This is a genomic window from Nocardioides luteus, assembly GCF_000960475.2.
Classification (GTDB): Bacteria; Actinomycetota; Actinomycetes; order Propionibacteriales; family Nocardioidaceae; genus Nocardioides; species Nocardioides luteus_A.
On the sequence record NZ_JZDQ02000025.1, the window covers coordinates 1 to 54707 of the forward strand.

Here is a 54707-nt window from a genome sequence, read left to right on the forward strand (position 1 = left end):
TCAGAGCGGACGCCGACGGCGGCGAACGCGACCGGTGTCGGGAAGGGCTGAGATGCTTGAGTCGATGTCCACCACAACACAGGCCCGGCGCGGCCGCCGGCCCGTCTTCTGGGCCGGGATCACCCTGGTCCTCGCCGGGCTGGCGGTCCTCGGCTACGTCGCCTGGGAGTTCTACGGGACGACCTACGTCAGCAAGCGGCACCAGCACGACGCGACCTCGAAGATCGAGAGGGCGTGGGGCTCGGGACGGACCGAGGTCAGGACCGAGTTCGGGTCGGCGAAGGCGCTGATCGAGATCCCCCGGTTCGGGAAAGACTACCGGATCCCGGTCCTCGAGGGCACCTCCGATCGTGCTTTGGGCGCCGGTTTCGGCCACTTCGACGGCACCGCCGGGCCGGGTGAGGTGGGCAACTTCGCGCTCGCCGGCCACCGGATCACCCACGGCGAACCGCTCCGCAACCTCCCCGAGCTCCGCGAAGGCGACAAGATCCGGGTGCTGACCAGGGAGATGACGTACGTCTATGCCCTCACCAGCGACGGCGACGACCTGGTCGTGCCGTTCGCCTCGGTGTGGGTCACCGACCCACTTCCCGACAACCCCGAGCCGGGCGGGGTCGAGCCGGCCCAGAAGAAGGGACAGCGCCTGATCACCCTGACCACCTGCTCGGAGCTCTTCCACACCGACAACCGGATGATCGCCTTCGGCAGGCTCGTCGCCGAGAAACCGACGCCGTAGGACGGTCGGCAGGTCCGGCCCTGAATGAAAGTGGTCCGGATGGGGTACCTCTCGGCATGACCGAATGCACCCCACAGCAGACGGGCGAGACGCCGTTGTCAGTCGTGGGCCCGCATCGCGTCGGCGCCGAGCTGCGCGATCGGATCGAGCCTGGTGACCTCCCGGGTGGCCAGGTCGACCATCACCGCGGTGTCCGCGGGCACCGGCGTCCAGCCGGGCTGGTCGAGACCGCTCGAGACGATCTCGAGGCCCTGGTCGGTCCGGCGGTAGTCCATCGCGAAGTACTCCGTGGTGTGCCGCGGCGGGATGTCGCCCTCGTCGTCGAAGAGCTCGCGCAGGGCCCGCAGCGGCGAGTCGGCTCGCGAGTTGATGTGGATCGCGAACATGTGGGTCGGGGTCAGCATGAGCGCGTTCAGGCTGCAGCGCGGGAACTTCCGGACCAGCGTGGCCAGCGCCCGGCTGACCCCCTCGGCCTCGTCGCCGTACTTCTCGACGGTCTGGTGGACGAAGTGGAAGTAGCGCTCGCTGTCGGTGTCGCCGCGCAGCCGCTGACGCGACTCCGGGGTCAGCAGCGCCTCGAGCTCCGCGATCGGCGAGATGTGGCCGTTGTGCGCGAAGGCGGCGCCGTCGGTCAGGAACGGGTGGGTGTTCTCCGGACGTACGTCGAGGCCGCCCGTCGCCCAGCGCAGATGCACGAACCCGGCATCCGAGAGCGGGGTGTCGACGAGTCTGCGGTAGGTCTCGTCGACCTGCGCCGAATGCGGCGAGCTCGTCGTCCGGGTGCCCTCGGGCGTGTGCCACGCCATCCCCCAGCCGTCGGCGTGCACGGAGGTGAGCGAGGTGAACGCCCTCAGGCCCTCCTCCCCCAGCAGATCGGCTACGGCGCAGGGCGAATCCGTCACATATCCGAACAGACGACACATCGTCGAGCGGCTCCTTTCAGAGGCAGGTGCGAGCGTTGACCAGAGACTCCTCGAGCAGTACCCACGACCAGGTCAGGACAGTCGGCGTCGAGGAGGAGCTCCTCCTCGTCGACGCCGAGACCGGCGTCCCGCGGTCGGTGGCCAGCGAGGTGCTCCGGGTGGCACGTCGGCGCGGCGACACCGACGGCCGGGCCGGCGAGCCCGGCGGCTCGGTGGGACCGGAGATGCAGGAACAACAGGTCGAGACCGACACCCCTCCGGAGGAGTACCTCGGGCTCCTCGAGCAGGACCTGCGGCGGTGGCGCGACAAGGCTCGTGCGGCCGCCACCGAGGCGGGCGCACTGATCCTGGCCAGCGGTACGACCCCGTTGCCGGTGCGTCCCCGGACCTTCGACGACGAGCGCTATGCGGCGATCACCGAGCAGTTCGGGCTGACCGCCAGCGAGCAGCTCACCTGCGGCTGCCATGTGCACGTCTCGGTCGCCTCCGACGACGAGGCCGTGGGGGCGCTCGACCGGATCCGGGTCTGGCTGCCCGTGCTGCTCGCGGTGAGTGCCAACTCGCCGTTCTGGCAGGGCGCCGACTCGGGCTACGCGAGCTACCGGTCCCAGGCGATGACGCGGTGGCCCACCAACGGGCCGACGGAGATCTTCGGCACCGGCCAGGCGTACGCCGACCACCTGCGCCTCCTCGTCGAGACGGGGGTGCCGCTGGACGAGGGCATGGCCTACTTCGACGCCCGCCCCTCCCGCAACTACCCGACCCTCGAGATCCGGGTCGCCGACGTCTGTCTCGACACCCGCGACGCCGTGCTCGTCGCCGCCCTCGCGCGGGCGCTGGTCGAGACGGGGGCCTGGGAGTGGGAGCAGGGCCGGCCGGCCGATCCCGCCTCGGTCGCCGTGCTCCGGCTCGCCATGTGGCAGGCGGGCCGGCACGGGCTCGCCGGCGAGCTGCTCGACCCGAAGACCCATCGGCCCAGACCGGCCCGCGAGGTGGTGGACCACCTGATCGAGCACGTCGCGCCGGCGCTGCGTCACACCGGCGACCTGGTCCGGGTCGAGCAGGGCATCAGCCGCGTCTTCACCGCCGGCACCGGCTCCCAGACCCAGCGCAGGATCCACGCCGAGGAGGGCCGGCTCGACCGGGCCGTGGTCCGGCTGGCCGAGCTCACCTGAGCATCCAACCCCCAAACAGGAGGCATCTGCTGTCATGATCCGATTCGGGCAACTCGACATCGACTTCGACGATCGCGTGCTGACCCCGCGTACCTGGACCGTCCGTCAGTCCGAGTGGGCGGCCGAGCTGTCCGCGGAGCTGCCGGACGGGCCGATGCTCGAGCTGTGCTCGGGCGCCGGCCAGATCGGGCTGCTCGCGGCCGCGCTCACCGGCCGCCGCCTGGTGTGCGTCGATGCCGACCCGGTCGCGTGCGCGTTCACCCGCGCCAACGCCGAGCGCGCCGGGGTGTCCCACCTGGTCGAGGTACGCCACGGCAGCATGGAGCACGCGCTCGACCCCGACGAGCGCTTCGTCCTGGTGATCGCCGATCCGCCGTGGGTGCCGTCCGCCGAGGTCGGCCGCTACCCCGAGGACCCGCTCCTGGCCATCGACGGCGGCGCCGACGGGATGCGGGTCGCCGAGATGTGCGTGACGACGACCGCCCGGCACCTCTCCCCCGGCGGCTCGGCCGTTCTCCAGCTCGGTACGCCCGCGCAGGCCGATCGCGTGCTGGAGCTGGTCGAGGGCGGCGACCTGAGCGTCGAGGAGGTCCGCGACTCACCGGGCGAAGGCGTACTCGTGCACCTCGCCCGGGCAGCGGTGCCGAGCATGACGCGCCCGGCCGCGGGGTACCGAGAGCTCGAGGGAAAGGTGGGCTGAGATGCTGCCGAAGTCGCGTGGCACCCTGAGTGCCGCTGTGTTCAACGCGCTCCAGAGTGGCGCGACCGCAGGCCTGGAGCCCGCTCCGGAGTCCGACGAGGACGCGCAGATCGCGTTGTGGGCGCTCTACGAGCTCCACTACCGCGGCTTCGAGGAGGTCGATCCCGACCTGGAGTGGGACGCGGACCTGCTGCGTCTGCGCCGCGGCCTGGAGAGGCCGTTCGAGGCGGAGCTCCAGCGACGCTGGGCGCAGAGCGACCTCCACGCGGATCCCGAGCTGGACCTGGCCCGCCTGATCGACGGGCACGACGGCCCGTCGCTGGCACGGTTCGTGCAGCGCAAGGCGGATCGCGAGCAGGTGCTCGAGATCCTGCAGCACCGCTCTCTCTACCATCTCAAGGAGGCCGATCCGACCAGCTGGGTCGTGCCCCGCCTCGACACCCGGCCCAAGGCCGCGATGATGGAGATCCTCTTCGACGAGTACGGCGACGGTGACCCGAACCGCCTGCACCACCATCTGTTCCGACGCGGCATGGAAGCGGCCGGCCTGCGCACCGACCACGCCTGCTACGTCGACGAGGCACCGGTCGAGATCCTCGCGATGAACAACGCACTGTCGCTGTTCGGGCTCCACCGCCGGCTCCGCGGAGCGGCGCTCGGCCACTTCGCCGCGTTCGAGTCGACGAGCTCGGTGCCGTCGCGACAGCTCGCCCAGGGCCTACGCCGCCTGGACTTCCCCGAGGAGATGGCCGCCTACTACGACGAGCACGTCGAGGCCGACTCCGTCCACGAGCAGGTCGCCCGGCGCGACGTGTGCGGCGCGTACCTCGAGGAGAACCCGAGCGATCGCGACCTGCTGTTCCTCGGCGCCTTCACCTGCCTCGACCTGGAGGCTCGGTACGCCCGAGCCATGCTCGCCCGGTGGGATGCCGCATGAGCGACTTCGAGCACGCCTCGATCGTGCTGTGCCCGGCCGGACCGATGCTCCTGCGTGGGGAGCACGAGATCCAGGACGCCGACGGCAAGACCCATCGCACGGTGCGCCCGGTCAGTGCGGTCTGCATGTGCGGCGGGTCGGCGATCAAACCGTGGTGCGACGGTACGCACCGGCTGATCGCCGCGAAGGCGCGCGGCGACGACGAGACCGATGGGTGAGAGGAGCCCGCGGTGGTTCGACTTCGTCGGGTCTCGGCGGAGGAGCCGGGGTGGACCCGCCGGCGCGCGGGTCGGGGCTTCGTCTACCTCGACGAGTCCGGGAACCGGCTGCCGGAGGATGCGGCGGCGCGGATCCGCGCCCTGGCCATCCCGCCCGCCTGGGAGAACGTCTGGATCTGTCCCCGTGACAACGGGCACCTCCAGGCCGTCGGGACCGACGCCGCCGGCCGCCGCCAGTACCTCTACCACCCCGACTGGCGGGCCAAGCGCGACCAGGAGAAGTTCGACCGGGTGCTGGAGCTCGGGGCCGTCCTCCCCCGCGTACGCGAACGGGCGGAGCGGGATCTGGCCACCACCGGGATGAGCGATGCCCGAGCGGCCGCGCTCGCGCTGCGGCTGCTGGACCTGGGGTGCTTCCGGATCGGCAGCGACGCCTACGCCGACGACAACGGCGGCTTCGGCCTGACGACGCTGGAGCGTCGCCACGTGCGCAGACGGGGCGACGCCTACGTCTTCGACTTCACCGGGAAGTCGGGCGTCCACCACACCATCAGCATCGACGACCCGCTCTCGGTGGAGGCGATCGCGCAGCTGCGTCGCCGGCGTGCCGGGTTCGAGGAGCTCCTCGCCTACAAGCAGGGCCGGCGGTGGCAACGGCTCACGCCGGCCATGGTCAACGACTACATGCGTGAGCTGAGCGGCCTGGAGGTGTCGGCGAAGGACTTCCGGACCTGGCACGCCACCGTGCTCGCTGCCCTCGCCCTGGCCGAGGACCCGCACGCCTCCGGGCGGGCGACCCCGACCGCGAGGTCGCGTCGCAAGCAGCAGGTCGCCGCGATCAAGGAGGTCGCGGAGTACCTCGGGAACACGCCGGCGGTCGCACGGAGCTCCTACATCGATCCGCGGGTGCTCGAGCTGCACGAGCAGGGGCGCACGATCCGCGTACGCGGCGGCCTGGGCAAGGACCCGCGGGCACGTCAGGCCGCGGCAGAGCGCGCCGTCCTGCGCCTGCTGGCGCAGGACGACGCCTGACCGCTCCTCAGCCTTCGACGCCGGTGGCCTCGTGGGAGGAGCCGACCGGCTTGCTCTCCGGTGATCCGCGCTGCCTGAGGTAGATCGCCAGGACGGCCATGGAGCCGACCGCCAGGAACTCCGACTGCCAGTTCTGCAGGGTGCGCGCCCAGAAGTCGGAGTGCAGCAGATAGGAGCCCCAGGTGATCGGGTCACGCAGCTGCTGCAGCCTGACCTCGTTGTACGAGGCCCACCCGGCCACCGACTGGACCATCCAGGAGAGCAGGAAGATGACGCCCATGGTGATACCGAGCGACCGGGAGTAGAGCGCGGTCCGCAGACCGCCGACCCGGGCGAGCTTGGGCGAGTCGTCACGGGCGTACGCACCGACCCGCTGCTTCTCGTCGGACTCCTGGCCCGCGTCCCCGAGCGGCTTGGACTCCGGGGAACCTCGTTGCACCAGCCAGACGGTCAGCATGACGTAGAGGAGGAACTGGAGATACTCGCTCTGCCAGTTCTCCGTGACATCCACGGCGAAGCTGGCCGAGGTGAGGTAGCCACCCAGCGTGATCCGGTCGAGGCCGTCGGCGAACAGCTCATCGTTCAGCTGGTGCCACCCGGCGATGGCCTGGCCGGCGAGGCTGCCCAGGAAGAGCACCCCGAAGGCGAGGCTGAGCGAGTTCTCCTTGAGGAACCGGCGCATCGCTCCCCCTCACCCGTGCCTCAGCGCGAGCACGAACGTGTAGAGCAGTCCGATGCCGATGACCGCCAGGTAGGCGGCGTACATGATTCGCATCTCAACCTCCGTGCAGCGCGCAGTCGTAGGGCTTCGGCGGCTGCGGGGTGCAGCCGGCCGCGTGCAGCAGCCAGTCGTCGGCGAACCGGGTCAGGAAGAGCGTCTCGCCCTGGAAGCGGACCTCGGCCATCGTCCCGAAGACGTCCACGCGATCGAGAGCACCCGGCTCGGGCAGCTGCTCCTCGGGCAGCGCCTCGGAGCAGGGCTTCTTGGCGGCTGCCTCCAGCTCGGTCCGCGTCTCCGGGGCGAGCAGCGCGCACGCGCCTGCCCAGTCCTGCCCCTTGATCGCGTCATGGAAGGAGGCGACGCGGTCACGTACGGCGTCCTCCTGCCCGGAGGCACACCCGGTGAGGATCATCGGGAGAAGCAGTGCCAGCGTCGTGAACCACCACCGCATCGGATCTCCTCAGTCGCGGGCGGCCCGTGCCGCACCGGCCTCCGTGGCTTCGCCGCTGGTCTGCAGCTGGCCGCCCTGGTCCTCCAGGTGGGCACGGACGAACCAGTGGAAGAGCTCGAGCTGCTCGGTCTGGCCGATCAGGATGTCCTGGGTCACCAGGTCGAGGTCCTCGAGGGCCTTGATCGCCTTGCGGTAGGACTCGATGACGCCGCGGTAGGTGACGTCGAGCGCGGCGAGGTGCTCCTGGGTGGTGGCGCGGCCGATGCTGTAGTCGTTCCACTCACGCTCCTCGACCAGCGCGCCCGGGGTGCCTCGCGGGGCACCACCCAGGGTCGCGATGCGCTCGGCGAGCGCATCGGCCATCGCGCGTACTGCGTCGACCTGGGGGTCGATCATCTCGTGGACCGCGATGAAGTGCGGGCCCACGACGTTCCAGTGCACGTGCTTGAGGGTGAGCTGGAGATCGTTCGCGGCATGCAGGCGCGACTGGAGCAGGTCGATGGTCGTCCGAGCAGCGCTCTCGTCCATGCCCGGGATCGTGTAGTGCAGCGTGTCGGTCGTCATGGCCAGATCGGTACCCGCACCCGCTCGATTCATACCAGCACAGGGGTGCGAATAAACTTTGCGCGTGCCCGCCCTTCTCAGCTCGCCGTCCCGTGTGTTCCGGATCGTCGCCACCGCCGAGGCGGTGACCTGGACGGGCCTGCTCGGCGGCATGTTCCTGAAGTACGTCACCGAGACGACCGAGCTCGGCGTCAGCATCTTCGGGATGCTGCACGGGATCGTCTTCATCACCTACTGCGTGACGACGGTCGCGATCGCGGTCGACCAGCGGTGGTCCTTCGGACGGCTGGTCGCCGGGCTCGCCTCGTCGATCCCGCCGCTGCTGACCCTCTGGTTCGAGCGCTACGCCGAGCGCCGCGGCCTCCTGGCGCCGTCGTGGCGGCTCATCGAAGAGTCTCCGGCCCGCGCCCTCGAGCGCCCGCTCGCCTGGCTCCTCCGCAATCCGGTACGCGGCCTGGCCACCGGTCTCGCGAGTGTCGCCGCGCTGACCGTGGTCGCGCTCGTCGCCGGGCCGCCGGTCGGCTGACCTCCGCCGCCGTTCTGCGCGGTCGGATCAGCTCACGGCGGCGGCGATCTCGACCTCGCCGCTGCGTACGACCTCCCCGCAGGCCTTGCAGGCCAGCACGGGGTGGAACTCCGCGCCGCAGGAGTGCTCGAACCTGAGCGGCGGGCCGTCCTCGCCGGCCAGGTGACGGTCCCCGAACTCGCGCATCGCGGCGATGATCGGCCCGAGCGAGCGCCCGAGCTCGGTCAGGTGGTACTCGAACCTCGGGGGACGTTGCTCATACTGGACCCGGGTCACCAGTCCGTGCGCCTCGAGGCTGCGCAGGCGATCGGTGAGGATGTCGCGCGGCCCGCCCGTGAACCGGACGATCTCCTCGAACCGGCGACTTCCCAGGAACAGCTCGCGGACGACGAGCAGGGTCCACTTGGAGCCGACGAGCTCGAGCGTCCGCGCCACCGAGCACTCACGTACGTCCGTCTTCATGGTTCGATCCTAAACGAGTTGGAAAATCAAACCAACCCGAGTACGTTGGAAAAACCAACCCACAGGCAACGGCGCCCGCGCCGTCGAACAGGAGAACCACATGCCCACTCTCGCGAACGCGGTCGTCCTGGTGACCGGGGCGAACGGCGGCCTCGGCACCCACTTCGTCAACCAGGCCCTGGAGCGCGGAGCCGCCAAGGTGTACGCCGCCGCCCGCACTCGCCGCGAGTGGGGCGACCCCCGCATCGTGCCGCTGAAGCTGGACGTGACCGACCACGACTCGGTCGCAGAGGCGGCGGCTCTCGCGGGGGACGTCACGGTCCTCATCAACAACGCGGGCAGCTCGAACGGCGCCCGCGTGACCGGTGACCTGGGCGCCGTGCGCGACCTCTTCGAGACCAACTTCTGGGGAGCCCTCGACGTCACCAACACCTTCCTGCCGTCGCTGCGCGCCAGCAAGGGTGTCGTGCTCAACGTGCTCTCGGTCCTGAGCTGGTACGGCATCGGCGACGCCTACAGCGCCACCAAGGCCGCGCTCTGGTCGGCGACCAACACCCAGCGCCTCGCGCTGGCCGGCGACGGCATCCACGTCGCCTCCCTGCACCTGGGCTACACCGACACCCCGATGACGGCCCGCATCACCGAGCCGAAGAACGACCCGGCCGACGTGATCCGCAGCGCATACGACGGACTCGAGGGCGACGCGTACGAGATCCTCGCCGACCAGGTGAGCGCCGACGTCAAGGCCGGTCTCGCTCAGCCGATCGAGGCGCTCTACCCGCAGCTGAGCCGCTGATGACCGGCGATCTCGAGGCCTTCTACCTGCCGACCGACGACGGCAACGTCTTCGAGTCGACCCCGGCGACGGCCAGCCCCTGGGACCACTCGCTGCAGCATGGTGGCCCTCCCGCCGCGCTGCTGGCCCGGGCGGTCGAGTCGGTGCGTACGGACCCAGGGCTGTCGATCGCACGGTTCACGGCCGACATGCTGGGCGGCATCCCGCAGGGCACCATGCGCGTGGAGGCACACGTGGTCCGGCCGGGCCGCCGCGTCGAGCTCGTCGAGGCCTCGCTCTGGGCCGGTGACCAGCTCTCCGTCAAGGCGAGCGCCTGGCTGATCCGGGCCACGCCGGGCTCGACCCGCGAGCACTGGGATCCGGCGAAGAAGGTCCCCGACATCCCGCCGGCCTCCGCCGAGCGGTTCTTCGAGGGGGTCAGCCCCGACTGGGGCTACGGCCGCGCCCTCGACTGGCGCTTCGTCAGCGGAGGCTACGAGCCCGGCCCCGCGACGGTGTGGGCGCGCCTGCGGATCCCGCTGGTCGCCGGCGAGGAGACCTCCCCGGTGCAACGGCTCCTCACGCTGGCCGACTCCACCAACGGACTGTCCGGCTCGCTGCCGATGAGCTCGTGGTACTTCATCCCGCCGACCGTGACCGTCACCGTCGAGCGGCCGCCGACGAGCGAGTGGATGCTGCTCGACGCCCGCAGCACCATCGGCCCGGACGGTATCGGGCTGGCCCAGGGCGACATGTCCGACGAGCACGGCAGGTTCGCCGTGGTCACCCAACCGCTGATGGTCGCGCCCCGCTGATCATCGGCCCACCTCTCGCACACGAAGGAGAACCACCATGCCGAACGCCGTGATCGTCGACGCCGTCCGTACGCCCGTAGCCAAGGGCAAGCCCGGCGGCGCCTACTCCGAGATCCATCCCGTCGACCTCCATGCCCACACCCTCGCGGCGCTGGTCGACCGCACCGGCATCGACCCGGCCGTCATCGACGACGTGATCAGCGGCGCCGTCGGGCAGGTCGGCGAGCAGTCCGGCAACACCGCCCGCTGGGCGCTGCTCGCCGCCGGGTTCCCGGAGTCGGTGCCCGGCGTGACCGTCGACCGGCAGTGCGGCAGCTCGCAGCAGGCGCTCCACTTCGCCGCGCAGGGAGTGATCGCCGGCGCCTACGACGTGGCCATCGCGTCCGGCGTGGAGTCGATGAGCCGCATCCCGATCGGGTCGCAGTTCCTGGGCAAGGACTTCGCCGGCCCCCAGGTGAACGCTCGCTACGACGGTGGTCTGGTCCCGCAGGGCATCTCGGCGGAGCTGATCGCCGACAAGTGGGACCTGTCCCGCACCGAGCTGGACGAGTTCGCGGCCGAGTCGCACCAGCGGGCCGCGACGGCGTGGAAGAACGGGCACTTCGACTCCCAGGTCACCTACGTCAACGACCTCCGCATCGACGAGTCGATCCGCCCGGAGTCCACGACGGAGTCGCTCTCGGGTCTGCGACTGGCCTTCAAGGACGAGGGCTCCGTGGCCCGGTTCCCCGACCTCGACTGGCGGGTCACGGCTGGCAACAGCTCGCCCGTCAACGACGGTTCCGCCGCGATCCTGGTCGCCTCCGAGGAGGCCGCGGCGCGACTCGGCCTGACCCCGAGGGCGCGGGTCCACTCGTTCGCGGTCGCCGGCGACGACCCGATCTTCATGCTCACCGGCATCATCCCGGCGACCCGGAAGGTGCTGGCCCGCGCCGGCCTCTCCATCGACGACATCGACGCCTTCGAGGTCAACGAGGCGTTCGCCTCCGTCGTCCTCGCCTGGCAGAGGGAGACCGGCGCGGACCTCGCCAAGGTCAACATCAACGGCGGTGCCATCGCCATCGGGCACCCGCTGGGCGGCTCCGGCGCCCGCCTGATGACCACGTTGCTGAACAACCTGGAGCAGACCGGCGGCCGCTACGGCCTGCAGGTGATGTGCGAGGCCGGCGGTCTGGCGAACGCCACGATCATCGAGCGGATCTGAGGTCCTGGTGCCGGGGCCTTGGGCGGGGCCCCGGCACCAGGATGCCGGTCGCGGTCAGCTGTCGGCGTGCTGGTCGAGCTCGCGGCGTAGGGCTTCCTTGTCCTTGTCGCCCGCGGGGATGTCCGCGTTGGCGGCCTGGCGGCGCATCTCGTCGCGCGTGATGTCCTGGGGCATCTCGCCGAGGTGCTCCTGCCGGCTCTTCAGGAAGGCCTGACCAAGCTCGGCACGGCGCGCGTCGTCGAGGCGGTCACGCATGCCGGGCAGCACGGTCTTCTCCTCCTCCTCGACATGGTGGCTGACCGCATCGACCACCTCGGCGAGCTTGTTCTCGTACGCCGTCGAGTAGGGGTCGCACTCGCTGAGCTCGGCGAGGAGACGGTCTGCCAACAGGTGCTCCTCCTGACTGTGCGCGACATCCTCGGCCTCACCCGCCTCGTCGCGGGCGACCGGGTAGACCTCGGCCTCCTCGGCACGGCTGTGCGCGGACAGGAGCGTCACCAGGACCGGGGTCAGCCCGGCACGTACCTCTGGTTCTAGCTCCAGCTTCTCGAACAGGGTCTCCACCTCGCGGTGGTCCTGCATGATCAGGTCGGTCACATCCTCGGACATGGCAGCTCTCCTCTGCACTGATAGGGATCCGGCGCCTCGCCGGTACCCCCGAAGGCGCGGGATCAGCCTCAGTCAGGCGGCTCGTCGACGATGTGCACGGCCGCTTCCTCGGCCGAGGCGCCGGCGCCGTCGATGCCTTCGTCGTGTCCGATGAGCGTGCCCTCGTCGTCCTCGCGTACGCCCTGATCGGGGCTGGTGAGGCGGCCGGATCGGGCCTCGCCCACCTCACCGGTCACCGGCCCGTCCAGGATGTCGGCGTCGGCCTCGGCCTCGGCTTCCTCCCAGACCTCCGGCTCCTCCTGGGCGCGGCGTTCGTCGATGGTCTCGCCCTCGATCTCCTCCCGAGGCGTGACCCCCTTGGCGTTGACACCCCGCGGGCGCTCGGGCGGGGAGTAGCCCTCGTCCAGGACGTCGTCCACGCCGCGGTCGTCGAGGGTGTCCTCTGGCTGCAGCTGCTCTTCACTCATGACTCGACCGGTGCCCGCCGACCGGGCCGGCATGCACCGAAACCGTTCCCACTTCGGCGTCAGGCGGGACCGCCCTCGCCGCTGTGGTCGGCGAGCAGGTCGACGTCGACCTCCTCCTGGTGCGAGATCTTCTCCGTCACGAGCGCCGTCTGCTCCTCGGTGAGGGTCACCCCAGCCTCGCGCAGCGCCTTGTCCAGCTCGTCACGGATGGTGCCCTCGGGCGCGGTCTCCTGCCATGCGGTGACCCGCTCGACCACGCCTCGAAGTGCCTGTACGCGGGCAGAGTCCTGGTTCATCTCAGTCATCCGCACGCGGTACCCGGCCTCGTCGACGACATGCAGTGCCCGATCGCTCCCTTCTGCCTACGATGAAGCTCGAGCTGCCACCCGCCAGTCAGCCAGCGAAGGGAGCATGATGTCTGCCACCCACGTGCCCGCCGGTTCCTCCGACGACGACTTCATCCGTACGCCCAGCGGCGTGCTCGTCCCTGCCGAGATCGACCAGTTCCACCGGCATCTGCACCACATCGCCCCCAGTTCGCTGATCGAGGAGACGACGCAGACCGCCGGGATGCGCCGCGCCGAGGCGATCAGCGGCAAGACCGTCGGCGCCCGCAACCTGTGGATGGGCGAGGCCCACGTGCCCGCCTCCACCGCCTCGGCCAACCACCACCACGGCGACTCCGAGACCGCGATCTACATCGTCTCCGGCCACCCGGTCTTCGTCTTCCTCGACACCGAGGGCGACGAGCCCGTCGAGACCCGCATCGAGACCTCCCCCGGCGACTACGTCTTCGTCCCCCCGTGGGTGCCCCACCGCGAGGAGAACCCCGACCCGGACTCCGAGGCCGTCGTCGTCCTGGCCCGCACCACCCAGGAGGCCATCGTGGTCAATCTCGAGGGCCTGGACTGGTCCGAGGTGCGCCTGAAGCGCTGACGTCGGCCTGGGCGGGTGAGCCCGCGGGGCCGACGTAGCCGAGCGTCCCGATGGCCTTTTTTGGGCATTGGCGAGGATGTGCGTCCGTCTTAGCCTTGATTTGTCACCCCTGTCGACCGCCACGTTCACGCGGGGCGCCTGCGCGGATTCGACGTACTCGGAGGGTCTCAACACCAACGCCGAAGTCGGGGGAAGCGCATGATCATCCACCGTGCTGTGGGTCGGTCGATGACCCGTCGCACCTTCATCAAGGCGGCGGGTGCGGCCGGCACCGGCTTCGTCATGTACTCCTACCTGCCGGGCGGCACGCTCCGGGCGCTCGCCGACATCCCGGGTGGGACGCTCGCGCCTGTCTCGGTGCCGAAGTACCGGACTCCGCTGCTCATCCCGCCGGTCATGCCACGGGCCGGTGTCCTCACCAGTCCGGGCGGCAAGCCCGTGGACTACTACGAGATCTCGATGCGGCAGCTCTCGCAGCAGATCCTGCCGGAGGGAATGCCGGCCACGACGGTCTGGGGATACGGCGCCGTGAAGTCGGAGAGCAGACGGGGCCTGCTGATCCACCACGCGCCGTCGCTGACGATCGAGGCGAAGTGGGGTCGCCCGGTCCGGGTCAAGTGGATCAACGACCTGCTGGACGAGCAGGGTAGGTATCTGCCGCACCTGCTGCCGGTCGACCCGACGCTGCACTGGGCGAACCCACCGGGAGGGACAGCGGGTCGCGACGAGCGGCCACCGTTCACCGAGACACCCGGTCGCTATACCGGTCCGGTGCCGATGGTGACACATGTCCACGGTTCTGTCGGGGTGGGCGACGAGAGCGACGGCTACCCCGAGGCGTGGTACCTCCCGGCGGCGACCGACATCCCGGACGACTATGCAACCAAAGGAACCTGGTACGACTTCTTCGCCGGCAAGGCGTCGGCATCGTTCGGGGCCACATGGGGTCCGGGCTATGCGACGTTCCAGTACCCGAACACGCAGCGCGAGTCGACGATCTGGTACCACGACCACACCCTCGGCATGACCCGACTCAACGTATACGCCGGGCCCGCCGGCTTCTTCCTCATCCGCGGCGGGCCCGCCGGCGACCGGGCTGTGCTCGACGTCCGCACCGGCAAGCCTGCCGTGCTGCCCGGCCCTGCACCGAGGGACGGTGACAGCTTCCCGCCGAACAAGACCTACTACGAGATCCCTCTCGCCGTGCAGGACCGGTCGTTCAACACCGACGGGTCGCTCTTCTACCCCGACACCCGGGAGTTCTTCGACGGTGTCACCGGGCCCTACATCCCGGACAGCGAGTTCTCCCCGATCTGGAACCCGGAGTTCTTCGGCAACATGATCATGGTGAACGGCAACACCTGGCCGTTCCAGGTCGTCGAGCAGCGGAGATACCGGCTGCGGTTCCTCAACGGGTGCCAGTCCCGTTTCCTGATCCTCGACTTCAGCGACATTCCGGGCGTCGATGTCTGGCAGATCGGCAACGAGGGTGGCTTCCTGGCTGCCCCCGTCAACCTGACAGCGGGATATGACAACCACCTCCTGCTGGGACCGGCCGAGCGTGCCGATGTGATCGTCGACTTCACCAACGTGCCGGTGGGCAGCTACGTACTGGGCAACATCGGTCCTGACGAACCGTTCGGCGGCGGCATTCCCGGCGAGGACTTCGAGCCCTCCGACCCCGAGTCCACCGGCCAGGTCCTTGAGCTCCGGGTTCGCCCCGCCGTGGCACCCGACCCGACCACCCCACCTCAGTACCTCGTTCTGCCGGCCATCACGCCGCTCCCACCCGCCTCGACGACCCGGCCCTTGGCCATGATCGAGAAGTCCGCCGTCGGTGCGGGTGAAGAGGGTGAACCGCCCGAGCCGATCGAGATCGAGGGCCCGGTCGAGGCCCAGCTCGGCAACGTCATCGACCGGTTGCCGGTGTCACGGCCCTGGGCACACGAGATCACCGACAACCCCACGCGCGGCAGCACCGAGGTCTGGGAGTTCTACAACACCACGGCCGACGCTCACCCCATGCACGTGCACGAGGTCGCCTTCCAGGTGGTCGACCGCGAGGAACTGGTCCTGGACGAGGAGGGCGAGGTCGCGCTGCCGCTTCGGCTGAGCGGCAGCGTCACGCCGCCCGAGGCCGGCGAGTCGGGCTTCAAGGACACCGTCATCGCCTACCCCGGCCAGGTCACCCGGCTGAAGGCGCAGTTCAACAACGCCGGCCAGTTCGTCTGGCACTGCCACATCGTCGAGCACGAGGACAACGAGATGATGCGGCCCTACCGCATCGGCCCACGGCAAGACCGCCAACCAGACTGAGGAACAACGAACTCCGCCTGTCCTGTTTCACCAGGTCAGACGGAGTTTTCTTGCTCCCCCGGTTGGACTCGAACCAACAACCCTCCGGTTAACAGCCGAATGCTCTGCCAATTGAGCTACAGGGGAATTGCACCTTGCGGCGCGGGTGAAACCTTAGCAACCCGGAAGCGGCGATCGGAAATCGGCAGGCCCTCATTCGGCGACGAGGTTGCGGAGGCCGCGGCGGTGCTGCTCGAGGGCGGCCAGCTGGGCGAAAAGACGGTTGTAGCCCTCGGGGTCGGCGCCCGCATCGGCGCGCTGCAGACGGCTCTTCACGTCGGCGATGCGGCGCTGGTCGAGGAGCTCGAGGAGGCGTACGACGTATTGCAGGACGTACGCCGAGTCGGGCTCCTTCGCGGACGGGATCGGCTCCACGGCGAGCTCGGCGAGGATGCGGCTGACGAGCGGGTCGGAGGCGGCGGCGCTGAGCTTCTGGGCCCAGGCGGGGTCGCCGGTGCCGGCGCCGGGGCCACCGAGGCCGGCGATGGTCTCCCACAGCGCCCGGTAGAGCGGGTGGGTGAAGGCCTCGGGGGTGATCTCGCCGGTGGTGCGGCCGAGGGCGACCGGGTGCTGCACGAAGAGCTTGAGGGTCTCGCGCTCGACCGCGAAGCGTGGCTCGCGCGGGTGCGGCATCGGGGGGCGCCGCGGGGCAGCCGGCACCTCCGGGGACACAACCGGCTCACGCCGTGACGGAGCAGCCGAGGGCGCCGGGCGACCGGCGGCGCGGCGTACCTCTCGGGCGGCCTCGTCGGGGTCGACGCCGAGGAAGCGCGCCAGGTCCCGGGTGAAACCCATCTTCTTGGACTCGTCACGCACGGAGGCGACCAACGGGGCCGCCTCGCGAAGAGCATCGATCCGCCCGTCGGCGCGGTCCAGGTCGTACTTCGAGGCGACGTTGCGCAGCACGAACTCGTAGAGCGGGACGCGGTTGGCGAGCAGCTCGCGGACGGCCTCGTCGCCCTTCTTGATCCGCAGGTCGTTGGGGTCGAGGCCGTCGGGCTCGACGGCGACATAGGTCTGCGAGGTGAAGTTGCCGTCGCCCTTGAACGCCTTCAGGGCCGCGGCCTGGCCGGCGGCGTCACCGTCGAAGGTGAATACGACCGCGCCGCGCAGCTGCTGGTCGTCGGAGATGAACCGGCGCAGCACCTTCGCGTGATCGTCGCCGAACGCGGTGCCGCAGGTCGCGACCGCGGTGGTGACCCCGGCGAGGTGGCAGGCCATCACGTCGGTGTAGCCCTCCACGATCACCGCCTCGCGGGTGCGGGCCATCTCCTTGCGGGCCAGGTCGATGCCGTAGAGGACGTGGGACTTCTTGTAGATCGGCGTCTCGGAGGTGTTGAGGTATTTCGCCTCGATGCGGTCGTCGTCGAAGAGCCGGCGCGCGCCGAAGCCGATGACGTCGCCGCCGGACTCCCGGATCGGCCACATCAGCCGGCCGCGGAACCGGTCGTAGTGGCTGCGTCCCTGGGCGACCAGACCGGCGGTGACGACCTCCTCGTCGGAGAACCCGCGCGCCCGCAGGTGGCGGTAGAGGTCCTCTCCCCCGCGCGGCGAGAACCCGACGCCGAAGTGCAGCGCGGCGTCGCGGTCGAAGCCCTTCTCGGCGAGGAACTGGCGCGCGACCACGGCGTCGGGGGTCAGCAGCTGCTCGGCGTAGAACTCGGCGGCGACCTTGTGGGCCTCGACCAGCTTGCCGCGACCGGGGCCTCGCCGGACCGGCGCCTCGTCGCCCTCCTCGCGCTGGACCTGCACGCCGACCTTGTCGCCGAGCCGCTCGACCGCCTCGAAGAAGCTCAGCCCGTCGAGCTTCATCACGAAGTCGATGACGTCGCCGCCCTCGCCGCAGCCGAAGCACTTGTAGAACCCCCGGGAGGGGTTGACGTTGAAGGACGGCGACTTCTCGTCGTGGAACGGGCACAGGCCCTTGTAGGTCCCCGGCCCGGCGCGACGGAGGGTCACGTACTGGGAGACGATGTCGTCCAGGCGCGCCTTCTCGCGCACCTCTTGGATGCTCGTCTCCTTGATGCGGCCCGCCACGAGAGTGAATCCTACGGGGCAGCAGCGACGGTGAGGGTACGCCGTGGGCCCAGGTCCGCCCGGTGGTCGGCCCACATCCGTTGCTCGTCCCGGACCCGCGCCACCTCGGCCGGGTCGATCGTGGCGACGACCATGCCGGGCGTGGTGTCGTCGAGACGCTCGAGCGGCCGGCCGAGCGGGTCGTAGACGGCCGAGCCGCCGATGAGGCCGAGCGGCCCGCCGACGAGACCGGCGAAGGCGACGTACATCGAGTTGTCCAGCGCCCGCGCGGCGTAGTGCAGGTCGCGCCGATGGCCGCCGCCGGGGAAGTAGGCGCCGGTGTTGAGGTAGAGGATCGCGCCGTCGGCGGCCGCCGCGGCGGCGTGCTCGGGAAAGTTGGCGTCGTAGCAGACCGACAGCGCCACCCGGACGCCGTCGATCTCGATCGTCGTACCGTGCTCGCCGGGCTCGAAGCGCTCGACCTCCGGCGGATAGAGATGCTGCTTGTCGTACGCCGCGACCGGCTCCTCCCCCGGTGCGATCACCAGGCTGGTGATCGCCGGTCGTCCGGCCCTGGCGAGGGGCGAGTTGAGCACGAGTACGGCGCCGGTCTCGTCGACCGCGGCCTGCGCCGGGGTGAGCCAGGCGGTGTCGTCGAGCGTGGGCAGCGGGCCGTCGAAGGCATCGAGGTCCCACGAGGTGGTGAACGTCTCCGGCAGCGCGACCAGGCGAGCACCCTTCGCGGCGGCCTCCCGGACCCGTTCCGCCGCGGTCGCGACGTTGCCAGCGACCTCTCCCGGCACCGCGGTCTCCTGAACAACTGCGACCTGAAGCACGGGGCGACGGTACCTCGGGCGGGGTAGTCCGGTAGCGAACTGCCTATTACTCGCGGGTATATGGGCAGTTCGCTACCGGACTACCTCAGTAGTCCCCCGACATCACGTTCGCCAGCGGCTCCCCCGCGGCGAACCGCTCGAGCTGCTCGCGGACGACCCGGTAGGCGCGCGGCCACATCGCACTGGACGCGCCGCCGACGTGCGGGGTGATGAGCAGGTTGGGCGAGCTCCACAACGGGCTGTCGGCCGGGAGCGGCTCGGTCTCGGCGACGTCGATGGCCGCGTGGATCCGCTCGGTGGCGAGCGCGGCGACCAGGTCGTCGGTCACGACCACACCACCGCGGGCGACGTTCACCAGCAGCGCGCCGTCCTTCATCCAGCCCAGGAACTCGCTGTCGACCAGGCCCCGGGTCTCGTCGGTCAGCGGCGTGACCAGCACGATCACGTCGGCCTCGGGCACGAGGTCGGCGATCTCGTCGAAGCCGTGCACGCCGTCGCGGGCGGTGCGGGCGACCCCGACGACCTCGGTCTCGAACGGGAGCAGCCGCGCCTCGATCGCCCGGCCGATGGCTCCGTAGCCGACGATCAGGACCCGCTTGTCGGCCAGCGACGGGAACCAGCCCGGCCGCCAGGCGTGCTCGTCCTGATGACGTACGTGACCCGGGATGCCCCGCAGCGACGAGAGGATCAGGGTGACGGCGAGCTCGGCGGTCGAGGTGTCGTGGATCCCGCGACCGTTGCAGAGCGTCACACCCTCGGGGATGTGGCCGCGGGCGGCGTCGACCCCGGCGGTGAGCAGCTGCACCACCTGGAGCGACTTCATCTGGCTGACCACGTCGAAGATGCGCGAGCCGAGCATGTAGGGCGGCAGGTAGAAGGCCACCTCGCCGACCGAGTCCGGCACCTCCACGTGGGAGCCGGCGAAGCGGGTGTGATCGAAGAGCTCGAAGCGGAGACCCGCGGGCACCGTGCCCAGCTCGGAGGGGTCGAAGGGCAGCCAGACGAGGGGATCGCTCACCGTCGTGAGACTACTCAGCCGCCCGGCTCAGCTCGCACCCACCCGATCAGCCAACCTCGCCTTCCCCGCGCCCGTCAGCTCGGGCAGCGCGTGCGCCCGTCCGCAGACCGCCATCAGCAGCGCCTCGCCCGGGCCGGTGACCTCCGGACCGCTCCCGTACGACCAGTCGAGATCGGTGGCGACCAGCCTCAGCCCCTGGCCGTTCTGCTTCGCCGGCAGCGGCGGCGCGATCATCGCGAACCCCAGCACCGGAACCAGACGCTCGGACGGCACCTGGCGCGGCAGGTCGAGCGCGCGCCGGATGTCCTGGTGGTGGATCAGGCCGTCGGTGAGCCCGATCCGGGCATCGGCCACCGCCGTCGGACCCGACGGCTTCGCATGGGCACGCACGTACGCGACGAGCTCGTCCGGAGTCTTGGACCCGAACTCCTCCAGCCGGCGCGCGTTCATGCTGCCGAACTTGAACCCCTGCCGCACGAACCCGCCGATGAAGCGCAGCATGCCGACCTCCTCGTAGCTGATCAGGTGCGCGACCACGTCGCGCACCGTCCAGCCCTGACACAGCGACGGCCGGTCCCACTGCTCCGGGGTCAGCGTCTCCAGGAAGTCGGCGAGGTCGTGCCGCTCGGCGGTCGCGAGCGCGGTGCGGTTCACACCCATCACGCCTCCGCGAGAGCCCGGAAGCGCTCCAGGTAGATCCCCCAGGCGCTGTCCCCGGCGGCCCGGTCGCGCCAGCCCTGCCACCCGGCGCCGTGCCGGTCGAGGTGGCGGTGCTCGAGGCGTACGTGGGTCTGCTCGGGCCCCACCGAGGTGAAGGTGAACTCGACCTCGCTGCACCGCGCCGGGTCGGGTTCGAGCTGGAAGGCGGGGGTGATGTCCCAGGAGATGACCAGCCGGTGGGGCGGCTCGACGACCAGGACGCGCGCCCACTGACAGGTGCTGCCGTCGACACCCCGGTCGTAGACGCGCCCGCCGGCCCGGGGCTCGAGCACCGTCTCGGCGATCTCGACGGGGAGCATGTTGTGCTCGCGCGGCTTGATCCGGTCGAAGTCCTCGGTGAAGACCTTGAAGGCATGCTCGACCGGTACGTCGACGGTGATCTCCAGGTCCACGGAGGTGGGTTCACGGGTGATGCTCATTGCGGCTCCTTCGCTGCCAGGTAGCTGGCCTCAGCCACCTGCTTGAACGAATGCAACGCCTGGGTCCAGTAGGTCTCCAGCTCGGCGCGCAGCTCGGCCAGGCCCTCGAGCCGGGCCTGGTAGATCCGTCGCCGGCCGGCCGGGGTCATCGACACCAGGCCGGCCTCGCGCAGGATCTTCAGGTGCTGGGACACCGCGGCCATGCTCACCGGCATCGCGTCGGCGATCTCGCCCACCGAGCACGGCCCGGCAGCCACCCGAGCCAGGACCTGGCGGCGGGTGGAGTCGGAGACGGCGTACCAGACATCGGTCACAACATTTAAGGTAGTGCTTAAATGTCGTGACCGCAATGCCGGCCGAGTTCTCCGTCGAGCTACCCGGCCATCGCCAGCCCGAGGAACTCGAGCAGGGCGAGGTCGATCGGGTGCGGCTGCGGCACCCCGGAGGCGTCGAGCCGGTTCCACCGCTGCTCGTTGACGGCGAGCGAGACCTGACGGCGGCCGTCCTCGCTGGTCATCGACACCGCACCCGCGCCCCACGCGCTGCCGTCGTGACCCCAGAAGGTCCCCAGCCCCGGCCGCTGCGTCCGGTGCAGACCGAGCCCGTAGTCGACCGTCGACCCGTCGAAGGCGATGACGGGGTGCGTCTGCTGCATCTGCTCCAGCGACGACGGCGAGACCACCTCGCCGGCCAGCAGCAGAGCGAAGAACCGGTTCATGTCGGCCACCGTCGAGACCAGCGAGGCCGCCGGCCCGACCCAGGACATGTCGAAGACGCTGAAGTCGCGGGGCGGGTCGAACATCCCGAACCAGTTCTCGTACATCTTCGGGTGCAGGCCCTCGAGCCGCGGGTCGGTCGGCAGCTCGGAGCCGGTCAGCCCCAGCGGCGTGATGATCGAGTCGGTGATGTGCCGTTCCGCGTCGATGCCGGTGACCAGCTCGAGCAGCTGACCCAGGAGCAGGTAGCCGGTGTTGGAGTAGACGCCAGGGCTGCCGCCCGGAGCGCACACCGGCGGAGCCGCGACCCCCATCGCGATCAGCTCGACCGGGTCGAACCGGGTGAACTGGTTGTCCGCGATGCTCTCCGGACTCGTCTCGGCGACCACCGGCATCGCCCGCAACGAGGGATAGGCGTACGGCAGATAGTCGGCGAGCCCGCTCGTGTGACCCAGCAGCATCCGCACCGTGATCGTGGCCCCGCGCTCGCCCGGAACCAGGCGCGGCAGGTAGTGGCCGATCGGCTTGTCGAGGTCGATCTCGCCCGCCTCGCACTGACGCATCACGGCGGCGGTGGTGAGCGTCTTGACGACGCTGCCGACCCGCAGCCGCATCCGCGGCACCATCGGACGGCCGGTGTCGATGTCGGCGACACCGGCCGCCCCTTCCCAGGACTCCTCGTCCTGCCGTACCTCCGCGACGATGCCGGCGAGGCCGGCCTCGTGCACCCGGTCCAGGGCTTGCTGCAGCTTCTCGATGTTCATGACGGCTCCTTTCCTCTACGTCTGTAGAGGACTCTACAGGTGTAGAGGAGGAGCCAACAGAATTCGAGGAGGGGCCAGGAGCGGTCCGGTCAGGCAGTGACGGCGCGGAGCAGGCGCGGCACGTTGGCCCTGATCACGGCGGCCGCATCCTCGGCGCTCTCCGTCCGGGTGACCGCGTCGAAGAGCAGCCCGTTGAGCAGCGTGACCAGGTCCTTCGCCCGGGCGCCGGGCTCGTCGACGCCCATCAGGGCGAGCTGCTCCCGGAGGACGCCCCGGAAGACGTCCTGGCGGGCGACCAGGGCCGTACGCAGCTCGGGGCGGCGCACCGCCTCGAGGGCCAGCTCGAAGCGCGCCAGCTGGCGGTCGCGCCCGGTCGTCACCCATCCCTCGAGGACGCCGGCGATCCCCTTCGCGGCGGCGTCGATGTCGTCGAAGGAGGTCACCTCCATCTCGGCGGTGTCGACCTCGGTCGCCCGCTCGACGACGGCCTGGAGCAGCGCATGGCGGGTGCGGAAGTAGTAGGACGTCGACCCCTCGGAGACACCGGCCTCCTTGTCGACGGCGCGATGGGTCAGCCCGCGCATCCCGTCGCGCGCCAGTGTGACGATGGCCGCGTCGGCCAGCTCCTCACGACGTCCCACGCCGCGCCTCCGTTCGCTCTACGTATGTCTCTACGCATGTAGAGCCCGATCATAGGCGCCGGCAGAGCCGCTCGTGCCAGGCCAGTGCGGTGATGTCGGTGAGCGAGGCGACCTGGTCGATGACGACGCGGAGCCGGGCGGCGTCGTCGGCCGCGGCCCGCCAGTCGTCGGCGAACTGCCGGTCGAGGTCGGCCGGCGCGGTGGCGACGAGGTGCTCGACCAGCTCACCGAGGACGCCTCGCTGGCGGTCCATCTTCGCGGCGCGCTCGTCGGTGCGCATCACGTAGTGCGCCGCGATCCCCTTCAGCAGCGCGATCTCCATCCGGGTCTGCTCCGGCACCACCAGGTCGGCGCCGTAGCGGACGTAGGGGCCGCCGCCGGCGGCGTACGTCGCCTCCCGCACCGCCCCGCAGAACCGGCCGATGACGTCGGAGGTCAGGTTCTTGAGCATGGCGCGGGAACGACGCGAGGCGTCGTACGCGGCACCGTCGGCGATCCAGCAGCCGGCGGCGCTCAGGTCGGCGATGGTCGAGACCGCGAGAGCGCGGTCGAAGCCGGGGACGTACCAGTCGGCGACCGTCTCGGCGACACCATCGAGGTCGAGCCGGGCGAGGTCGATCTTGCCGGCGACGATGCCGTCCTCGACGTCATGGACGGAGTAGGCGACGTCGTCGGAGAGGTCCATGATCTGCGCCTCGACGCACTGCCGCTCCCCCGCGTCCGCGGTGCGCAGCCAGGTGAAGACCGGCAGGTCGTCCTCGTAGACCCCGAACTTCGAGCCCTTCCGCTCGCCGAATCCCCACGGATACTTCGTGCACGCGTCCAGGGTCGCCCGGGTCAGGTTGAGTCCGACCGAGCGCCCCTCGGCGTCGAAGGTCTTCGCCTCGAGCCGGGTCAGGATCCGCAGCGTCTGGGCGTTGCCCTCGAACCCGCCGATCCCCTTCGCGTGCTCGGCGAGGACGCTCTCGCCGTTGTGCCCGAAGGGCGGGTGCCCGAGATCGTGCGCGAGGGCCGCCGTCTCGGCGATGTCGGGCTGTGGCGAGTCCGGCCCGTTCAGCGCACGCGACAGGTCCCGCGCGACCTGGGCGACCTCGAGGGAGTGGGTCAGCCGGTTGCGTACGAAATCGTCGGCCTGCGGCCCCACGACCTGCGTCTTCGCCGCCAGCCGCCGGGTCGAGGCGGCGTGCACCACGCGGGCGCGGTCGCGCTCGAACTGCGTACGCTCCGGCGCCGCCACCCGCTTGGGCGGCTCGGCGACGATCCGCTCGCGGTCGGCGGCCCCGTATAGCTCCACGCCCCGAGGCTAGCGGTCTACAGCGGGATCGCCGTGGTCAGCACCCCGATGACGAGCATCGTGAGCGAGACCGCGGCCGCCCGCCACAGCACCTTCTTGTGGTGATCGGCGAGCGGGACCCGGGCCAGGGTCACCAGCAGCAGGATGGCGGGCACGAGCGGGCTCTGCATGTGGAACGTCTGACCGGTGATCGAGGCGCGCGCCATCTCGGTCGGTGCGATGCCGTAGGACGAGGCCGCCTCGGAGAGGACCGGGAGGACGCCGAAGTAGAAGGCGTCGTTGCTCATGAAGAAGGTGAACGGGAGGCTGAGCACGCCGGTGACCACGGCCATGTGCGGGCCGAGCGCGGGCGGGATGATGTCGATCAGCCACCGCGCCATCGCCTCGACCATGCCGGTGCCCTGGAATACCCCGGTCAGCACGGCTGCCGCGAACACCATCGCCACCACGGAGACGATGCTCGGAGCGTGCCGGGTGATCGCCTCCTGCTGCTCCTTGACCTGCGGGAAGTTCACGACCAGCGCGATCGCGGCGGCGACCATGAAGAGCACCAGGATCGGCAGGACGTCGAGCACGAGCACGACCAGCAGCGCGGCGGTCAGGAGCCCGTTGAACCAGAACAGCCGCGGGCGCAGCGTCGAGCGCTTCGGGTCGAGACCCTCGGCGAACCAGTCGGAGCCGTCCTCGTCGTCCTCGTCGTCGTTGCGCGCCGCACCGCCGGCGCCGACGCCTGCCCCTCCGGAGACCCGTGCACCGGCACCGACCAGCACTCGCTCCTCGGCGGAGGTCATCTCGGTGAGCTCGAGCGAGCCGATCCGGCGGCGCTCCAGGTAGCCCAGGTGGGCCGCGAAGGCCAGCACGACGACCAGGCCGGCGATCATCGACGGGATCATCGGCACGAACACCTCGGAGGGCGAGACCCCGAGCGACGCGGCGGCGCGGGCGGTCGGGCCACCCCACGGCAGGATGTTCATCGCACCGTTCGCGAGGCCGGCCACGACGGTGAGCACGACCGGGCTGACGCCGAGCCTGAGATAGAGCGGGAGCAGCGCGGAGGTCACGATAATGAACGTGGTCGAGCCGTCGCCGTCGAGCGAGACCACCATCGCGAGCACCGCGGTCCCGACGACCAGACGCATCGGGTCGTGGCCGACCATCCGCAGGATCAGCCTCACCAGCGGGTCGAACAGGCCGACGTCGATCATGATCCCGAAGAAGATGATCGCGAAGAACAGCATCGCCGCGGTCGGCGCGAGCTCCTTGACGGCGTCGACGATCATGTCGCCGATCCCCAGGCCCGCCCCCGCGGCGATGCCGAACGCGACCGGCACCGCGATGAGCCCGACCACCGGGGTCGCCCGTCTGGACATGATCAGGAACATGAAGAGGGCGACCATCATGAAACCGAGTGCTACGAGCATTGCCATCCTGGTTCTCTACGCGGTGTGCTGACCGTCACGTGGTGACACCCGAGACTGTGGGTGACGCGCACCACAGGTCAACGTTGCCGACGTAACGGACGTTGTGGACGTTGCGGTCAAGCGCGAGACGTCGCTCAGGGCAGCAGGGCCGCGTAGTCCTCGGGGTCGAAGCCGGCGGTCGCCATCACGTCCTCGAGCGAGATCCGCTCGAGCTCGTCGAGGACGGCCCGGGCCAGCCGGCGGTCGAGGTCGACGAGGACGCCCTGGATGTTGGCGCCCACCGTGCAGGCGGGGTTGGGGCCGTGGATGCCGAGGATCTGGTCGTCGCCCTGCAGCACCTGCCACACCTGGGCGAGGTTCACCGTGGCGGGATCCGCTGCCAGCTCCCATCCCCCATGGGCGCCGGGCCGGGACCGCACCAGACCAGCCGTACGCAGCGGCCCCAGCACCTTGCGCACGTGGACCGGGTTCACGGCGGTGCTGCCCGCGAGCTCGTCGGAGCTGACCGGGGTCGTGCGGCCGGCGGCAGCGCACGAGGCGAGGTAGGTCAGGACATGGACGGCCACCGCGAAACGGGTGTTCGTCGGGCTGGCCATACCCCCATCTTGCCTTATTGCCATCGGTATGACTACATTTATGAAACCGTCATCGCTGTGACTACAGATAGGACTCTCATGACCATCGCCATCACCGGCGCCTCCGGCCACCTCGGCCGCCTCGTCGCCGACCAGCTCCTCGACACTGTCGACCCCGCCGAGGTCGTGCTCCTCACCCGCGACCCCGCCAAGCTCGCCGACTACGCCGCCCGCGGTGCCGACGTACGCGCCGCCGACTTCAGCAAGCCCGAGGAGCTCGTCGACGCCTTCGCCGGCGTCGAGCGTGCCCTGCTGATCTCGACCGACGCCGTCGGCGCCCGTGTCGAGGGCCACCTCGCCGCCATCGCCGCCGCCGCCAAGGCGGGCGTACGCCACATGGCCTACACCTCGATCTCCGAGCCGACCGCGGACAACCCCGCGGGCGTCGTCCCCGACCACGCCGCCACCGAGGACGCGCTGCGCGAGAGCGGCCTGGCGTGGACCATGCTGCGCAACAACCTCTACGCCGACATGCAGGTCGACACCGTCGCCCAGGCCGCCGCGAGCGGACAGCTGGTCACCAACTTCGGCGACGGCGGCGCGGCCTACGTCACCCGCGAGGACTGCGCCGCGGTCGCCGTCGGCGTGCTGACGAGCGAGGGACACGAGGGCAAGGCGTACGACGTGACCGGCCCGCAGGCCTACACCGCGACCGACCTGGCCGCGCTCGCCACCGAGCAGTCCGGCAAGCCGGTCGAGGTCGTCCAGGTCGACGACGAGGCCTACACCGCCGGCCTGGTCACCGCCGGGGTCCCGGACTTCATCGCCCCGCTGTTCACCTCGTTCGGCACGGCGACCCGCCTCGGCAAGCTCGCCACCGTGACCGACGTCGTCGAGAAGATCGGTGGCCGCAAGCCCACTCCCCTGAGCGCGCTGATCTGACGCCGAGATGCCGGGGTGTCGACGACCGTCGCACCCCGGCACCCTCGCGGCCCGACGGGTCTAGCATGGACGGAGGAGGACGCCATGACTCATCCGTTTGCGGTGCAGGCCGGCGAGGGCCCGACAGTCGCGACGCCCACGGGCGACCAGGTCACCATCAAGGCGGGCACCAAGGCCACCAACGGCTCGATGACGGTGCTCGAGTTCACCATGGGCCCGAAGCAGGGCCCCGCACTGCACACCCACCTCCGCGAGGACGAGCTCTGGTACGTCATCGACGGAGAGTTCCGCTTCAAGGCCGGTGACGCGATGCTCCAGGCGTCGACCGGCGGCTTCGCCTTCGGGCCACGCGGCGTGCCGCACTGCTTCCAGAACATCGGCGAGACACCCGGCCGGCTGCTGGTGATCACCACGCCGTCGGGGCTGGAACGGTTCTTCGAGCAGGGCGCAGAGGTGCTGGTCTCCGAGCCGGTCGACCCGGAGGCCCTCGCCCAGCTGGGACACGCCAACTGGCTCGACTTCGTCGGTCCGCCGCTGCAGTTCTCCGACCCCCTCTGAAGCCCGCCACGAGACGTCGAGTCGGCTCGAACTGACCGACAATCCCGCCGAGTCGGCGCGTCCTGACGCGCCGACTCGGCGGGCTTTTCCGTCAGGATGAGCCGACTCGGCGGGTCAGTTGACCGCCACGTGGACGTGGTCGTAGTGGTTGGCGGTCGGGTCGCCGCGGTCCTCCATCAGCCGCCAGCCCTCGTCGGCGCGGACCGGCGTCCAGATGTGCTGGTACCAGATGATGTCGTAGATGTTCAGCTCCGCGGCGTGCTCCTGGACGAAGGCGGCGATCGCATCGCCGAGCTCCTTGTCGTCGGTCATGAAGTCGAGGGCCTTACCGTCGGCGTGCTCGCCGTGCGGGTCGTAGCCATAGGTGGTGCCCGAGGCGACCGCGGGGAACGCGTTGCAGACCGCGCGATAGAGGTCGACCGCGTCGGGGACCAGGCCGACCTCGACCGAGGCGTCGCCGCAGGCGGAGAAGTCCAGCCCCGCCGGGGCCTCCTCCGACGGTGACGGCGAGGGCGTCGGGGTCGGTGTGGGAGCGGGCTCGGGCGGCGGTTCGGGCTTGGTCCTGGCGAGGTTGCCCTCCGGGATCCAGACCCGGGTGCCCTCCAGGACGATCTCCTGGCGGCCACCCTCGTCGCGTCCGGTGTAGTAGACCGCACGACCGAGCTTCAGCTCGCCGAGCTCCTTGGCACGCTTTCCGTACGACGCGTAGACGGTGACGTCCTCCTGGACGTAGCGCAGCACCGCCTTCTGGGCACCACCGCTGACCGAGGTGGGCCGCTCGATCAGCGACTCGATCGTCGCGACCTGGCTGGGCGCGTCGGTGGTCGTCCCGCCGCCACGGTCGCCGCCGCGGCTGACCGTCGTCTCCCGGCCCGAGATCTCGCGGCGGTCGTTCGACATCCGGGTGTCCTCCCGGGTCGTCGGCAGCGCGGGGATCTTCGCCGCGGCCGCGGTCTGGGTCTCGATACGCCGCTCGGCCGGGGTCGGCAGCCGGATCCCGGACTTCTCCTCCACCAGGGAGATCACGGTGCCGGGGTCCGCCGCGGCCGCCCCGGCGGCCATCGCACCGCTGGTCGCGAACGTCACGATCCCTGCGGTCGCCACGGCATTCTTGGTTCTACGGACAGCTCGATAATCGCCTCTGTGGCTGGTGGCCACTGCGCAATCCTTCGCTCGACTACGTGGGGGGGCACCGAGTCAAGCACACACCTGTGGGGGTATCCCACGGTCGTCCGGAGACTTTTGCGAAGTTGTTAACCGGCCGCACAACGCGGGTCGGCCCGGGCTGAGAAGCCCGGGCCGACCTGCGTACAAGACCTGTCGCGTCAGTTGGTGGAGACGTGGACGTGGTCGTAGTGGTTGGCGGTGGTGGACCCGCGGTCCTCCATGTAGCGCCACCCCTCCGAGGCACGCACCGGCGTCCAGATCCGCTGGTACCAGATGATGTCGTAGAGGTTGAGCTCCGCAGCGTGCTGCTGCAGGTAGGCGGCGATCGCGTCGCCGAGCGCCTTGTCGCCGGTCATGAAGTCGAGCGCCTTGCCCGAGGAGTGCTCGCCGTGGGCGTCCCAGCCGCCGACGGTCATGGAGGCGACCTCCGGGAAGGCGTTGCAGACCGCGCGGTAGACGGTGACGGCGTCGGCGACCAGGCCGCTCTCGACCGAGGAGTCGCCACAGGCCGCCGTGCTGACACCCGCCGCGACGCCGGTGGTCTCCGGCTTCTCGTCGGTGAGGTGGCCGGTGGTCACCCAGGCGACCTCGCCGTCGTAGATGATCTCGTCGCGGCCGGACTCGGTGCGGCCGGTGGCGTAGACCACCTCACCCGCCTCGATCTCGCCGGCCTGGGTGGCGTGCTTGCCGTAGGCGGACCACAGGTTGAGCGTCTCGTCGGTCCAGCGCTTGAGCGCCTTCGCCGTGCCGGTCTCGACCTGCTCGGGCCCCTTGGTCAGCGTCTCGACCGAGGAGACCGACTCACGGTCGCCCCCGTCACGGCTGACGACGGTCTCCCGTCGGTCCCCGGCGACGCGCGCGTCGTCACGGGTGCTCGGCACATCGGCCTTGGTCGAGGAGAGGGAAGCGCCTGCGTTCTTGGCGATCAAGGAGGTGGGCTCCGCGAAGGCGGCTCCGGCACCGACTGCCACTCCGGTCGCGAGCACCGCGACCCCTGCGCTGGCAACTATTGATTTGGTCTTACGGACGGCCCGAGTGTCGCCTCTGTGGCTGCCTGCCACACGCAATTCCTTTGCTCGACTACATGGTCTGTGCGCGAGCGTTTCCCACGGTTTCAACGCATGAAACTCGTCGAAGGTTGTGCTGGTGGGGGCTCGGCACGCCCATGAGTACAGCACACACGAGAGGGGGTATTCCAATTCCCTTACCGAGTTTTTGCGTTGTTTTGTACCTGTCGGGCGACTGATTCCGAAGCCTCGGAATGGCCGTTCGGAGCCCTCAGAAGGGGCCTCGGAGCCTCAGCCGCCGGAGGTCTCCGCGACGTTCTCGGCGAACCCGCAGCCACGCCCGTCGGCGTCGTCCAGCCACCCCTCAGGAAGCACCACCTTGTCGCGCGGCGCGCCCTGGCGCCCGCGCGGCGCACCCAGCTGTGACGAGGGGAAAGGCTCGTTCCGGTCGAGCTGGTCCAGCATCTTGTCGAGGTCGGCGAGGCTGTTCACCAGGCCGAGGGTGCGACGCAGCTCGCCACCGGCCCCGAAGCCCTTGAGATACCAGGCGATGTGCTTGCGGATCTCCTTGCAGCCGCGCTCCTCACCCATGTGGTCGCAGAGCAGCTCGGCATGGCGCCGCATGATGTCGGTCACTTCTCCCAGGGTGGGCAGCACCTTGACACTGTCACCGGCGAATGCGGCCGCCAGATCGCGGAAGAGCCAGGGGCGCCCGAGGCAGCCGCGTCCGATGACGACACCGTCCACACCGGTCTCCTCGACCATCCGGATCGCGTCGGCCGCCTCCCAGATGTCGCCGTTGCCGAGCACCGGGATGTCGACCGACGCCTTCAGCTCCGCGATGGCGTCCCAGTCGGCGGTGCCGGAGTAGGCCTGGGCGACCGTACGTCCGTGCAGCGCGATCGCCGCGGCGCCGCTCTCCTGGGCGATCCGGCCGGCGTCCATGTAGGTCAGGTGGTCGTCGTCGATGCCCTTGCGGGTCTTCATCGTCACCGGTACGTCGTAGGGCTCCGCCGCCCGCACCGCGTGCTCCAGGATCTCCCCGAGCAGACCGCGCTTGTAGGGAAGGGCTCCCCCGCCGCCCTTGCGGGTCACCTTGGGCACCGGGCAGCCGAAGTTGAGGTCGACGTGCGCCACCCCGTAGTCGGCGCAGAGGATCTCGGTCGCCTTGCCGACGTAGACCGGGTCGGTGCCGTAGAGCTGCACGCTGCGTACGGTCTCGGCCTCGTCGAAGACGAGCATGTCCTTGGTGTGCTGATCGCCCTCGACCAGGCCGCGGGAGGTGATCATCTCGCAGACGTAGAGGCCGGCACCCTGCTCGGCGCACAGGCGCCGGAAGGCGGCGTTCGTGACACCGGCCATCGGCGCGAGCACCACAGGGGTGTCGACGGTGAGGCTGCCGAGCTCGAGAGGACCGGGGAGAGACATGCCCTCCATTGTCCGGCCAGCGGCGTGACGTACGAAATCTAAGAGGACGGGGAGGCGGAGGGAGAGCGGGAGGGCTTGGGCGCCACGTACGGCGTCGGCTCGCTCTCCCAGGTGATCGGGTCGAACTCCTCGTAGGGCCGGAAGCTCACGCCGACGAGCTTGCCCTGGTCGGGGACGAGCATGACCAGGCAGACGTTGACGCTGGCGCCGGGCCGGAACGGCTTGGGGAAGGTCTTGGGGTCACAGGGCTTGAACGGCTCCTTGAAGGCGGCCGCCTCGACCAGGTTGCCCTCGCCGTCGAGCCCCCACAGCGGCACGTCGTAGCCACCGAGGTCGGTCTCGCCGTCGTTCTTGATGGTGGCGCGGACGAAGTAGGGAGCGCGCTCCAGCGTCGCCTCGTCGAGCTTCCAGCCGGAGAAGGTCTGCTTGTAGGAGGTCGACTCCAGCTTCGCGACGGTGATCGAGAGCTTGCCGTCGACACCCTCCTTGGGCGTCCACTCGACCGTCGCGGTCTCACCGAGCCTGCGGTCGGCGCCCGGCTCGGTCAGCGCGCCCGGCGTCGGCGAGGCCGACGCGGACGGCGAGGCGGAGGCTGAGGCGGAGGCGCTCTCGGATGCCTTGGGTGCGTTCGTCCGCGGCGCGGTGCCGCTGCACCCCATCAGTGACATGGCGATGGCCACACCGGTGACGGCTGCGGCAAGTACGGACCCCGCTCGTTGCATGGGGACATCCTGCCCCACTCATCTCGGCATCCTGCGACAGGATGCCCCACGCAACGCTTACGACGCGGTAACGGTCTCGACGGTTCGCTCGCTCAGGCGCCGATCAGGCGCTCGGCGAAGTAGCGGGTCACACCCTCGAGCGGGATGCGCTCCTGCTTCATGGTGTCGCGCTCGCGGATGGTGACCGCGTCGTCCTCGAGGGTGTCGAAGTCGACGGTCACGCAGTACGGCGTACCGATCTCGTCCTGGCGGCGGTAGCGCTTGCCGATCGACTGGGAGTCGTCGAAGTCGACGGCCCAGTTCTGGCGCAGCTCGGCCGAGAGCGCCTTCGCCTTCGGGCTCAGCGCCTCGTTGCGGGACAGCGGGAGCACGGCGATCTTGACCGGCGCGATCCGGTGGTCGAGGCGGAGCACGACCCGCTTGTCGACGCCGCCCTTGGCGTTGGGCGCCTCCTCCTCGGCGTAGCCGTCGACGAGGAAGGTCATCAGCGCCCGGGTCAGACCGGCCGCGGGCTCGATGACGTAGGGCAGGTAGCGCTCGTTGTTGGCCTGGTCGAAGTACTGCAGGTCCTGGCCGGAGTGCTTCATGTGGGTGCCGAGGTCGAAGTCGGTGCGGTTGGCGATGCCCTCGAGCTCACCCCACTCGCTGCCCGGGAAGTTGAACCGGTACTCGATGTCGACGGTGCGCTTGGAGTAGTGGCTCAGCTTCTCCTTGGCGTGCTCGTAGTGGCGCAGGTTGTCGGGGTTGATGCCGAGGTCGGTGTACCACCGGGTGCGCTCGTCGATCCAGTACTGGTGCCACTCCTCGTCCTCACCCGGCTTGACGAAGAACTCCATCTCCATCTGCTCGAACTCGCGGGTGCGGAAGATGAAGTTGCCCGGCGTGATCTCGTTGCGGAAGCTCTTGCCGGTCTGCGCGATGCCGAACGGGGGCTTCTGACGGGTCGAGGTGACCACGTTGGCGAAGTTGACGAAGATGCCCTGCGCGGTCTCGGGACGCAGGTAGTGGAGGCCGCTCTCGTCCTCGATGACGCCGAGGTGGGTCTTGAGCATGCCGGAGAACTCGCGCGGCGGGGTCCAGGCCCCACGGGTGCCGCAGTTGGGGCAGGCCACGCTCTCGTTGATGTCGACCGAGTCGGGGTCGGCGATGCCCTTCTTCTCCGCGTACTCCTCCTGGAGGTGGTCGAAGCGGAACCGCTTGTGGCAGCTCTGGCACTCGACCAGCGGGTCGTTGAAGGTCTCCACGTGGCCGCTCGCCACCCAGGTCTGGCGGGGCAGGATGATGCTGGAGTCGAGGCCGACGACGTCGTCGCGCTGCTGCACCATCGCCTTCCACCACTGGCGCTTGATGTTCTCCTTGAGCTCGACACCGAGGGGGCCGTAGTCCCAGGCACTCCGGGTGCCGCCGTAGATCTCGCCGCTGGGGAAGACGAATCCGCGCCGCTTGGCGAGGGAGACGACGAGGTCAAGGGTCGATGCTGGCGGCTTTGCCACGATGAATGCTCTCTGCTCGAGGTGAGCCCGGCCGGCTGCCGGGCCTGGTGTCGGATAAATCGTATCCGTGGTGTCATCTTGTTATGTACGCCGCCCGCCGGGCCAATTCGCTCGGCGTTCCCGACCTGTGCCGATAACGTCGCTGGGCATGGAGCCGAACGCGCGTCGCCTGTGGAAGCTGCTCGAACCGATCCATGCGGTGGGTTACTTCTCACCCGAGCCGATCGCCCTGCTCAAGGAGGCCGGCTACCGCGGCTACTGGATGGGCTACTTCGCCGCCCGGTCCGCCCCGCTGGGGCCTGTTCCGGCCGAGGTCGTCCACGCGGTGTTCTACAACTTCGCCTTCCCGCACGTCTCCCGCGCGCTCCCCGACGCGTGGGGGTTCGCGCCGCCGGAGGCCGCCCACGAGGCCCGGCGCTCCGGCTCCGTCGCCGCGCTCCGCCGTCAGCTGGGCGCGCTCGCCGACTCCGACGACGTCGGGCGGGCCGCCTCGCTCGCCTCGCGGGCCGCCCTCGGCGCCCCGCTGGAGGGTCGGCCCCTGTACGCCGCGCTGCGCTCGCTCCCCCTCGGCGAGGACCCGCTGACCCTGCTGTGGGACGCGGCGACGCTGCTTCGCGAGCACCGTGGCGACGGCCATGTCGCCGCCCTGCTCACCGCCGCGATCGGTGGCCGCGAGTCCCACGTGTTCCACGCCCTCGCCACCGGCCTCTCCCCGTCGGTCTACGCCACCTCGCGCAACATCCACGAGACCGAGTGGGACTCCCTGGTCTCCGGGCTGCGCTCCCGCGGGCTCGTCACCGACGACGGCCGCTCCCTCACCGATGCCGGCCGGGAGACCAAGGCCGGGATCGAGTCGACGACCGATGCGCTCGCGGCCACGGCGTACGCCGCGCTGGAGCCGGCCGAGGTCGAGGAGCTCATCACCCTGCTGCGGCCGCTGACCAAGGCCGTCGTCGCCTCCGGCGAGATCCCCGGCCAGTCGCCGATGGGCCTCAACCTCGACGACGTCGACTAACCCCGTTGCCGACCGGAGGTCGGGAGATCATGCTGGGCACCATGGCGATGCCAGACCTCGATCCCCGGCTCACCCCGATCCTCGACCTGGCCCCGGCCGCCGCGGCACGACCCGGCGTCGAGGTCGACGAGGAGACCCTGCGCGAGATCTTCGAGGAGGCCGCGATGCTGCTCGACCTCGGCAACGTCCTCGACGAGCTCGACGACCACGACTCCGGCAGCGTGGTCGCGGGCCTGTGCGCCGACCTGCTCGCCGCGGACCCTGCCGCCAGCATCCGCGCTCATGCGGAGCTCGCCCTCGCCGACGATTCGCTGCACGACCGCGAGGCCGCCGCGGTCGCCTACCGGATGGCCGCCCACGCCCTGCGTCTCTGAGCGCCCCCGCCAACCCTGCCAGAACCGCGCACATGCAGGGTTCTGCCTTCCCGTCCGTGGATTCGGCGCGCAACTTGTCCGCATGTGCACGGTTGTTGCGCCCGGTCGGGCGGAGCGCGCCTAGCCGACGAGCGAGCGGCGCGCGGCGTACTGCTCCAGGGCGTCGGCGAAGTCGGCTTCGGTGAAGTCGGGCCAGAGCTTCTCGCTGACGACGATCTCGGCGTGGGAGGTCTGCCAGGGGAAGAAGCCGGAGAGGCGCTGCTCGCCGCTGGTGCGGATGACGAGGTCGATCTCCTTGACCGGGCCGCCGGGGAGCGCGGCGGTGATGGCCTGCTCGTCGATCTCGGTGGCGCCGCCGGCGATCGCGCGGCGGACGCCTTCGACGATGTCGCCGTGCGGGTCGTAGCCGATCGCCATCGTCAGGTGTGCCGGACGGTCGGCGGTCTCCCGCTCGGCGGCGCGCAGCGCCTCGGCCGCGTCGTCGGGCAGCAGGGAGAGATCGCCGGAGACGTGGAGGGCCCAGCGGTCGCTGCGTACGACGGTCTGCGGGAGCTTCTCGGCGAGGATGCCGAAGAGGTGGTCGACCTGCGACCTCGGGCGCTTGCGGATGTTGTCGGCGGAGAGGACGTAGGAGGTGAGGTGGTCGATCCGCCACCGGGTGCACCACCTCAGCAGGTCCTCGACGTGGTCGGCACCGGCGTCGTGCCCGGCGCCGGGGTCCGCGAAGCCGGCCTTCTTCGCCCAGCGGCGGTTGCCGTCCATGACGACGCCGACATGGGTCGGCAGCAGCTGGGGCCGCAGGCGGGCCATCAGCGGCTCGGGTCGTTGAGGGAGAGGATCTGGCGGCGCTCGGCGTCGGTGAGGTCGGCGACGGCGAGGATCTTCTGGAGGACGTCGGACTTGCGTGCGATGTAGGTGTCGATGTCCATGTCCGGGTCGGCGGCCAGCGCCAGCTTCACGGCGGCGTACTCGTCACGGAGGTCGTCCCGGCGGCGCAGGACCTCGCGGACGGCGAGGTGGTTGCGTACGTTGAGCGTGCCCGCGGCGCAGACGTAGACGTGGCGCGCCGGATCGTCGTCGGGGGCGAAGAAGGCCTCGCGGCCGGCGACGCCGAGGTCACCGCGGTGCCGGTAGCCGATGCGTACGAGCGCCTTGACCGCGGCCGGCACGTCCTCCGGCGCGACGATCACGTCGATGTCGAGGATGGGTTTGGCCGCGAGGCCGGGGACCGACGTCGAGCCGACATGCTCGACACTCGCGTCGGGGCCGTCGGCCAGAGCCTCCCTCAAGGTCTCGGCGACCTCCTCGAACCGGATCGGCCAACTCGGGTCGTACGCCCTCACCTCGATGCTCACAGGAACCAGAGTCTCGCAGGTCTGCTCAGGCTTCGACGGCAATACGCCGAAGGCCGGTGACCTTGCCGGCGACGGCGTCGGAGAGCGTGAGGACGAGCGCGGCCGGGGTCGCGGCGCCGACCAGGACCGCGGCGGTGACCGCCGGGCTCCCGGACAGGTCGAAGAGGAGCCAGGCCAGCCAGACGGCTCCGCCGGTGAGGAGCACGAGGATCGCGGCGCCGGCGAGGAGGCCCTTGGTGCCGCCCACGACCCGCGCCGCGAGCGCTGCGGGCGCCGCGATGGCCACGCAGAGCGCCCCGACGGCAGCACCGAGGACGACGAGCACCGGTCCCGCGAACGGCCCGCCCATCCCCTGGTCGCCGGCCACCGAGGCGACGAGGAGGCCGAGGTAGGCCAACCCCGCGAGCACCGGATAGGCGAGCCCGACGAGCACCATGGTGACGAGGAAGGATGCGGTGCGAACGGCGATCACGGGCAGACTCATGCGCCCATGATGCCCGGCACCTCTGCACGCCGCCGCGGGTGTCGGCCCTTCGTCGACGAACCGAGCGTCGGCCGACCGGTCAGCGGTCGGCAGCGCGCGCCTCGACCTGCGCGAGGCGGGGGTCGCGAAGACCGACGGCGTCATGCGCCCAGAACGCCTCGCAGTAGACCAGCGCGCCGGTCATCCAGGTCTCGTACGCAGGCAGCCTGGCCACCTGGAACGCCGGCCCCGGGATGCGGACCGACGGGGCGGTGAAGCCGAGCGGCGTCGCCGCCGAGAAGCCGCGGGAGCCGTAGTAGTCCCACCCTCCCTCGAGGAAGACCGCCGGAGCCTCGAGGCGCTCCGCCTCGGCGAGCGCCGCCGCGACCAGCGCCGTGCCGATCCCGACCCGCTGGCGGTCGGGACGCACCGAGAGCGGGCTCAGCACGAGCACCTCGACGAGCCGTTCGCGCGCGTCCACCCACGAGCGCGACAACGCGACGTGGCCCACGACGTCGCCGTCTGCGACCGCGACCAGGCTCGCCCGCATCGCACCGGAGCCGGCCAGGGCACGCAGCAGTCCCACGACCCGTCCGTCGGGCTGCTCCCCGAAGGCGCCGGCAGCGACAGCCTCGATCGCGCTCCGGTCGGCAGCGAGGGCGGCTCGGATCTCCACGGTCGTCCCTCCGCCGTCAGACCCGCCCGCGGACCATGCCGATGAGGCGGTCCAGGACCTCGTCGGGCGCGACGTGGACGCCGTTGTGGAGGTGGGCGTTGGTGATCCACGGCCGCAGCGTGGGGACGAGCTCGGCGGTGGCGAGGGAGTGCTCGCGCAGGACGTAGGGGTCGTCGTAGTAGACCGCCGCGGCGCACGGCACGTCGACGGCGGCGAGCGCATTCGGGTCGTAGAGGCGCGGCCACTCGCGCTCGGCGAGCAGGTCGGCCGCCTCGGCGAAGGGAGCCAGCAGCGGGTCCTCGCTCAGGTGCCACGGGAAGAGGTGCTCGGCCGTGAGCAGCGTGGGGTCCTCGTACGCCGCCGGCTGGACCCGCGCGGACGCCCAGCGCGTCGCCTGACCGTCGGCGTAGCAGGCCTCGTGGACGAGTACGTAGAGCGGCGAGTGTCCACTGAACGGCAGCAGCGAGGCGACCTCGTGCCCGAAGCCGAGGCCGGCCGGGTCGCGCTCGAGGAGGTAGTGGATCCGCTCGGAGCCACCCGTCATCCCGAGGAGGCTGCCGATGGAGCGCGCCTGGCGGGCGGAGAGCGGGCCGCCGTGCGGGAGCCGGATCTCGCCGGCGTCGCAGCGCTCGACCAGCGCTCGCATCCGGTCGCGATCGCCGGGGAAGCGGGCGTAATGGCGCTCGGTGAGCTCGATGGTGCGGGCGAAGGTCGCGGCGTAGACCTCGTCGACAGGCAGGCCGACCGGCGGCACTCCCCCGGTGAAGAGCACCTCGCGCAGCGACCCGGGGTGGGTCGAGAGGTAGCGCAGCGAGCAGAAGCCGCCGAAGGACTGCCCCAGCAGCGACCACCGCTCGATCCCCAGGTGGACGCGGAGGAGCTCGACGTCCTCGACGATCGAGTCCGCGCGGAAGTGGGCCAGGTGGTCGGCCTGCTCCTGCGGGCTCATCCCGGTCATCGCCGTCATCGGCGTCGACCGCCCGGTCCCCCGCTGGTCGAGGAGGATCACCCGGTAGTCCTGGAGCGCCCGCTCCAGCCACCCCGGCACCATCGGGAGGTCGATCGGCCGTGGGCTCTCCCCGCCGGGGCCGCCCTGGAGGAACAGCAGCGCGTCCCGGTCGTCGTGATCGCCCGGCCGGCGCACCTCGCGGGCGAAGACGGTCAGCGTCTCGGACCCGCCGCCGAGATGGTCCAGCGGCACCTCGATCTCGTGCTCGATCAGGACCAGTCCGGGGATCGTCTCGATGCGCACGGGCCGATCCTAGTGCCGATTCCCCTACCCGTCCGATGGACGCCGGCGTTGCGGTAACGGCCGGTACAACCTAACCTGAACGCCGTTCAGCTGAACGACGTTCAGGTAGCCATCCCGAGGAGACGCCCCGCATGACGACAGCCTTCGACCAGCTCGCCGACCGGATCCTGTCCGGCGGGGCCGCGACCGCCGAGGACGCGGTGGCGGTGCTGCGTACGCCCGACACGGAGCTGATGAACGTCGTCGCCGCGGCGGGGCGGCTGCGCCGCGAGCACTTCGGCAACACCGTGAAGGTGAACTACCTGGTCAACCTGAAGTCGGGGCTGTGCCCGGAGAACTGCAACTACTGCAGCCAGGCGCTCGGGTCGCAGGCGCCGGTGCTGAAGTACTCCTGGCTCTCCAAGGACGAGACCCTCGAGCAGGCTGGCGCGGGCCTGCGCGGTGGCGCGACCCGGGTCTGCATGGTCTCCTCGGGCCGCGGACCCTCGGACCGCGACATCGACAAGGTCGTCGAGATGACCTCGGCCCTCAAGGATGCGCACGAGGGCGTCGAGGTGTGCGCCTGCCTCGGACTGCTCAAGGGCGGGCAGGCCGAGCGGCTCAAGGCGGCCGGGGTGGATGCGTACAACCACAACATCAACACCGCCGAGTCCCACCACGACAACATCGTCCAGACCCACACCTACGAGGACCGCGTCGACACCATCGGCAAGGCCAAGGACGCCGGCCTCTCGCCGTGCTCCGGTCTGATCGCCGGCCTGGGCGAGACCGACGAGCAGCTCGTCGAGGCGCTCTTCGCACTCAAGGAGCTCGACGCCGACTCGATCCCGGTGAACTTCCTGATGCCGTTCGACGGGACGCCGTACGAGAACACCTGGGAGCTCTCCCCCGCCCGGTGCGTGAAGATCCTGGCGATGGCGCGCTTCGTCTGCCCCGACAAGGAGATCCGGATCGCCGGCGGCCGCGAGATGCACCTGCGCTCGCTGCAGGCCACCGCCCTCCACGTCGCCAACTCGATCTTCCTCGGCGACTACCTGACCTCCGAGGGCCAGGACGCGCTGGCCGACCTGGAGATGCTGCGCGACAACGGCTTCATCATCCTCGGCATGGACGAGACCGCCTTCGGTGAGCTGATCGAGGAGCACCGCGCCAAGGCCGCCGCCCGGGTCGCCGGTGGTTGTGGCAGCAGCTGCGGCGACGGCTGCGGCGGGGCCGCCGGGGCCTGCGGCGGTCACGACGAGCAGGAGCGCCCGGTGATCCGGCGCCGTGGAGCGGGGACCGATGTCGCTGCCAATGCTTGATCTGGGCGTTGATCGGGACACCGACCTGCTCGCCTTCGACCGCGAGCATCTCTGGCACCCCTACACCTCGATGACCGACCCGGCACCGGTGCGCCTCGTCACCGGCGCCGAGGGCGTACGTCTCCACCTCACCGACCACGACGGCGAGCGCCTCGAGGTCGTCGACGCGATGTCCTCGTGGTGGTCGGCGGTCCACGGCTATCGGGTGCCCGAGCTGGACGCCGCGCTCGCCGAGCAGGCCGGCCGGATGGCGCACGTGATGTTCGGCGGCCTGACGCACGCCCCCGCCATCGACCTCGCCCAGCGGCTCGTCTCGATCACGCCGGAGCCGCTCCAGCACGTCTTCCTCGCCGACTCGGGGTCGGTCAGCGTCGAGGTCGCGATCAAGATGGCGCTGCAGTCCCAGCGCGGTCGCGGACGCCCCGAGCGGACCCGGCTGCTGACCGTGCGCGGCGGCTACCACGGCGACACGTTCGGGTGCATGAGCACCTGCGACCCGGTCGGCGGGATGCACTCGATGTTCACCGAGATGCTCGCCCCGCAGGTCTTCGCCGAGCGTCCGCCGGCGCCGGGTGGTGACGTGGAGGCCTGGGCCGAAGGCGTACGTCAGGTCGCCGAGGCGCACGCCGACGAGCTCGCCGGGATCATCGTCGAGCCCCGGCTCCAGGGCGCGGGCGGGATGTGGGTCTACGACGACCGCTGCCTGGTCGTGCTCCGGGAGATCGCCGACGAGCACGGGCTGGTGCTGATCTTCGACGAGATCGCCACCGGCCTCGGCCGCACCGGCTCGCTCTTCGTATCGTCGCAGGTCACGCCGGACATCCTCTGCCTCGGTAAGGCACTGACCGGCGGCTACATGACCCTGGCGGCGGTGCTGACCACCTCCGAGGTCGCGCACGCGATCTCGCGCAGCGAGTCCGGTGTGCTCATGCACGGACCGACCTTCATGGGCAACCCGCTCGCCTGTGCGGTGGCGCTGGCCTCGCTCGACCTGCTGGCGTCCCGGGGCTGGGAGCAGGACGTGGCCCGCGTCTCCGGCGCGCTCTCGGCGGGCCTCTCCCCTCTCGCCGAGCTGCCGGGCGTCAGCGACGTCCGCGTCCTCGGCGCCGTCGGCGTGGTCCAGCTCGACCATCCGGTCGATGTCGCGAAGGCGACCGACGCCGCCCTGCGCGAGGGGGTCTGGGTCCGGCCGTTCCGCGACCTGATCTACACCATGCCGCCCTACGTCACCGGCACCGACGACCTCGCCCGGATCTGCCGCGCCGTCGCGGCTGCCGCGGAGGTGGCCTGAGATGAGCTGGCAGACCTGGCTGGAGGCAGCGGCCACGGCACGCGAGGAGGCCGGGCTGACCCGGCAGCTGCGGCCGCGCGGCCCTCATGACGCCACCTCGAAGGCGCACAGTATCGACCTGGCCGGCAACGACTACCTGGGACTGTCGGGGCACCTCGACGTACGCCGCGCCGCGGCCGAGGCGGCGATGCTCTGGGGCGGTGGCGCGGGTGCGTCCCGGCTGGTCACGGGAACCTTGACGCTGCACGGCGAGCTCGAGGCAGAGCTCGCCGACTGGCTCGGTCAGCCGGGCGCGCTGACGTTCTCGAGCGGCTACCACGCCAACCTCTCGGTCGTCAGCGCCCTGGCCGACAAGAGCGCCCACGTCGTCTCCGACGCGCACATCCACGCCTCGCTGATCGACGCCGTGCGCCTCTCCCGGTCCCAGCTCACCGTCGTCCCGCACAACAACGTCGCCGCGGTGCAGGCGGCGCTGGCCGCACGGCCGGGCGTCCGCACCCTCGTGCTCGCCGAGTCGGTCTACTCGGTCCTCGGCGACGAGGCGCCGCTCATCGAGCTGGCCGAGGTGTGCGCGGCGTACGGGGCCCTGCTGGTCGTCGACGAGGCCCACGGCGTCGGTGTCCACGGGCCGGGGCTCGTCGCCCGCCACGGCCTCGCCGGACGACCGGACGTGCTCGTCACCGCGACCCTCTCCAAGAGCCTGGGCAGCCAGGGCGGGGCAGTGCTCGGACCGCGCGCGGTCCTCGACCATCTGGTCAACACCGCCCGGCCGTTCATCTTCGACACCGGCCTGGCTCCTGCCTCCGCAGCCGCCGCGCTGGCCGCGGCGCGGGTCGCGCGGTCACGCCCGGAGCTCGCCGACACCATCCGCGCTCGGGTCACCGGGCTGGCCAAGACCCTGGGGGTCCCGGCCCCGGCCGGCGCGGTGCTGTCGGTGCCGGTGCCGTCGCCCGAGGCAGCGGTCGCGGCGCAGGCGGAGCTGCTCGCCGAGGGCGTACGCGTCGGCTGCTTCCGTCCGCCGTCCGTCCCCGACGGCGTCTCCCGGCTGCGCGTCACCGCCGGGGCGGGTGTCACCGACGAGGAGTGGGAGCGGGCGGCCAAGGCCATCGACGCGATCGTGGGTGGTGACCGATGAGCGGGCGGGTGGTGATCGTCACCGGCACCAGCACCGGCGTCGGCAAGACCGTCGCGACGGCGACGCTGGCCTCCCGGGCGCGGACGAACGGCGAGAAGGTCACGGTCGTCAAGCCGGTCCAGACCGGCACCGACGACGGCGACTGCGACGCCGCCGAGATCCAGCGGCTGACCGGGATCGAGGTCCACGAGCTGACCCGGCTCGGGGAGCCGCTCGCCCCCGACACCGCGGCCCGGCGGGCCGGGGTGGAGATCCCGCCGGTCGCTTCGTACGCCCCGACGATCTCGGCCCTGACCAGGGACAACGACCTCGTCCTGGTCGAAGGCGCCGGCGGCCTGCTGGTGCGGCTGGACACCGACGGCGGCACCCTCCTGGACCTGGCCGACGCGCTCCACCTCGGCGGCACCCCGACGTCCTTCGTCGTCATCACCTCGGCCGGCCTGGGCACCCTCAACCACACCGAGCTGACCGTGGCCGCGCTGCGCGCCCGCGGGTACGAGCCCGACGGGCTGATCATCGGCTCCTGGCCGGGCGATCCGGGGCTCGCCGAGCGGTGCAACCGCATCGACCTGCCGCGGGTGACCGGCGTACCCCTGCTCTTCGGCATCCCGGAAGGAATTGACAACCATTCTCAACTCGGCTGAGAATGGTTCTCATGGCCCCCACAATCCGCTACGCCGGTGTCTTCGCTGCCGGCGCGCTCCTGCTCACCTCCGGCTGTGCCGCCCTCTCCGACGACTCCGGTTCCGCCGGCTCCGACTCGGGGAAGGTGCAGGTCGCGGCCGCGTTCTACCCGCTGGAGTTCGTCGCGGAACGCGTGGGCGGTGACCTCGTCGACGTCACCGGGCTCACCAAGCCGGGCGTCGAGCCGCACGACCTCGAGCTCAGCATCAACCAGACCGCGGCGCTGCAGAGCGCCGACGTGATCCTCAGCGAGCACGGCTTCCAGCCCGCCGTCGACGACGCGATCGAGCAGAACGTCAAGGGCGCCGTGGTCGACGTCGAGAAGACCGTCGACCTCCGCCCCGCCGAGGAGGGCGGCGACGAGCACGGCGCCGAGGAGCACGAGGAGGAGGCCGCCTCGGGCGAGGACGAGCACGACCACGGCGAGTTCGACCCCCACTTCTGGCACGACCCGGCGCTGATGGCCGACTACGCCGACGCCGTCAGCGCAGCGCTGGCCAAGGCCGACCCCGACAACGCCGAGACCTACGCGGCCAACGCCAAGGCCCTGACCGAGGACCTCACCAAGCTCGACGAGGAGTTCAAGACCGGGCTGGCCCAGTGCACGATCAAGGAGGTCGTGGTCTCCCACGACGCCTTCACCTACCTGGACAAGTACGGTCTGGAGTTCGAGCCCATCGCCGGCCTGACGCCCGACGCCGAGCCCAACCCGGCCCAGCTCGCCGCGATCGGCGAGCACGCCAAGGAGCACGGCGTGACCACGATCTTCTCCGAGCGCCTGGTCAGCCCTGCGCTCGCCGACACCCTCGCCGGCGACCTCGGTCTGAAGACCGCCGTGCTCGACCCGATCGAGGGGCTCTCGGCAGACACCGAGGGAGAGGACTACCTTTCCCTCATGCGGCAGAACCTCGACGCCCTGAAGGCGGCCAACGGTTGTCAGTGAACCCCAACGGGAAGAGAACAGTCCCGGCCGACGTCCCCGTGCAGCTCGTGCACGGGGATGTCGCCCTGTCCGGGCGCCCCGTCCTGCGCGAGGTCGACCTGACGGTCAACCGCGGTGAGTTCGTCGCGCTGATGGGTGCCAACGGCTCCGGCAAGTCGACGCTCGTACGCACCCTGGTCGGCCTCAACCCGCTCTCTGCCGGCCGCCTGGAGCTCTTCGGCCGCGCCTTGGGTGGCTTCCACGACTGGTCCCGGGTCGGCTACGTGCCGCAGCGGAGCACGGCCACCGGCGGCGTACCGGCCTCGGTGTGGGAGGTCGTCGCCTCCGGCCGGCTCACCCACCGCAAGCTGCTGCGGCCGCTGCGCAGCGCCGACCGGGCCGCGATCCGGGCCGCGCTCGAGGTGGTCGGGATGGATGCGTACGCCCACCGCGGGGTCGCTCAGCTCTCCGGCGGTCAGCACCAGCGGGTGCTGATCGCGCGGGCGCTCGCCGGCCGCCCCGAGCTGCTGCTGCTCGACGAGCCCACCGCCGGCGTCGACCTGCCCAACCAGCACGCGCTGGCCGCGGCGCTCGGCCGGCTCAAGGACGACGGCGCCACCATCGTGCTGGTCGCCCACGAGCTCGGGCCGCTGGCGCCGCTGGTCGACCGGGCCGTCGTCATGCGCGACGGGCGCAAGGCGTACGACGGTCCGCCGCTCTCCGACGCCGACGTCCACGCCCAGGGCTTCGACGCCGGGCACGTCCACTGCGACGACGCCTCGACGCCCTCGGCGAACCCCGCGGTCCCCACCCCGTTGAAGGAGCTGTGATGACACTCCTCGAGCTCTTCTCGGTCCCGTTCATGCAGCGGGCCCTGATCGCGGCGTTCCTCGTCGGGATCGCGGCCCCGGCGGTCGGCACCTACATCGTGCAGCGCCGCCTGGCCCTGATGGGCGACGGCATCGGCCACGTCGCCGTCACCGGCGTCGCGATCGGCCTGTGGACCCAGACCTCGCCGACCTGGACCGCGGTGATCGTGGCGATCGCCGGGGCCGTGGTCATCGAGGTCGTCCGCGAGCGCGGCCACGCCGAGGGCGACGTCGCCCTCGCCATGCTCTTCTACGGCGGGCTCGCCGGCGGCGTCTTCGTCACCGGTCTCGCCGGCACCGGCGCCTCCCGGCTCCAAGAGTTCCTCTTCGGCTCGATCCTGACGATCTCGGTCGACGACCTGCTGGTGACCATGGCCCTCGCGGTCGTGCTGATCCTGATCTGCGTCGGGCTCTCGCCGCAGCTGTTCGCGGTCTCCCAGGACGCCGACTACGCCAAGGTCGCCGGGCTGCCGGTGCGCTTCTACTCGATCCTGGTCGCCGTGCTCGCCGCCCTGAGCGTCGTGATCGCGATGCGCACCGTCGGGCTGCTGCTCGTCTCCGCCCTGATGGTCGTGCCGGTCGCCATCGTGCAGCAGCTGACCCGGTCGTTCCGGATGACGCTGCTCGGCGCGATGGGCGCCGGGCTGGCGGCCTCGGTCGGCGGCCTCGTGCTCGCCGCCGCACTCTCCCGCACCGGCGCCAACGTCCAGCCCGGTCCCAGCATCGTGCTGGTCGCACTGGCCGGGTTCTTCCTGGTCTGGCCGCTCGGCGCCTGGCTGCGCCGCCGGCGCGCGCTCGTGGCTCCGTTCCCGGAGACCGCACCCGAGGAGAAGCCGGTCGACGAGGCCCACCCGCACCACCACGGCGAGAAGTGTGGTCATGTCGCGGTCGAGCACGGCGACCACGTCGACTACATCCACGACGGCCACCGGCACGCGGCGCACGTCGGCGCGGAAGGAGAGCACTATGACGAACACTGACCCTGTGGCGGCCGATCCCTCGGGGGCCTTGCGACCCACCAAGCAGCGGCTCGCGGTGGCGGAGGCGCTACGGACGTACGACGGCTTCCACTCCGCCCAGGAGATCCACTCCCGCCTCGACGGCACCGTCGGCCTGGCCACCGTCTACCGCACGCTGACCGCGCTGGCCGAGGCCGGCGCCGTCGACGCGATGCGCTCCGAGGACGGCGAGACCATCTACCGCCGCTGCTCCGACACCCACCACCATCACCTGGTCTGCCGCCAGTGCGGCCGCACCGTCGAGGTCGAGGGCCCCGCCGTCGAGCGCTGGACCAAGACCATGGCCGAGGACAACGGCTTCACCGACGTCTCCCACACCCTGGAGATCTTCGGCACCTGCACCGACTGCCGCTAGCTGCCGAGGCGTCACGTACGTCGGCCGACACGTCACTCCGTGCCGACTCGACCGACGCGGGTGACGTCTCGGCTATACGGGGTTGGGGAGGGCACCGCCATAGCGGCGGTCCCGGGAGGCGTACGTCTCGATGGCATGCCACAGGTGGCGGCGGTCGACGTCGGGCCAGAGCACGTCGGTGAAGACGAACTCGGAGTAGGCCGCCTGCCAGAGCATGTAGTTGGACAGCCGCTGCTCGCCGGAGGTGCGCCAGATCAGGTCGGCGTTGGCGAGCTCGGGGACGTAGAGGTACTTCTCGATCGTCTTCTCGGTGATCTTGTCCGCCCGGAGCCGGCCGGCGGCGACGTCCTCCCCCATCCGGCGCATCGCGTCGGTGAGCTCGGCGCGGCCGCCGTAGTTGACGCACATCGTCAGGGTGCACACCGTGTTGTGGCGCGTCATCTCCTCGGCGACCTTGAGCTCGTTGATGACCGACTTCCACAGCCGCGGCGCGCGGCCGGCCCAGCGCACCCGGACGCCGAGCTCGTTCATCTCGTCGCGGCGGCGGCGGATGACGTCGCGGTTGAAGCCCATCAGGAACTTCACCTCGTCGGGCGAGCGCGACCAGTTCTCGGTGGAGAACGCGTAGGCCGAGATGGCCTTCACGCCGATCTCGATGGCACCTTCGACGACGTCGAAGAGGCTCGACTCACCCTCTTCGTGGCCCTTGGTCCGGGGGAGGCCACGCTCCTTGGCCCATCGGCCGTTGCCGTCCATGATGATCGCCACGTGCTCCGGGACGAGGTCCTTGGGGACCGGGGGCGGGGTAGCCCCGGACGGGTGGGGTGTTGGGGTACGGACCGGCTTGCTCACGAGGTGCAACCCTAGTCGGGCGATAGCCAGGAGGCGGCTGCGGGCCCGGAGGCTGCGGTCTGGGCGGGACCATCGGACGCCGGGGCGCGTCGTACTCCATCTCCGCAGGGTCCACTGCCGGGCCGGGCAGGGTCATCGCGCCGATGATGGTGGTGATCGGCATCGCCAGCACCACGCCGATGCCCGCGGCCATCGTGGCGACGATCTCGCCGGCCATCTGCTCGGTCGTCAGTAGCGAGAAGAAGGTGCGGTCGTAGAGCTGGATCACCAGCAGCAGGGTCAGCGCGCTGCCGACGTAGGCGAACACGATCGTGTAGATGGTCGAGGCGACATGGTCGCGTCCGATCCGCATCGCGCCCCGGAAGACGTCCCAGCGCGACGTGTGCGGGCCGGCGGCGCGCAGCTCCCACACCGCCGAGGCCTGGGTGATGGTGACGTCGTTGAGCGCACCCAGACCGGCGATGATCACCGCGGCGACCAGGAGGCTCTGCAGGTCGAGCGCCGCGTCGAGCGAGGAGAGCGTCTGACCGCTCTCCGAGCCCAGGCCGCTGAGCCGGCTCGCGCCGATCGCGAAGGTGCCGATCAGGGCGGTCACCGTGACCCCGGCCAGGGTGCCGGCGAGTGCCACCGACGTACGCACCGAGAGGCCGTGGGTCGTGTAGAGCACCACGTAGAGGATCAGCACCGAGGAGACCAGCGCGACCCACGCCGCGGGCTCCCCGGAGAGCAGCGCGGGCAGCAGGAACAGCCACACCACCGCCCCCGCGAACCCCAGCCCGAGCACCGCCATCAGCCCGCGCATCCGCGCGACGGCGATGACGCAGACCACGAAGAGACCAACCAGCAGGAGCAGCGGCGGGCCGCGCTTGACGTCGAAGAAGGCGTACGCCGCCTCCCCCTCCTTCTCGGTGCGCGAGAGCTCCACCTCGTCACCGGCCTCCAGCCCGGAGCGGGCCATCGGGGTCGAGATCTTGACCCCCACCTCGGTGCCGGTGTCGGGTCCGCTGGTGAGCTTCGCCGTGGCGGTGTCGCAGCCCTTCGGCTGCCCCTCGGCGGTGCACGGCGCGGAGACCGAGACCACGTCGGCGGTCTCGAAGACGACGCCCTTGGCGATGAACTGCTGGGATCCCTGGAGCTTGTCCACGGCGGCGCTGTCGGGCCACCAGACCGCGACCCCGACGACGGTGAGGACGGCGACGAGCACCAGCGAGACGGTCAGCACCATCCGCGGCAGCGACTCGACCTCCACCTCGGCGTCGTGCCCACCGTGTGAATGCCCGTGCGAGTGGCCGTGCGAGTGGCCCATCGTGTCCTCAGCTCTCGACGTATTCGAGCGACCGCAGGTTGCGGTCCAGATGCCAGGAGAGGTACGCAGCGACCAACCCGCTCGCCTGTCTGCTGGTCCGGTCCTCGGCGCGGCCGACGGTATCCCAGTCACCTGAGAGAAGCGCACCGAGGTGGGTCAGCGTCTCGGGCGAGGGCGTCGCCGAGCCCGGCACCCGGCAGGTGGTGCACAGCGCACCACCCATGGACACGTTGAACCACCGGTGCGGGCCCTCCAGCCCGCACCGCGCACACGCCTCGAAGGACGGTGCGTAACCGGCGACCGCCAGCGAGCGGAGCAGGTAGGAGTCGAGCACGTGCCGGGGAAGCCGGTCGCCCTGGGCGAGCACCCGCAGCCCACCGACGAGCAGCAGGTACTGCTGCGGCGCCGGCTCGCCCTCCTCGTGGACCAGCCGGTCGGCGGTCTCGAGCATCGCGGTGCCGGCGGTGTAGCGGTCGTAGTCGAGCCCGATCCCGGCGTGGAACAGGGTGAGCGTCTCGGCCTGGGTGATCGTGTCGAGGTTGCGCCCCTCGGCGAACTGCAGGTCGACGTGGGTGAACGGCTCCAGCCGTGAACCCCATCGCGAGGTGGTGCGCCGCACGCCCTTCGCCACCGCACGCACCCGGCCGTGGTGGCGGGTGAGCATGGTGATGATGCGATCGGCCTCACCGAGCTTGTGGGTGCGAAGCACGATGGCCTCGTCGCGGTAGAGGGGCACGGCCCCATTCTGCCGCACCAGCCTGGGAGAACGCGGACACGCCGGGGCGAAACCAGATGATAATGCCGCGGTGACCGACGTACGGACCCGCGAGCTGACCTTCGACCGGCTCAGCCTGTTCACCATGCTCTGGGCGGGACAGGGTCTGATCCAGCTGCTCACCTATGAGTACTTCCCCCACGACGCCCTCTTCGGTCTGCTCCTGGTGGCGACGCTCGCGGCGATCGTCCTTCCCCGACGCACGCCGGCGCTCGCCACGATGCTGGTGCTCAACCTGGCCTACTCGTGGGCACACCTCCCCTACCAGGTCAATCATCATCTGCTCGAGGACTGCATCAACCTGATCCTGCTCGGCGCGCTGGCCATCGCGTGGGTGCGGCGCAGGCAGGGCCGGGCCGACACCGACCTCCGCTCGGCGACGTACGAGGCCTTCTCGGGTCCGGCCCGCGGTGCCCTGGTCGTCGTGTATGTGTGGTCGGGGATCGCGAAGGCGAACACCGACTTCTTCGACCCGATGGTGGGGTGCGCGGCCACGCTGCTCGGCACCGCCCTCCACGCCGAGCAGAACAGCGCGATCGTGGCATGGCTCGCGACCCCGGCCGCGGCCGCCACCCTGGTCACCGAGATCGGCCTGGGGCTGCTGCTCGCCTTCCGCAGGACGCGGTTCCTCGCCATTCCGATCGGGCTGCTGTTCCACCTCTCCCTCGCGATGGTCCCGATCGCGGCGGTCCAGGCGTTCAGCTACGCCGCCACCGCGACGTACGCCCTGTTCCTCAGCCCCGAGGTCGCCGCCGCGGCGAGCGACCTGGTCGGCAACGGCCTTCGCCGGCTACGCCGCCACCTGGCCGTGACCCTCGCCGGCGCCGCGGTCGCGGTCGGTGTCCTGGTGGTCGCCGTCAGGCTGGCGTCCCGGGCGGTCGGGTCCGACGACGCCTTCACCTACGCCCGGGTGGGACTGTGGTTCCTCGGCCTCGTGGTTCTCGTCGTCGTCTACTTCCGGTCCATGCTCATGGTGGTACGCCGCGACGGGCCGCGTGCCGTCGCCGTCTCCGACCCGCTGTTCACCGGATCGCCCGCGCTGTGGGTCGTGACCCTGCTCGTCCTGGTGAACGGCAGCCTCCCCTACCTCGGGTTCAAGACGCAGACGTCGTTCACGATGTTCAGCAACCTCTGGACCGAGGACGGCCGGACGAACCACTGGTTCATCAGCCCGGCCCTCCAGATCGGTGACTACCAGGGCGGCCTGGTCGAGATCATCGAGACCGATGACCCCGAGCTGGGCGAGGTCGCCGAGGCCGGGCACCGGATGACCCGGTTCGAGTTCGAGCGGGCTCTGAGCGCGAAGGACGACATCTCCGTGGTGTGCAGCTGCTACGGGCAGATCCGGCGCATCGAGAAGGTCGCCGGCGAGTTCACCGACTACGAGCCCCGCTTCTCCTACACCCCGTTCCTGGGGAAGGTGATGTCGTTCCGCACGGTGCCGGACGGCAAGGTCACCTGCACCCAGTGACCACGCCGCCGACCTCACGTCGCAGCCACATGATGGCAACGACGCGTGTGGGTCAACGTGATCGGCGGGCTCGTCTCCTATCGTGCCGGTCATGAGCTCACCAGGCATCGCGACCGCGCCGCCCCAGCCCGCGCACGACGACCGCGAGCCCGGCACCGCCGCCGGACCGCCGGTCACCCACGTCGACTGGCTGATGCTGGCGCTCGCGGTCGTCTCGGTGGCGGCCGTGGTGTGGGTGTCGTTCTGGGACGTCTCCCAGGTCTGGTACGACCGGGTCGTCGTCGCCGACTACATCGTCTGCGGCATCTTCGCGATCGAGTTCCTGGTCCGCTGGCTCCGCTCGGGGCTCGGCTGGATGTTCCCGCTGCTCTACTGGTACGAGCTGCTCGGCATGATCCCGCTCGGGCTCGCCGCCAGCCCGGCCTTCCGTGGCTTCCGGCTGCTGCGGATCGTGCTCATCCTGCTCAGGCTGATGCGCGCCGCCGACCGTGCCTTCGGCGACCGGGTCTCGGCGTACGTCGTGGGGAGGTTCTCGGGCGCCATCGTCAACGCGATCCGCAAGCCGATCACGGTCGCGGTGCTCGACGAGGTCATCGCGGTGATCCAGACGGGCAACTACACCCGGCACATCTCCAGCGCGATCGAGGAGAACCGGGCCGAGATCGACACCCTCATCATCGACCTCATCCGTCAGGACCAGGCGACCGGGAAGCTGCGCTACCTCCCCTTCCACGACGACGTCGTCCGGCTGGTGGCCGACACCGTGCTGCGCCTGGTCGACGAGGGCCTGGCCGACCCGCGGGTCCACGAGATCATCTCCGACGCCATCCGCGAGTCCGCCAAGGAGCTGCGCGAGAACATCGGCACGGACCAGCACGCCGCGGTCAAGCTCGACCAGGAGCGGTTCGGGAAGTAGACCTGTCCGCTACGTCGGCTCCTGGGTGATCAGGGGCGCCAGCCGTCTGACCGCCTCCCGGAGACGGTCAGGGGTCGTCGCCGCGTAGCCGATCACCAGGCCCGGCGGACCGTCTCCCTGGCGGTGCCGGGACAGCGGATGAACCGCGATGCCCGCCTCGAGCGCGGCCTCGGCGACGGCGGTGTCGTCGATCCCGTCGGGAAGCGTCGCCAGTACGTGCAGCCCGGCTGCCACACCCCGGACCCGAGCGGCCGGCAGATGCTCGGCGAGCGCCTCGAGCAGGGCGTCGCGACGGGCCTTGTGGCGCGGCCGGACCAGTCTCAGGTGGCGCTCGAAGGCACCCGAGGTGAGCATCCGCGCCAGGGTGATCTGGGGCAGCGCGGGGCTGGCCAGGTCGAGCCAGTAGCGCTCCTCGACCAGCTCCTCCTGCATGCCGGGCGGGGCGATCAGCCAGCCGATCCGCATCGCCGGCGCGAGCGTCTTGGAGACACTGCCGAGGTGGACGACCCGGTCGGGAGCGAGTCCCCTCACCGCCGCGACCGGCGGCCGGTCGTAGCGGTGCTCGGCGTCGTAGTCGTCCTCGATCACCAGCCGGTCCGGACGTGCCCGGACCCAGTCGATCAGCGCCCGCCGCCGCTGCGGAGAGAGCACCACCCCGGTCGGGAACTGGTGAGCAGGGGTCACCACGACCGCATCGACCCCGGTCGCCTCGAGCGCCGCCACGTCCAGGCCGTCGCCGTCCACCGGCACCGGGACCGTGGTCATGCCCCACCGCTGCAGGTGCACGCGGCCGCCGTAGGAGCCCGGCTCCTCGAAGCCGACCACGGTCCTGCCGCGCTTCTCCAGCCAGCGCGCCAGGAGCACGAGTCCCTGGGCGACGCCGTTGACCACCAGGATCTCGTCCGGCGAGACCGTGATGCCGCGGGTGCGGCCGAGCCAGACCGCGAGCGCCTCCCGCAGCGCCGGCACACCGCGCGGGTCCCCGTAGCCGAGGTCCGCGCTGCCGATCTCGCCGAGCACCTCGCGCGACGCCTTGGCCCACGCTGCCCGCGGGAACGCGGAGAGGTCCGGCACCCCCGGGGAGAGGTCCAGGTCAGGGGTCGGCAGCCGGGTGGCGGCACCGAGGCGGCGTACGGCTCCGGGGACCGCGCTCACCCGGGTCCCGCCGCCGCTGCGCGCCGCGAGCAGCCCCTCGTCGGTGAGTCGCTGGTACGCCTCGACGACCACCCCGCGTGACACCCCGAGCTGGGTGGCGAGCGAGCGCGAGGCCGGCACCCGCGCGCCGACCGCGAGCCGGCCGTCGGCCACCGCGTCGCGCAGGGCACCGGTGAGCCAGCTCGCCAGCCCACCCGCCGGCACCCCGGCCGGATCGAGCTGGAGGAAGTCGGCACCGGTCACTTGGTCCACTCTTCCACGACGAGTTTGGATCTGTCAGCCAGACCAAACCGAGGCGAACCTCGTAGACATGACCACCGAAGCCCTCCCCCGCCCCGACACCCCCGACACCCCGGCCGCCGGCTCCGGGTCCCACCGCGGCATCCTGCTCGGCATCGTCTTCGCCGCGGCCGGGATGGTCTGCGTCGGCAGCAGCGTCGCGGTCTCCGCGGCGATCACCGACGCCCCGCTCTTCACCCTGCAGACGGTCCGGTACGCCCTCGCCGCCCTGCTCCTGCTCGTGGTCGCGCGCGTCACCGGCTGGCAGGTGCCACGCCCGCGCGGTCGCGAGTGGCTCTGGCTGGCCGGGGTGGCCACCGCCGGCCTGGTGCTCTTCAACATCGGCGTCGTCCGCGGCGTCGCCCACGCCGAACCTGCGGTGATCGGCGTCGCCGTCGCGGCCGTCCCGATGCTGCTCGCGGTCGTCCCGGCGATCGCGACCCGCACGCTCCCGGCTCGCGCGGTGATCGTCGGGGCGATGGTCGTGACGGCGGGAGCCGTGCTCGTCGAGGGGTTCGGGAGGACCGATGCGGCCGGGGTCGGCTACGCCCTCCTGGTGCTGGTCTGCGAGGCCGGCTTCACCCTTCTGGCGGTTCCGGTCCTCCCCCGCCTGGGCGCCTTCGGGGTCTCGTTCCACTCGGTGTGGATGGCGACCGCGGGCATGGCCGTCATCGGCGTGGCGACCGAGGGACCGGCCGCCGTGACGACGCTCGACGCCGTCGACCTGCTCGCCGCGCTCCACCTGGCCGCGGTCGTCACCACGCTCGCGTTCCTGCTCTGGTTCACCGCGGTCAGGCGCCTCGGCTCCGGCCGCGCCGGCCTGTTGACCGGGGTCGTGCCCGTGGCGGCGGCCGGCCTCGGCGTACCTCTCCACGGGATCGTGCCCGGCCCGATGGTCTGGCTGGGCACGGCGGTGGTCGCGCTGGGCCTGGTGATCGGGCTGCAGGAACCGCCGAGTCGGCGCGTTGGAACGCGCCGACTCGGCATGTTCCGGCGGAGCGTCAGCCGCGCGGGATCGTGACCGCCTGGGCGCGGTTGGCCGCGCAGACGACGGCCCGCAGGGAGGCGGTGACGATGTTCTCGTGGATGCCGATGCCCCACACGATCTCGCCGGCGATCTCACACTCGACGTACGCAGCCGCGGCCGCGTCGCCACCGGCTGAGAGAGCGTGCTCGGCGTAGTCGAGGACGCGGATCTCGGCGCCGGCCTCCTTCAGCGCGTCGACGAACGCCGCGACCGGACCGTTGCCGACGCCCTTGTAGGTGCGGACCTCGCCACGGACGCGGGGGCGACGACCTGCTCGTCGCCGCCCTCGGCGTCGGTCACCGAGGACCAGCTCTCCAGGGCGTACGGCTCCTCGCGCTCGAGGTACTCAGCCGAGAAGATCGACCAGATCTCCTCGGGGCTGACCTCGCCGCCCTCGGTGTCGGTGTGCTGCTGGACGACACGCGAGAACTCGATCTGCGCGCGACGCGGCAGATCCAGGGAGTGCTCGGTCTTGAGCAGGTAGGCCACGCCGCCCTTGCCGGACTGGCTGTTGACCCGGATGACGGCCTCGTAGGTGCGGCCGACGTCCTTGGGGTCGATGGGCAGGTAGGGCGCCTCCCACGGGATCTCGCTGACGTCCTTGCCTGCCTCGGCGGCGATCCGGTCGAGGTCCTCCAGGCCCTTCTTGATGGCGTCCTGGTGGGAGCCGGAGAAGGCGGTGTAGACCAGGTCGCCGGCGTAGGGGTGGCGCGGGTGGACGTTGATGTTGGTGACGTACTCGACGGTGCGGCGGATCTCGTCGATGCCGCCGCCGACGGTGAAGTCGACCTGCGGGTCGATGCCCTGGGAGAAGAGGTTCATGCCCAGGGTGACCAGGTCGACGTTGCCGGTGCGCTCGCCGTGACCGAACA

60 protein-coding genes, 1 tRNA gene and 2 pseudogenes (1 of these 63 running past the window's edge) are annotated in these 54707 nt (G+C 70.8%); 27 read left to right on the forward strand and 36 right to left on the reverse strand.

Going from position 1 to position 54707, the window contains the following annotated elements; translation table 11 throughout:
* Window positions 1–64: 64 nt before the first annotated feature.
* Complete coding sequence (locus tag UG56_RS17430) at window positions 65–736, forward strand: class E sortase (protein WP_256206707.1); 672 nt, start codon at window positions 65–67, stop codon at window positions 734–736.
* A 98-nt stretch (window positions 737–834) separates the two neighbouring features.
* On the opposite strand, the gene UG56_RS17435 is transcribed toward UG56_RS17430, so the two are convergent.
* Complete coding sequence (locus tag UG56_RS17435) at window positions 835–1659, reverse strand: class II glutamine amidotransferase (protein ID WP_045547864.1); 825 nt, start codon at window positions 1657–1659, stop codon at window positions 835–837.
* 35 nt (window positions 1660–1694) lie between these two features.
* Here UG56_RS17435 and UG56_RS17440 point away from each other — a divergent pair, with 35 nt between their 5' ends.
* The 5 genes from UG56_RS17440 to UG56_RS17460 are packed head-to-tail and all read left to right on the forward strand — an operon-like array spanning window position 1695 to window position 5721.
* Window positions 1695–2834, forward strand: a complete 1140-nt coding sequence (locus tag UG56_RS17440; protein ID WP_045547865.1) for a carboxylate-amine ligase — start codon at window positions 1695–1697, stop codon at window positions 2832–2834.
* A 34-nt stretch (window positions 2835–2868) separates the two neighbouring features.
* Complete coding sequence (locus tag UG56_RS17445) at window positions 2869–3534, forward strand: methyltransferase (protein WP_045547866.1); 666 nt, start codon at window positions 2869–2871, stop codon at window positions 3532–3534.
* 1 nt (window position 3535) lies between these two features.
* Window positions 3536–4471, forward strand: coding sequence for an iron-containing redox enzyme family protein (locus UG56_RS17450; protein WP_045547867.1), 936 nt, complete (start codon window positions 3536–3538; stop codon window positions 4469–4471).
* Complete coding sequence (locus UG56_RS17455; RefSeq protein WP_045547868.1) at window positions 4468–4689, forward strand: CDGSH iron-sulfur domain-containing protein; 222 nt, start codon at window positions 4468–4470, stop codon at window positions 4687–4689. Before UG56_RS17450 ends, UG56_RS17455 begins: the two co-directional genes overlap by 4 nt.
* Window positions 4690–4701: 12 nt before the next feature.
* Window positions 4702–5721, forward strand: a complete 1020-nt coding sequence (locus UG56_RS17460) for a DNA topoisomerase IB (RefSeq protein ID WP_045547869.1) — start codon at window positions 4702–4704, stop codon at window positions 5719–5721.
* 7 nt (window positions 5722–5728) lie between these two features.
* Here UG56_RS17460 and UG56_RS17465 read toward each other — a convergent pair whose 3' ends face one another.
* The 3 genes from UG56_RS17465 to UG56_RS17475 form a co-directional block, all read right to left on the reverse strand.
* Entirely contained in the window at window positions 5729–6403 is a 675-nt protein-coding gene (locus UG56_RS17465) for a DUF6766 family protein (protein WP_045547870.1), read from the reverse strand.
* A gap of 94 nt (window positions 6404–6497) precedes the next feature.
* The gene (locus UG56_RS17470) at window positions 6498–6893 is read right to left on the reverse strand and encodes a hypothetical protein (protein WP_045547871.1); all 396 of its coding nucleotides are present in this window, start codon (window positions 6891–6893) and stop codon (window positions 6498–6500) included.
* A 9-nt stretch (window positions 6894–6902) separates the two neighbouring features.
* Entirely contained in the window at window positions 6903–7457 is a 555-nt protein-coding gene (locus UG56_RS17475; RefSeq protein ID WP_045547872.1) for a Dps family protein, read from the reverse strand.
* Between the two features lie 64 nt (window positions 7458–7521).
* Here UG56_RS17475 and UG56_RS17480 point away from each other — a divergent pair, with 64 nt between their 5' ends.
* Window positions 7522–7983, forward strand: coding sequence for a DUF3817 domain-containing protein (locus UG56_RS17480; protein ID WP_045547897.1), 462 nt, complete (start codon window positions 7522–7524; stop codon window positions 7981–7983).
* A 27-nt stretch (window positions 7984–8010) separates the two neighbouring features.
* Here the strand turns inward: UG56_RS17480 and UG56_RS17485 are convergent, their stop codons facing one another.
* On the reverse strand, window positions 8011–8445 hold the full coding sequence (locus UG56_RS17485; protein ID WP_045547873.1) for a winged helix-turn-helix transcriptional regulator: 435 nt from the start codon (window positions 8443–8445) through the stop codon (window positions 8011–8013).
* A 100-nt stretch (window positions 8446–8545) separates the two neighbouring features.
* Between UG56_RS17485 and UG56_RS17490 the strand changes: the two genes are divergently transcribed.
* From UG56_RS17490 to UG56_RS17500, 3 genes are read left to right on the forward strand one after another with little or no spacing between them, the layout of a single operon-like run.
* The gene (locus UG56_RS17490) at window positions 8546–9241 is read left to right on the forward strand and encodes an SDR family oxidoreductase (RefSeq protein WP_045547874.1); all 696 of its coding nucleotides are present in this window, start codon (window positions 8546–8548) and stop codon (window positions 9239–9241) included.
* Complete coding sequence (locus UG56_RS17495; protein WP_045547875.1) at window positions 9241–10035, forward strand: thioesterase family protein; 795 nt, start codon at window positions 9241–9243, stop codon at window positions 10033–10035. The genes UG56_RS17490 and UG56_RS17495 overlap by 1 nt, the downstream gene beginning before the upstream one ends.
* A 37-nt stretch (window positions 10036–10072) precedes the next feature.
* Window positions 10073–11239: an acetyl-CoA C-acyltransferase gene (locus UG56_RS17500; RefSeq protein ID WP_045547876.1), complete on the forward strand. Its 1167-nt coding sequence runs from the start codon at window positions 10073–10075 to the stop codon at window positions 11237–11239.
* 54 nt (window positions 11240–11293) lie between these two features.
* Here the strand turns inward: UG56_RS17500 and UG56_RS17505 are convergent, their stop codons facing one another.
* The 3 genes from UG56_RS17505 to UG56_RS17515 all read right to left on the reverse strand — a co-directional run bounded on the left by UG56_RS17505 (window position 11294) and on the right by UG56_RS17515 (window position 12611).
* Window positions 11294–11848, reverse strand: a complete 555-nt coding sequence (locus UG56_RS17505; RefSeq protein WP_045547877.1) for a hemerythrin domain-containing protein — start codon at window positions 11846–11848, stop codon at window positions 11294–11296.
* Between the two features lie 68 nt (window positions 11849–11916).
* Window positions 11917–12315: a DUF5709 domain-containing protein gene (locus UG56_RS17510; protein WP_084101218.1), complete on the reverse strand. Its 399-nt coding sequence runs from the start codon at window positions 12313–12315 to the stop codon at window positions 11917–11919.
* A gap of 59 nt (window positions 12316–12374) precedes the next feature.
* Entirely contained in the window at window positions 12375–12611 is a 237-nt protein-coding gene (locus tag UG56_RS17515) for a hypothetical protein (protein WP_143055086.1), read from the reverse strand.
* 118 nt (window positions 12612–12729) lie between these two features.
* On the opposite strand from UG56_RS17515, the gene UG56_RS17520 reads away from it, so the two are divergent.
* Both UG56_RS17520 and UG56_RS17525 read left to right on the forward strand, forming a co-directional pair.
* Window positions 12730–13251, forward strand: coding sequence for a cupin domain-containing protein (locus UG56_RS17520; RefSeq protein WP_071327178.1), 522 nt, complete (start codon window positions 12730–12732; stop codon window positions 13249–13251).
* Window positions 13252–13479: 228 nt separating this feature from the next.
* Entirely contained in the window at window positions 13480–15567 is a 2088-nt protein-coding gene (locus UG56_RS17525) for a multicopper oxidase family protein (protein ID WP_143055087.1), read from the forward strand.
* Between the two features lie 53 nt (window positions 15568–15620).
* On the opposite strand, the gene UG56_RS17530 is transcribed toward UG56_RS17525, so the two are convergent.
* From UG56_RS17530 to UG56_RS17585, 12 genes are all read right to left on the reverse strand, one after another.
* Window positions 15621–15693, reverse strand: a tRNA-Asn gene (locus UG56_RS17530).
* 66 nt (window positions 15694–15759) lie between these two features.
* Window positions 15760–17643: a DNA primase gene (gene dnaG / locus UG56_RS17535; RefSeq protein WP_045547880.1), complete on the reverse strand. Its 1884-nt coding sequence runs from the start codon at window positions 17641–17643 to the stop codon at window positions 15760–15762.
* An 11-nt stretch (window positions 17644–17654) separates the two neighbouring features.
* Window positions 17655–18458: a carbon-nitrogen hydrolase family protein gene (locus tag UG56_RS17540; RefSeq protein ID WP_045547881.1), complete on the reverse strand. Its 804-nt coding sequence runs from the start codon at window positions 18456–18458 to the stop codon at window positions 17655–17657.
* 85 nt (window positions 18459–18543) lie between these two features.
* Entirely contained in the window at window positions 18544–19476 is a 933-nt protein-coding gene (locus UG56_RS17545) for a 2-hydroxyacid dehydrogenase (RefSeq protein ID WP_045547882.1), read from the reverse strand.
* A gap of 27 nt (window positions 19477–19503) precedes the next feature.
* Window positions 19504–20136 (reverse strand): maleylpyruvate isomerase family mycothiol-dependent enzyme, encoded by a 633-nt coding sequence (locus UG56_RS17550; RefSeq protein ID WP_045547883.1) that lies wholly within the window; start codon window positions 20134–20136, stop codon window positions 19504–19506.
* Window positions 20136–20615, reverse strand: a complete 480-nt coding sequence (locus tag UG56_RS17555) for an SRPBCC family protein (RefSeq protein ID WP_045547884.1) — start codon at window positions 20613–20615, stop codon at window positions 20136–20138. The genes UG56_RS17550 and UG56_RS17555 overlap by 1 nt, the downstream gene beginning before the upstream one ends.
* Entirely contained in the window at window positions 20612–20929 is a 318-nt protein-coding gene (locus tag UG56_RS17560) for an ArsR/SmtB family transcription factor (RefSeq protein ID WP_045547885.1), read from the reverse strand. Before UG56_RS17560 ends, UG56_RS17555 begins: the two co-directional genes overlap by 4 nt.
* 59 nt (window positions 20930–20988) lie before the next feature.
* Complete coding sequence (locus UG56_RS17565) at window positions 20989–22095, reverse strand: serine hydrolase domain-containing protein (RefSeq protein WP_045547886.1); 1107 nt, start codon at window positions 22093–22095, stop codon at window positions 20989–20991.
* 89 nt (window positions 22096–22184) lie between these two features.
* Window positions 22185–22736 (reverse strand): TetR/AcrR family transcriptional regulator, encoded by a 552-nt coding sequence (locus UG56_RS17570; RefSeq protein ID WP_052693336.1) that lies wholly within the window; start codon window positions 22734–22736, stop codon window positions 22185–22187.
* Window positions 22737–22785: 49 nt separating this feature from the next.
* Window positions 22786–24030: a deoxyguanosinetriphosphate triphosphohydrolase gene (locus tag UG56_RS17575; protein WP_045547887.1), complete on the reverse strand. Its 1245-nt coding sequence runs from the start codon at window positions 24028–24030 to the stop codon at window positions 22786–22788.
* 17 nt (window positions 24031–24047) lie between these two features.
* A complete protein-coding gene (locus UG56_RS17580) occupies window positions 24048–25451 on the reverse strand; it encodes a CitMHS family transporter (protein ID WP_045547888.1) in 1404 nt (467 codons plus the stop codon).
* Between the two features lie 134 nt (window positions 25452–25585).
* On the reverse strand, window positions 25586–26047 hold the full coding sequence (locus UG56_RS17585) for an Rrf2 family transcriptional regulator (protein ID WP_045547889.1): 462 nt from the start codon (window positions 26045–26047) through the stop codon (window positions 25586–25588).
* A gap of 78 nt (window positions 26048–26125) precedes the next feature.
* Here UG56_RS17585 and UG56_RS17590 point away from each other — a divergent pair, with 78 nt between their 5' ends.
* Both UG56_RS17590 and UG56_RS17595 read left to right on the forward strand, forming a co-directional pair.
* Window positions 26126–26968, forward strand: a complete 843-nt coding sequence (locus UG56_RS17590) for an SDR family oxidoreductase (protein ID WP_045547890.1) — start codon at window positions 26126–26128, stop codon at window positions 26966–26968.
* An 84-nt stretch (window positions 26969–27052) separates the two neighbouring features.
* Complete coding sequence (locus UG56_RS17595) at window positions 27053–27526, forward strand: cupin domain-containing protein (RefSeq protein ID WP_045547891.1); 474 nt, start codon at window positions 27053–27055, stop codon at window positions 27524–27526.
* 114 nt (window positions 27527–27640) lie between these two features.
* Here the strand turns inward: UG56_RS17595 and UG56_RS17600 are convergent, their stop codons facing one another.
* The 5 genes from UG56_RS17600 to UG56_RS17620 form a co-directional block, all read right to left on the reverse strand.
* Complete coding sequence (locus tag UG56_RS17600; protein WP_071327166.1) at window positions 27641–28630, reverse strand: hypothetical protein; 990 nt, start codon at window positions 28628–28630, stop codon at window positions 27641–27643.
* Window positions 28631–28851: 221 nt separating this feature from the next.
* Complete coding sequence (locus UG56_RS27580) at window positions 28852–29679, reverse strand: mucin-2 protein (RefSeq protein ID WP_256206711.1); 828 nt, start codon at window positions 29677–29679, stop codon at window positions 28852–28854.
* A 312-nt stretch (window positions 29680–29991) separates the two neighbouring features.
* Window positions 29992–31128 carry a tRNA dihydrouridine synthase DusB gene (dusB, locus tag UG56_RS17610; RefSeq protein ID WP_084101226.1) on the reverse strand — a complete coding sequence of 379 codons (1137 nt, stop codon included), beginning with the start codon at window positions 31126–31128 and terminating at the stop codon, window positions 29992–29994.
* A gap of 38 nt (window positions 31129–31166) precedes the next feature.
* Window positions 31167–31850, reverse strand: a complete 684-nt coding sequence (locus tag UG56_RS17615) for a hypothetical protein (RefSeq protein ID WP_143055088.1) — start codon at window positions 31848–31850, stop codon at window positions 31167–31169.
* 92 nt (window positions 31851–31942) lie between these two features.
* Window positions 31943–33343 carry a glycine--tRNA ligase gene (locus tag UG56_RS17620; protein WP_045547894.1) on the reverse strand — a complete coding sequence of 467 codons (1401 nt, stop codon included), beginning with the start codon at window positions 33341–33343 and terminating at the stop codon, window positions 31943–31945.
* 148 nt (window positions 33344–33491) lie between these two features.
* On the opposite strand from UG56_RS17620, the gene UG56_RS17625 reads away from it, so the two are divergent.
* Window positions 33492–34358 (forward strand): SCO6745 family protein, encoded by an 867-nt coding sequence (locus UG56_RS17625; protein WP_071327167.1) that lies wholly within the window; start codon window positions 33492–33494, stop codon window positions 34356–34358.
* A 41-nt stretch (window positions 34359–34399) separates the two neighbouring features.
* Window positions 34400–34732, forward strand: coding sequence for a hypothetical protein (locus tag UG56_RS17630; protein ID WP_143055089.1), 333 nt, complete (start codon window positions 34400–34402; stop codon window positions 34730–34732).
* Window positions 34733–34852: 120 nt separating this feature from the next.
* Here the strand turns inward: UG56_RS17630 and uppS are convergent, their stop codons facing one another.
* From uppS to UG56_RS17655, 5 genes are all read right to left on the reverse strand, one after another.
* Window positions 34853–35542, reverse strand: coding sequence for a polyprenyl diphosphate synthase (gene uppS, locus UG56_RS17635; RefSeq protein WP_045552060.1), 690 nt, complete (start codon window positions 35540–35542; stop codon window positions 34853–34855).
* A complete protein-coding gene (locus UG56_RS17640) occupies window positions 35542–36087 on the reverse strand; it encodes a GrpB family protein (RefSeq protein WP_052694271.1) in 546 nt (181 codons plus the stop codon). The genes uppS and UG56_RS17640 overlap by 1 nt, the downstream gene beginning before the upstream one ends.
* Before the next feature lie 25 nt (window positions 36088–36112).
* Complete coding sequence (locus UG56_RS17645) at window positions 36113–36571, reverse strand: hypothetical protein (RefSeq protein ID WP_143055090.1); 459 nt, start codon at window positions 36569–36571, stop codon at window positions 36113–36115.
* A gap of 79 nt (window positions 36572–36650) precedes the next feature.
* A complete protein-coding gene (locus UG56_RS17650) occupies window positions 36651–37226 on the reverse strand; it encodes a GNAT family N-acetyltransferase (protein WP_045551763.1) in 576 nt (191 codons plus the stop codon).
* A gap of 16 nt (window positions 37227–37242) precedes the next feature.
* The gene (locus UG56_RS17655; RefSeq protein ID WP_045551764.1) at window positions 37243–38478 is read right to left on the reverse strand and encodes an alpha/beta fold hydrolase; all 1236 of its coding nucleotides are present in this window, start codon (window positions 38476–38478) and stop codon (window positions 37243–37245) included.
* A 131-nt stretch (window positions 38479–38609) separates the two neighbouring features.
* On the opposite strand from UG56_RS17655, the gene bioB reads away from it, so the two are divergent.
* From bioB to UG56_RS17695, 8 genes are read left to right on the forward strand one after another with little or no spacing between them, the layout of a single operon-like run.
* Window positions 38610–39779 carry a biotin synthase BioB gene (gene bioB, locus UG56_RS17660; protein WP_045551765.1) on the forward strand — a complete coding sequence of 390 codons (1170 nt, stop codon included), beginning with the start codon at window positions 38610–38612 and terminating at the stop codon, window positions 39777–39779.
* Window positions 39760–41070 carry an adenosylmethionine--8-amino-7-oxononanoate transaminase gene (locus tag UG56_RS17665; protein WP_084101228.1) on the forward strand — a complete coding sequence of 437 codons (1311 nt, stop codon included), beginning with the start codon at window positions 39760–39762 and terminating at the stop codon, window positions 41068–41070. Before bioB ends, UG56_RS17665 begins: the two co-directional genes overlap by 20 nt.
* A 1-nt stretch (window position 41071) precedes the next feature.
* Window positions 41072–42205 (forward strand): 8-amino-7-oxononanoate synthase, encoded by a 1134-nt coding sequence (locus UG56_RS17670; RefSeq protein ID WP_071327170.1) that lies wholly within the window; start codon window positions 41072–41074, stop codon window positions 42203–42205.
* Window positions 42202–42849, forward strand: a complete 648-nt coding sequence (gene bioD, locus UG56_RS28425; RefSeq protein WP_045552090.1) for a dethiobiotin synthase — start codon at window positions 42202–42204, stop codon at window positions 42847–42849. The genes UG56_RS17670 and bioD overlap by 4 nt, the downstream gene beginning before the upstream one ends.
* A gap of 11 nt (window positions 42850–42860) precedes the next feature.
* Entirely contained in the window at window positions 42861–43832 is a 972-nt protein-coding gene (locus UG56_RS28430) for a metal ABC transporter substrate-binding protein (protein WP_045552092.1), read from the forward strand.
* Window positions 43829–44641 carry a metal ABC transporter ATP-binding protein gene (locus UG56_RS17685; protein ID WP_256206724.1) on the forward strand — a complete coding sequence of 271 codons (813 nt, stop codon included), beginning with the start codon at window positions 43829–43831 and terminating at the stop codon, window positions 44639–44641. The genes UG56_RS28430 and UG56_RS17685 overlap by 4 nt, the downstream gene beginning before the upstream one ends.
* Complete coding sequence (locus UG56_RS17690; RefSeq protein WP_045551468.1) at window positions 44641–45660, forward strand: metal ABC transporter permease; 1020 nt, start codon at window positions 44641–44643, stop codon at window positions 45658–45660. Before UG56_RS17685 ends, UG56_RS17690 begins: the two co-directional genes overlap by 1 nt.
* The gene (locus UG56_RS17695; protein ID WP_045551469.1) at window positions 45647–46054 is read left to right on the forward strand and encodes a Fur family transcriptional regulator; all 408 of its coding nucleotides are present in this window, start codon (window positions 45647–45649) and stop codon (window positions 46052–46054) included. Before UG56_RS17690 ends, UG56_RS17695 begins: the two co-directional genes overlap by 14 nt.
* Before the next feature lie 72 nt (window positions 46055–46126).
* Here the strand turns inward: UG56_RS17695 and UG56_RS17700 are convergent, their stop codons facing one another.
* The 3 genes and pseudogenes from UG56_RS17700 to recO all read right to left on the reverse strand — a co-directional run bounded on the left by UG56_RS17700 (window position 46127) and on the right by recO (window position 48948).
* Complete coding sequence (locus UG56_RS17700) at window positions 46127–46915, reverse strand: isoprenyl transferase (RefSeq protein ID WP_218145239.1); 789 nt, start codon at window positions 46913–46915, stop codon at window positions 46127–46129.
* 139 nt (window positions 46916–47054) lie between these two features.
* Window positions 47055–48212 (reverse strand): annotated as a pseudogene (locus UG56_RS27590) (YibE/F family protein); the annotation flags it as partial.
* Between the two features lie 7 nt (window positions 48213–48219).
* Window positions 48220–48948: a DNA repair protein RecO gene (recO, locus tag UG56_RS17705; protein ID WP_008363785.1), complete on the reverse strand. Its 729-nt coding sequence runs from the start codon at window positions 48946–48948 to the stop codon at window positions 48220–48222.
* 70 nt (window positions 48949–49018) lie between these two features.
* Here recO and UG56_RS17710 point away from each other — a divergent pair, with 70 nt between their 5' ends.
* A complete protein-coding gene (locus tag UG56_RS17710; RefSeq protein WP_045551471.1) occupies window positions 49019–50458 on the forward strand; it encodes an HTTM domain-containing protein in 1440 nt (479 codons plus the stop codon).
* A 91-nt stretch (window positions 50459–50549) separates the two neighbouring features.
* Window positions 50550–51374 carry a hypothetical protein gene (locus tag UG56_RS17715; protein WP_045551472.1) on the forward strand — a complete coding sequence of 275 codons (825 nt, stop codon included), beginning with the start codon at window positions 50550–50552 and terminating at the stop codon, window positions 51372–51374.
* A 9-nt stretch (window positions 51375–51383) separates the two neighbouring features.
* Here UG56_RS17715 and pdxR read toward each other — a convergent pair whose 3' ends face one another.
* Window positions 51384–52772 carry a MocR-like pyridoxine biosynthesis transcription factor PdxR gene (gene pdxR / locus UG56_RS17720; RefSeq protein WP_084101231.1) on the reverse strand — a complete coding sequence of 463 codons (1389 nt, stop codon included), beginning with the start codon at window positions 52770–52772 and terminating at the stop codon, window positions 51384–51386.
* A 67-nt stretch (window positions 52773–52839) separates the two neighbouring features.
* Here pdxR and UG56_RS17725 point away from each other — a divergent pair, with 67 nt between their 5' ends.
* Complete coding sequence (locus UG56_RS17725) at window positions 52840–53829, forward strand: DMT family transporter (RefSeq protein ID WP_071327173.1); 990 nt, start codon at window positions 52840–52842, stop codon at window positions 53827–53829.
* Here the strand turns inward: UG56_RS17725 and UG56_RS29140 are convergent.
* Both UG56_RS29140 and leuA read right to left on the reverse strand, forming a co-directional pair.
* A pseudogene (locus tag UG56_RS29140) lies at window positions 53810–54034 on the reverse strand (alpha-isopropylmalate synthase regulatory domain-containing protein); the annotation flags it as partial. The gene UG56_RS17725 and the pseudogene UG56_RS29140 sit on opposite strands and share 20 nt — an antisense overlap.
* On the reverse strand, window positions 54022–54707 hold the end of the coding sequence (leuA, locus tag UG56_RS17730) for a 2-isopropylmalate synthase (protein WP_371264394.1). Its footprint extends 862 nt past the window's final position; only the last 686 of its 1548 coding nucleotides appear in the window; the start codon falls outside the window, past its right edge; the stop codon is at window positions 54022–54024. The gene leuA and the pseudogene UG56_RS29140, both read right to left, overlap by 13 nt.

Bases quoted from the DNA above. Each gene is read 5' to 3' on its own strand.
- UG56_RS17550 (WP_045547883.1), bottom strand. From the start codon at position 20,136: ATGGGTGTGAACCGCACCGCGCTCGCGACCGCCGAGCGGCACGACCTC.
- UG56_RS28430 (WP_045552092.1), top strand. From the start codon at position 42,861: ATGGCCCCCACAATCCGCTACGCCGGTGTCTTCGCTGCCGGCGCGCTC.
- UG56_RS17630 (WP_143055089.1), top strand. From the start codon at position 34,400: ATGGCGATGCCAGACCTCGATCCCCGGCTCACCCCGATCCTCGACCTG.
- UG56_RS17580 (WP_045547888.1), bottom strand. From the start codon at position 25,451: ATGCTCGTAGCACTCGGTTTCATGATGGTCGCCCTCTTCATGTTCCTG.
- UG56_RS17430 (WP_256206707.1), top strand. From the start codon at position 65: ATGTCCACCACAACACAGGCCCGGCGCGGCCGCCGGCCCGTCTTCTGG.
- UG56_RS17615 (WP_143055088.1), bottom strand. From the start codon at position 31,850: ATGCAACGAGCGGGGTCCGTACTTGCCGCAGCCGTCACCGGTGTGGCC.
- UG56_RS17625 (WP_071327167.1), top strand. From the start codon at position 33,492: ATGGAGCCGAACGCGCGTCGCCTGTGGAAGCTGCTCGAACCGATCCAT.
- dusB (WP_084101226.1), bottom strand. From the start codon at position 31,128: ATGTCTCTCCCCGGTCCTCTCGAGCTCGGCAGCCTCACCGTCGACACC.
- uppS (WP_045552060.1), bottom strand. From the start codon at position 35,542: ATGGCCCGCCTGCGGCCCCAGCTGCTGCCGACCCATGTCGGCGTCGTC.
- UG56_RS17585 (WP_045547889.1), bottom strand. From the start codon at position 26,047: ATGGCCAGCCCGACGAACACCCGTTTCGCGGTGGCCGTCCATGTCCTG.
- UG56_RS17500 (WP_045547876.1), top strand. From the start codon at position 10,073: ATGCCGAACGCCGTGATCGTCGACGCCGTCCGTACGCCCGTAGCCAAG.
- UG56_RS17565 (WP_045547886.1), bottom strand. From the start codon at position 22,095: ATGAACATCGAGAAGCTGCAGCAAGCCCTGGACCGGGTGCACGAGGCC.
- UG56_RS17445 (WP_045547866.1), top strand. From the start codon at position 2,869: ATGATCCGATTCGGGCAACTCGACATCGACTTCGACGATCGCGTGCTG.
- UG56_RS17455 (WP_045547868.1), top strand. From the start codon at position 4,468: ATGAGCGACTTCGAGCACGCCTCGATCGTGCTGTGCCCGGCCGGACCG.
- UG56_RS17505 (WP_045547877.1), bottom strand. From the start codon at position 11,848: ATGTCCGAGGATGTGACCGACCTGATCATGCAGGACCACCGCGAGGTG.
- UG56_RS17515 (WP_143055086.1), bottom strand. From the start codon at position 12,611: ATGAACCAGGACTCTGCCCGCGTACAGGCACTTCGAGGCGTGGTCGAG.
- UG56_RS17725 (WP_071327173.1), top strand. From the start codon at position 52,840: ATGACCACCGAAGCCCTCCCCCGCCCCGACACCCCCGACACCCCGGCC.
- UG56_RS17485 (WP_045547873.1), bottom strand. From the start codon at position 8,445: ATGAAGACGGACGTACGTGAGTGCTCGGTGGCGCGGACGCTCGAGCTC.
- UG56_RS17670 (WP_071327170.1), top strand. From the start codon at position 41,072: ATGAGCTGGCAGACCTGGCTGGAGGCAGCGGCCACGGCACGCGAGGAG.
- UG56_RS17465 (WP_045547870.1), bottom strand. From the start codon at position 6,403: ATGCGCCGGTTCCTCAAGGAGAACTCGCTCAGCCTCGCCTTCGGGGTG.
- UG56_RS17495 (WP_045547875.1), top strand. From the start codon at position 9,241: ATGACCGGCGATCTCGAGGCCTTCTACCTGCCGACCGACGACGGCAAC.
- UG56_RS17490 (WP_045547874.1), top strand. From the start codon at position 8,546: ATGCCCACTCTCGCGAACGCGGTCGTCCTGGTGACCGGGGCGAACGGC.
- UG56_RS17690 (WP_045551468.1), top strand. From the start codon at position 44,641: ATGACACTCCTCGAGCTCTTCTCGGTCCCGTTCATGCAGCGGGCCCTG.
- UG56_RS17525 (WP_143055087.1), top strand. From the start codon at position 13,480: ATGACCCGTCGCACCTTCATCAAGGCGGCGGGTGCGGCCGGCACCGGC.
- UG56_RS17590 (WP_045547890.1), top strand. From the start codon at position 26,126: ATGACCATCGCCATCACCGGCGCCTCCGGCCACCTCGGCCGCCTCGTC.
- UG56_RS17520 (WP_071327178.1), top strand. From the start codon at position 12,730: ATGTCTGCCACCCACGTGCCCGCCGGTTCCTCCGACGACGACTTCATC.
- UG56_RS17665 (WP_084101228.1), top strand. From the start codon at position 39,760: ATGTCGCTGCCAATGCTTGATCTGGGCGTTGATCGGGACACCGACCTG.
- UG56_RS17695 (WP_045551469.1), top strand. From the start codon at position 45,647: ATGACGAACACTGACCCTGTGGCGGCCGATCCCTCGGGGGCCTTGCGA.
- UG56_RS17435 (WP_045547864.1), bottom strand. From the start codon at position 1,659: ATGTGTCGTCTGTTCGGATATGTGACGGATTCGCCCTGCGCCGTAGCC.
- UG56_RS17595 (WP_045547891.1), top strand. From the start codon at position 27,053: ATGACTCATCCGTTTGCGGTGCAGGCCGGCGAGGGCCCGACAGTCGCG.
- UG56_RS17470 (WP_045547871.1), bottom strand. From the start codon at position 6,893: ATGCGGTGGTGGTTCACGACGCTGGCACTGCTTCTCCCGATGATCCTC.
- UG56_RS17645 (WP_143055090.1), bottom strand. From the start codon at position 36,571: ATGAGTCTGCCCGTGATCGCCGTTCGCACCGCATCCTTCCTCGTCACC.
- UG56_RS17475 (WP_045547872.1), bottom strand. From the start codon at position 7,457: ATGACGACCGACACGCTGCACTACACGATCCCGGGCATGGACGAGAGC.
- UG56_RS17510 (WP_084101218.1), bottom strand. From the start codon at position 12,315: ATGAGTGAAGAGCAGCTGCAGCCAGAGGACACCCTCGACGACCGCGGC.
- UG56_RS17450 (WP_045547867.1), top strand. From the start codon at position 3,536: ATGCTGCCGAAGTCGCGTGGCACCCTGAGTGCCGCTGTGTTCAACGCG.
- UG56_RS17715 (WP_045551472.1), top strand. From the start codon at position 50,550: ATGAGCTCACCAGGCATCGCGACCGCGCCGCCCCAGCCCGCGCACGAC.
- UG56_RS17555 (WP_045547884.1), bottom strand. From the start codon at position 20,615: ATGAGCATCACCCGTGAACCCACCTCCGTGGACCTGGAGATCACCGTC.
- bioD (WP_045552090.1), top strand. From the start codon at position 42,202: ATGAGCGGGCGGGTGGTGATCGTCACCGGCACCAGCACCGGCGTCGGC.
- bioB (WP_045551765.1), top strand. From the start codon at position 38,610: ATGACGACAGCCTTCGACCAGCTCGCCGACCGGATCCTGTCCGGCGGG.